Here is a 55,158-nt window from a genome sequence, read left to right as displayed (position 1 = left end):
AAGATGCACACGCCTTCGCCGCCTCCCTCGCCGCCACGCTCATGGTCTCGATCGTCGTCTTCCAGGCAGGGGATGGAACCTTTGGCGCCGTCCCCGCCGATGAAATCGACGGCGACGAGGTCGTGATCGTATCGGAATACGATCCCTTCGGGTGAGGCCTCTGGCCTCACTTTCCTTGGGCCCGGGTACGGCGTGGATTTACCTCCGGGCCTATATCGGTGCCAGTGCGCCGCTTCTCAGCGACATCCGGGAGGACCTGTTCAGCTGCTCGCAGGTCTTTTTTGTGTGTCAGCCCAAGACGGTGCAGGACGCGGCCGAACGCCGAGCGGTGTATCTCGATGCCATGGTTTGCCCTGAGTTCGCGCACCAGCGCATCGAGTGTCAGATCGCCCTGCGCCGCAATCCGCTCCCGCACCCGTAGGGCCACTTCCGCCAACTTGCGACGCCACTGATTACCCCGGCACTTTGCCTTGAGCTGCCGGTCTGGTTCCGCAACTTGATCATTTCAGATCAGACCGAAACGGAATCCTGAATCAGGTCAGGGACGACACGCTCTAGATGCAAAGCGATTAGGCCGTGATGCGCGATAAGACGCGAAGCTGCTGATGGACCATCTTTTGTCACGTCTTGGGCATCGCATCTCCCGCGACGGAATGCGGAACATCTGTAGGTAACCGAATGGAGGCCTGGAAACCAGAAGACTCACCCGGACGCGGTGACTCAAGATTGAGCGGGCTTCCGATCCGGTCCGCGATGGCCGCGACGATGGCGAGGCCGAGTCCGCTGCCATCGGTTCTCGTTTTTGCCCGCTCGAAACGCGCCGTCAGGCGGTCGAGGGTGTCGCGCAACAGCACGGGACCGTCGTTCGCCACGATGAGCTGCCCGTCCAGCGTCACGGTCACCTCGACCGGGGCGGTCTCCGCCCCATGGCGCAGGGCGTTCTCCACTAGGTTTCGGCAGAGGATAGCGAAGGCATCGGGGTCGATATCGGACAGGACGGGAGTGTCCGGCAGGGTCAGCGCGATCCGGTCCATCGCACCCGTACGTGCCAGATCATCCACCACGACACGTGCGACGGGTCTGAGATCCGTGTTTCGGTCCGTTCGCAGTCGTCCGCCTTCCGCCCGCGCAAGTTGCATGAGGCGTTCCGACATCCGCGTTAATCGCTTGAGCGTCGCTTCGATCTCCGCGGCGCGCGCGTCAATGGCCGGATCATGGGTCTCCGACCGAAGCCTCTGCGCCTGCGCGATGGCGCCTGCCAGCGGGGTCCGCAATTCGTGCGCGGCGTTCGCCGCAAAGCTGCGTTCGGCCTCAAACGCCTCGCGCAACCTTTTCAGAAGGTTGTTTAGGGTTGCGGCCAGCGGTCCGATTTCTGCCGGCAGGTCGTCGGCGGGAACTTCGGACAGGTCGCGGGCGCTGCGTGCCTCGAGCCGTGTGCGGTAGCGGCGCAGGGGGGCGAGGCTGAAGCGGACGGCCAGGATGATTGCAGCGAGTGCGACGGGCAGCACGACCAGCAGCGGCAGAACGAGGCCCATCCGGATTTCCCGCGCGACCGACGCGCGATGCGCAAGCGGCTCGGCGACGGTGATGCGGATTGTCCCCTGAAGGGCCGCGTCGCTGTAGAGGCGATGGGTGGCGGTCTGCTCAAACCCCGGCTCGTTGTAAGCCGGGAACACGGCGGGGTCCGCCGCATGGGATTGCAGCAGGACGCGACCCTCGGCGTCAGTGACCACATAGGTGAAGAACTCGTCGTGCTCGCGGATCGGCGCGAGCCTCTGCGTCACGCCCTGGTCTTCGCGGCCCACGATGTCGGTCACCGCCAGCGGCAGGATGCGCTCAGCGGTCTCGCGCAGGGCGGAGTCGAAAACCTCGTCCAACTCGCCCCTGACGATCACCGCCGTGACCGTCGCGGCCAGCAACCAGAGGATCGTCAGCACGAGGCCGAGAGACAGACCGAGCCGTGCCTGAAGGCTGCGTGGCAGCCTCACGACTTGCCCAGCCTGTAGCCCATGCCGCGCTCGGTCTCGATGACCGCGCTCCCGAGCTTCTTGCGCAGGCGACTGACATGGACCTCGATGGTGTTGCTCTCCACCTCGGCGCCGAAAGCGTAGAGCTTATCCTCCAGCTGCGGCTTGGACAGCAGTTGCCCCGGACGCGCGAGGAAGGCCTCGAACAGAGCCCATTCGCGGGCCGTCAGTTGAACCGGCTTGCCGTCGCGATGAATGCTGCGCGCGGCGAGGTCGATGTCCAGCGCGCCATGGGTGACGATGGGGTTGGGATTGCCGCTGTATCGCCGGGCAACCGAGCCGATCCGGGCCGACAGTTCGGACAGGTCGAAGGGTTTCACGAGGTAGTCGTCGGCGCCCGCGTTCAGGCCCTCGATCCGGTCCGAGACCTGGTCGAGCGCCGTCAGGATGATGACCGGCGTCACATCGCCCCGCGCGCGCAGGCCCTTGAGGAACCCGATCCCGCGCCCGTCCGGCAGCATGAGGTCGAGCAGGATCAGGTCATAGGACGCCCCGCGCAGCGCGTCGCCCGCCGCATCCAGACGCGTGACCCAGTCCACCGATTGGCCATCGGCGGCGATCTGGTCGCGCACGGCAGCGCCGAGAGTCGTGTCGTCTTCGATCAGCAGGATGCGCATGTCTGGTCCCGTTCTTTTCCCGATGACTCCCCATGATCCGTCTGGCTGACACGAAGCTGAAGCTGTTGGGCACGCCGCTTCAGGCTGCCGTCAGCTTCGCCGCGCATGAAGTGCATCAAGAGGCGTGCCACGCGGAGTTTGACGCATGAAGAAGACATTGACAATTCTCGGTTTTCTCGCGGTCTTCCCGGCCGGCGCCGCGTTGGCGGACGACGACTGCTTCGTCCCGATGGCCGATTGGCAGCCGCGCGACGCCGTTGCCCGGCTGGCCGAAGAGAACGGCTGGACGGTGCGCCGCATCAAGATCGACGACGGCTGCTACGAGATCGACGGCCGCGATACCGAAGGGCGCCGGATCGAGGTGACCGTCCACCCGGCGACGCTCCAGGTGATCGAGTTCGAATACGAAGACGAGGACAACGACAAACGCCGCGACAAGGACCGGGGCCGGGATCGGGACGGAGGCGACAATGACTGAGGCAACCACGCATGACGCCCCCAAGATGAGTGCCGGGTCGTCCGGCAAGGTCCGGGTCTGGGATCCGCTGGTGCGGATTTTCCATTGGAGCCTTGTCGGTGCCTTTACGCTCGCCTGGTTGACGGCAGACGAATGGCAGACCACGCATGAAATCGCCGGGTATGTCGTTGCGGGCCTCGTCGGGTTTCGCCTCGTCTGGGGTCTGGTCGGCGGTCGCTATGCGAGCTTCGCCCAGTTTCTGCAGGGTCCCGCAGCGACGCTTGACTATCTGCGAGCGATGTTCGGGCGGCGAGAGCGCCGGTATCTCGGGCACAACCCGGCCGGCGCGGCGATGATCGTGGCGCTACTTGTCACGCTCTCGGCCACCGCCCTTACCGGCTGGCTCATGGAAGACCCCGACCGCATCACGCTGCTACCTGACCTGCCTCAGATCGTGGCACCGGCTTACGCCGACGAGGGCGAGACGGGCGGCAGCGACAATGATGCGCTTGAAGAGGTGCATGAGGCACTCGCCAATCTGTTATTGCTGCTGGTGGCGTTGCATGTCGGCGGCGTCGTACTGGCGTCCTTCCGGCATCGCGAGAACCTCGCCCGTTCCATGATTACCGGCGACAAGCGCGCGCCCGGTCCCGGCGACATCGTCTGACCGACTTTCCCTTCGGCGCGACCTGGCCCCGCTCTCACCGGCGGGGCCTTTTCTTCCTGACGGCAAGCTGAAGCGGGAATCGTTGCTCCGTCAGGAAGCCCTCAGATGGGGCTGGCAGAGTGTTTGCATCAGTAGAGGAGAGGCTGTCATGCAAACAAAACTCATCATCGCCGCCGTCATAACGGCGCTTGCCGTGCCTGCGATCGCGGCTCCGAATGAAACACCCTATGCACTGAGCGCGGTACACGCCGACAATCAGGGCCAGCTTGAACGGATCACCGGAAGGTCCGACGAAATCGGGGCTGCCGCTCGCGCTGCCGCCGACCTCTTGAAGCCGCACAATGCAGCGCAGGAGCGGCTGGTTCTGCCCATGCTCGGTTGGGCAGAATCTGCGACGACTGGAACGGTACTACCGACGGCGATACCTGATCGGAACAGCTTGGAAGCCGAGTTGTCGCAGCTCTACGATGGCGACGTGGACTTGGTCACCGCTCTGGTCGATCTCTACGCAGCGGCAGAAGAAGCGGGGGATTTAGAGACCGCGCGTCTTGCCGAACGGATGATCTGGCACGAGACGAACGATGTCCAGTTGCTGTATCCGGCGGCGCTTCTCGTCCATACTTCTATGACGTCGCGGGACGGGACTACTGGACCGATGGGAATCAGCCTGGAACCTGGTCCGCTCTACGGCGAACATCCGATGCCGATGATGGGCGTCGGGGACCCGCACCGGCCGCGTTCCGGAAACTGAGTCCAGCGGCGGCAGGCGTCGTCGGGACGGAATCCTACGTCCGGCCCGATCTGAGAAGGCCGGCTTTGCGCCGGCCTTTTTCTTCCTGACGGCAAGCTGAAGCGGGAATCGTTGCTCCGTCAGGAAGTCCTCAGGTCGGCTCTCCAGATTGTCCTCAGCAGACCAAAGGAGACCCTGCCATGAAAAAGACCCTGACCGCACTTGCCATTCTCGCACTGCTGCCTGCCGGCGCGGCGCTCGCCGATGACGACGATTGCTCCGTGCCCCGCAGCCAATGGCAGCCGCGCGAGGCTGCGATGCAAGTGGCCCAGAAGAACGGCTGGACCGTGCGAAAGTTCGAGATCGACGATGGCTGTTACGAGATGGAGGGCCGCGACGCGGCCGGACGGGAAATCGAAGTGAAACTCGATCCGGCGACGCTCCAGGTCGTCGAGATGGACTACGAGGATGACGACGACGACCGCGGCGGCGCTCCCAATCCCACGCCTGCAGGCACCGCCCAGCCGCCGCAGAACGGCCTCTTCGGGAACGGCGCGCCGCCGAAGGTTCAGGTGAACTGAGCCGCTCCGAACCAACCTCCCGAACAAGGATGAACCTGATGAAATCACTACTCGCAACGCTGGCGCTCACCACGGCGCTGACGCTTCCCGGTCTCGCGATGGCGCGACCGGTGACGCTCACCACGACCCTCAACAACTATGGCGGCGACGGGGCCTATCTCGCGCTCTATGTCACCGACGCCTCGGGCGCCTATGTCGGCAGTCTCTGGATGGCCGGCGGCAAATCGAAGTACTACGAGCATCTGAGCGATTGGCACCGCGCCACCGGCGGCGACACCGCACAGGTGAACGGCATCACCGGCGCCAGCGTCGGCGCGGGCCGGACGCTGGAGATCACCCTCGATCTGGCCGACGCGCTGTTCGATGCGGGCTACACGCTCCACATCGACGCCGCCGTCGAGGACATGCGCGACAGCCCGAACGAGGTGGCGGTACCGCTCACGACCGATGGCGCCGGCACGCCCGTTCGCGGCCGCCGCTACGTCGCCAGCTTCGCCTACGACATGTGAGGAGTGAGGGCCATGATCCGTGCACTCCATCGCTGGCCGGGTCTTCTGGCCCTAGCGCTCGTCACCGTCCTTTCGCTGAGCGGCGCGGCGCTGTCGGTCTTCCCTGCGGCCGAACGCATCGCCGCGCCGCAGGTGGAAGCCGGTCTGACCGTCGCCACCCTCGCGGACCGCATCCAGGCGGTCTATCCGGGCGTCGAGCAGATCCGCCGGTCGCCATCGGGTCGGATCACCGCCTACTGGTTCGACCAAGGCACGCCCGGCGCCGCCGTGATCGATCCGGCGACGGGTCAGGGTGTGGCCTCGGCCGATCCGAACCAGACCCTCCGCTGGCTCACCAACCTGCATCGCTCGCTGTTTCTCGGGGACGGGGGTCGCATCGCCATGGCGACGGGGGCTTTGGCGATGCTGGTCGTGTCGCTCTCCGGTGCGGCGCTGGTCGCGCGGCGGGTCGGCGGCTGGCGGCACTGGTTCACGCCTCTGCGGGGGCCGCTTGCCGGTCGGCTGCACGTCGAGATTGCGCGGATTGCGGTGATCGGCCTCATTCTGTCGTCCACCACAGCTTTGTGGATGACGGCCTCGACTTTCGATCTTCTCCCTGATGACGGCGCAGCGCCAGTCTTCCCGGCCGAGCTGAGCGGTGAAACGGGGTTTGCCCCTGATCAGATGACGACCTTGCAGCAGACGCCCGCCGCCGAACTGCGCGAATTGAGCTTTCCCTATCCCGGCGATGCGACGGACGCCTTCACGCTGAAGACCGACCGGGGGACTGGGTATCTCGATCAGGGCAACGGAGCGCTTCTGGCCTGGGCCGACCTGACCGGGTGGGAGCGGGTCTCGGAAACCATCTACATGCTGCACACTGGACAGGGCGCGGCGACGCTGGGGCTGGTGCTTGGGCTGATGGCGCTCGGCGTCCCGGCCATGGGAGCTACCGGCCTTCTGATCTGGCTCGCGGGACGGCGCGGGCGGCCCCGCATCCGGGGCAATCAGCCAGTGGGCCGGGCCGAGACGATCCTGCTTGTCGGCAGTGAGGGCGGTAGTACCTGGGGCTTCGCCGCAGCGCTCCACGCCGCGCTGTCGCAAGCCGGGCAGAGCGTGCATGTGGGCCCGATGTCGGACTTCGCCCCTGAGCGCTATGCAAAGGCCGAACGGATCATCCTGCTTGCTGCGACCTATGGGGCCGGCGCGGCGCCGGCCTCGGCCAAGGGGTTCCTTGATCGGCTGAGCGCCCTCGATCGCGCGCCCGACATCCCTCTGGCCGTGCTCGGCTTTGGGGACCGCAGCTTCCCAGCCTACTGCGCCTTCGCCAAAGCTGTCGTGACGGCAGCCGGGGCGAAAGGCTGGCCCGAACTCATGCCGCTCGACACGATCGACCGTCAGTCGCCGCAGGATTTCGCGCGTTGGGGCCGCGCGCTCGGCGAGGCGCTTGGGATCCCGCTGGAACTCTCGCACCAGCCCGTCCTGCCGAAAACCGAGACGTTGACCCTCGTCTCGCGCCGGGACTACGGTGCCGAGGTGCAGGCCCCGACGGCGATCCTGCGCTTCGCCCTGCCGCGCGCAACGCTCTGGCAGCGACTTACCGGGGGAGGGTTCGCGCGCTTCGTGGCCGGTGACCTGATCGGCATCCTGCCCGAAGGCAGCGTCGTACCGCGGCTTTACTCGCTTGCCTCAGGCCAGCGCGACGGGTTCATCGAGATCGTGGTGAGGAAGCATCCCGGCGGTCTTGCGTCCTCCCAGCTGACCGCACTGGAGCCCGGCGACACCGTGACCGCCTTCCTCCGCCGCAACCCCGGTTTCCGTCCGGGCCGGAGCCGCGCGCCCGTGATCCTGATCGGCGCGGGAACCGGCGTTGGGCCACTTGCGGGTATCGTGCGCGGCAACGCGCGCCAGCGGCCGATCCATCTGTTCTTCGGTATGCGTCATCCGGATAGCGACTTCTTCTACGGGGAGGAATTTTCCGCCTGGCAGGAAGAAGGGCGGGTGACCCGGCTGGTCACGGCCGTCTCTCGCGGGGCGCGGCCCCACTACGTGCAGGATGCTCTGCGGGGCGAGGCCACTCAGGTCGCGGATCTCATCCGCAATGGGGCCCGCGTGATGGTTTGCGGTGGACGCGACATGGCGGCGGGCGTGGCCGATGCGCTGGCCGAGATCCTCGCGCCAACCGGGCTCACGCCTGCGGTGCTGAAGGCGGAGGGGCGATATGTCGAAGATGTCTACTGAAATGGTGCGCCACGCTCTGAATGGCTCGACCATGGGCACGCGCTGGTCGGCGATGTTCTTCGCGGAACTGGGTTTCGACGCGAATGCAGTTCAAGGTGCATTGCAAGCGGCGGTTGATGAGGTGGACGCGCAGATGTCGACATGGAAGCCTGAGAGCGACCTGATGCGCCTCAACGCGGCACCGGTGGGCGAATGGGTGGCCGTTCCCGCGCGCCTCGAGCAAGTTCTTCGCCTCGGTCTTGAGATTGGGCGCGCCTCGGGCGGGGCCTTCGACATCGGCATGGGGGACGCGGTGACGGCTTGGGGCTTCGGGCCGGAGGCCGCCGCGGCCGAGGGCATCAGCGCTGCAATGGCCGCCACGCGCCGCCCGGCGCATGAGGTTCTGGGGATCGACGGCGACCAAGTGCGCAAGTCCTCGCCTATCGCACTCGATCTCAACGGCATCGCCAAGGGTTATGGGGTCGACCGGCTGGCCGAGACCTTGCGCGACCACGGGATCGCGGGCGCCCTCGTCGGGATCGACGGTGAAATGCGCGCGCTCGGCCTTCGGCCGGACGGAAAGGCGTGGACCATTGCGGTGGAAGCGCCTGACCCGGAGCGCCGGGCTCCCCATTCGATCCTCGGGCTGCAGGACGCTGCCGTCGCGACCTCCGGCGACTACCGCCACTGGGTCGAGGTGCAGGGACGACGCCTTGCGCACACGATGGACCCGAGGCGCGGCGCGCCGCTGATCGCTTCGCCGGCCTCCGTCACCGTCGTCGCCCGCACCTGTGCCGAGGCCGACGCTTGGGCGACGGCCCTCATGGTTCTCGGCTCCGAGGCGGGCGCGACGCTCGCAAGAAGACGCAGGCTCGACGCCCTGTTCCTCCTGCGCAATGATGACCGCAGCACAAGGGGCGTGGGAGTTGGACGACTTTTTCCCGAAGAGTCAGCGGCAATCGCCTCAGCAGAGGGGAGATGAGCCACGTGGAAACAACCCCTACCGATCGCTTCATGAGTGCGCGTGAAGATGCGGAAAGTCGCCGTTCTTCAGGAATGCCACTTCTGGCGATGTTGAATAAGGGTTCAGTAGGGAATTGCGATGCGGATAACGGCCTGAACATCCGATCGCCCGTTTTCCGTTATGGGCCTGCCGGACCCGCGTCAGGGAAACTCTTACCATATGCGCCGCCACGCATACTCGCGAACCAATGTGGTCTTCGTGGCTGCGCACCCCGTGCCACAACGTTTACTGGTAGCCGGGTGACCGATCATGATAGCTGACTCTTACTTTCTTGTTCCAGCATTCGGGTAGATATTGTGAAAAAGCTGTTCGCTGCAGATCGTGCGATGGTGTTGACGGGCCTGACGGTCCTCGGGATGCTTCTGGCGGCTCTCGCTCTCTGGCCACTGCGGGACATCGCAGCCCAACGCGTTTCCATGGTCGGTCTGCTGCTCGTATATCTGGCCGGGGGGGTGCCTGCGGCGTGGCGGGCGCTTGTGGCCCTGTGGAAAGACCGCATTCTGGATATTGATTTGCTGATGGTTGTCGCGGCCATTGCGGCCGCAGCCGTTGGCGCACCCTTTGAGGGTGCGGTGCTGCTGACGCTGTTCAGCGTTTCGACAACCCTGGAAGAGCGCGCACTCGGACGCGCGCGCCGCGCTGTCGAGGCCCTGATGGCGCTGCGCCCCGAGACCGCCTTGCGAAAGGCAACCGACGGCACGATCATGGAAATTCCCGCCGCCGATCTGAAGGTCGATGACATCTTCGTACTGCGGCCCGGCGCGCGCGTGCCCACCGACGGGGTGATCACTGCCGGGCGTGGAGCGCTGGACGAGGCGAATATCACTGGTGAATCCATGCCCGTCAGCAAGCAGCGGGGCGCAAAGGTGTTCGAGGCAACGGTCAACCTTGACGGAGTGCTGGAAGTCGCTGTTACGAAAACGGTCGAGGAAAGCACTGTCGCGCGGATGATCGCTCTGGTGACCGAAGCGCAGGCGGAAAAGGCGCCGTCCGAGCGTTTCAGCGAATGGTTTGGACAGCGGTATACGATTGCGGTTCTACTCGGCGCCATTCTCGCCTTTGCCGTCTTCATCAGGCTTGAGAATGACTGGCACGAGGCGCTTTATCGCGCGGCAGTGCTGCTGGTGGCGGCAAGCCCCTGCGCCATCGTGATTTCGGTTCCCGCCGCAATTCTGTCCGCACTCTCGGCGGCGGCACGGGGGGGCGTGCTGTTCAAAGGAGGGGCTGCGCTCGAAACGCTCGCCGCGGTCGATACCTTTGCTTTCGATAAGACCGGCACGCTGACCACAGGCAAGGCAGCGGTCACCAAGGTCGTTGCGCTTGATGGCAATGAGGAGAAATTCCTGTCCCTTCTGGCCGGCCTCGAAGCCCAGTCGGAACACCATAGCGGCGCGGCGATCCGGCAGGAAGCGGCCGATCGCGGGATCACGCAAGCCGAGGTCGAGAATGTCGTCGCGCTTCCAAGCGAGGGTATCACCGGCGACAGGGCAGGCGAAACCTTATGGGCCGGCAATCCGCGCATGGCGGCGCGGATGGGGGCCGGGATCGACCATCCGTCCCTAACGGCGCTGGCCGAGGACACGCAGACGGTCATCTACTTTGGCCAGGATTCCAGACTACTCGGTGCAGTCAGCCTCGCGGATCAGACCCGCCCAAGCTCCAGACCCGCCCTTGCGGCGCTTCGCGAGAGCGGCGTTACGAAGATCCTCATGATGACGGGCGATAGAAGGCCGGTCGCCTTGCGCATAGGCCGCGAACTCGGCTTCCAACCCGACGAGATCCACGCCGACATGCTTCCCGAGGACAAACTGCGTATGATCGGCGCGCTGGCGGCCAAGGGCAGGGTCGCTTTTGTCGGAGACGGGGTCAATGACGCGGCAGCGCTCGCGCGGGCCGATGTGGGGATTGCGATGGGCGCGGCGGGGTCGGAAGTCGCGCTTCAGGCCGCAGACGTCGCGCTTTTGTCGGAAGATATGGGGCAACTTGCCGAGGCGCATAGGCTGGCGCGCCGGACCGCCACGATCATCCGTCAGAACCTGATCTTTGCTATGGGCGCCATGGCCGTACTTGTTCTGGGCGGGCTGTTCTTCGATCTGCCCTTGCCTTTGGCAGTGATTGGCCATGAAGGGGGTACTGTTCTTGTTGTGCTCAATGGCCTGCGGTTGCTCCGCACACCCCGTCGGAATGCCGAAACCAAAATGCCTGAGAATGTGGAAGCGGTCGCCTCTTGAAAGTTCAGCAGGCGCTATCGTTAGCCCGTCGCAGCAGAGCCCTGCGACTCCCAGCAGGCGTGGTAGGGGTGACGGAAGTCTGTGCTTGGCATTTTCAGCCGCTAGTCGGATGCTGGACTTGGGTTCACGCAGTCCCGACTGGGCAAGGTGACAGGGTCTCGCATGTGCTCCCCGCGCCTCTCTGTCCTCTGGGCCATCCCTTCGACTGACAATCCCCTAATCCCGTTCGGTCTCCTGCGCGCAACCCCGCGCCAGCCCGGGCCGTGTTGGCCTGTGCCAGGCCTGCCCGCTCCACCCCGGTCCTCTGGGGGTTTCCGGCGGCCATGCTGTCCACCGTGCACGCGTCACCCGACGGGCTTTTTCGGGTCTTGTCGAAGGGACGGTCCCGAAGACAGGAAACACAGGAGCTTACCCATGCAGAGCATCGTCATCCTCGCCGGCAACATCGATCAGAACCCCGAAGCCCGCACCACCCAGGGCGGCTCCCAGATCACCAACTTCAGCCTTGCCACCTCGCGCCCCCGCCTCTCGGAAGGTCGCGTGATGCGCGACGACAACGGCTACCGGGTCATGGACACGGAATGGCACCGCATCACCTGCTTCAACGGTCTCGGCAAGACGGTCACGGAGTATTGCGAAAAGGGCATGAAGGTCCTCGCCCACGGCCGTATCCACTACAGCAAGTGGATCGATAGCATGGGCATTGACCGCTACGGCTGCGAGATCATCGCCGAGAAGGTCGACTTCCTCAGCCGCCCGAAGTCGGCCGAGGGTGAGGCCCCCGAGCTGGTCGACCGCGCCGACGAGATCCCGTTCTGAACAGAACGGGGTCTCCCCCTCGGGCCCGGCGGACAACCCGCCGGGTTCGGGGAGCGCCGTAGCCGGTTAGGTCCAGTCTGGTGGCGCTGGCGCGCTTATTGACAAACTTTGGCAATCTATGCCATCCTCATGAGGAAGGAGATCAAGATCATGGCCACGATGAATGTCTCATTGCCCGATCCGATGAAGACCTGGGTCGAGGCGCAAACCAAGGATGGGCGCTACAGCAACGCCAGTGACTACGTTCGCGATCTGATCCGCCGGGACCAGGACCGCCATCAAGCCATTGCGGAGCTGCAGCAGCTCGTCGATGAGGGCATCGCCAGTGGTCCCGCGCGGCATTTGGATGTCGAAGCATTCCTAGCCCGCAAGCGAGATCAGAATGCCGACACCAACGGTCACTGAATGCCGACTGTCTCCCGCAGCATTAAGCGATCTGGACGCGATCTGGGATTACACCCTGCGCATCTGGTCTGTTGGCCAGGCCGAAACCTACATCCGCGCGATTGCCAGTGATATGTCCCTGCTGGTCCGACACCCGGAAATCGCGCGCGAACGGCTCGAAATTCGCCCACCGGTGCGGGTGTACCGCTCAGGGTCCCATCTCATCATCTATCGGATCGAAGACAGCTGGCTGGACGTGCTGCGTATTGTGCATGCGCGGCAAAACTGGACGGCCTATCTCAACGAATGATCCTGTCCTTGTGTCCCACAAGCCGACAGCCGATATTTATCTACCACATGAGGATTTGTTCATGAAACCCGCTGACGAAGACCGCATCGCGGCCAATCTTGCGAAGATCATGGCCATGATCTGCATCCGCAATTCGCGCCTCGAAGACCTGCACGCAGGCACGGTGCCAACAACCAGGACGGGGGATTATTCCGATGTCCTCGTGATCGATGCCGAGGGCCGCGAAATACCATGGCTTGAGGCCGCCCATATCGACGACGCCCAGATGGCAAGCCTGATGCGGGACATCGTCAACCGCCTGTTCACGTTTCACATGAAGAGTGACGATCCGGGTTTCCGTGAGGATCTGGATCGCTGGATGGCTGTCGCTGGTAAATGGGACGATCCGGTGCTGGATCAGGCCTTCCTTGATGCGGTGGCCAGCTTGAGGTCTAGACCCAACAATTAGACCAGCACCCGGTGTCCCTGTACCTGTGCCGGGCTGCGTGCCGACATGCGGTGCTTCGACCTCGGCCTGCGTTTGAGAGCGTAGCCGCAGCCGGGTGGTGCAGACCGCCGATATCCGATCGAGGCGGCGCGCGACAGACCCGACCGGTTGCAGTTGATCCTGCCGAAGGGTAAAAAACTGCTGAACTTACTTATTTGTGCAAAACGACATTAAGGGCTTCGCAGCAGCAGCCTTCTTGTCCCACGAACTGATATGCATACAGCATATGACCGGTTTCGCGGGCGGTAGGGCGCTCTGGTTCGCGCCCGGATATCGCCCGCGATCTGCCGTCTCGATCAGCCGGTGATCTTTGTGGTCATCTCCACGAGGCGCTTGGCCTGATGAGCCACTGCCGCCTTGCCGGCATCGTCAAAGCCATTGGCGTTGGTCGAGAAGCCGTAGGGGTTGCCGCCAGCGTCAAAAATGGACTGATCGGTAAAACCCGGCGCGACAATGATGGCGCCCCAATGCATCGCAGTGGTGTACAGGCTGAGTATGGTCGCTTCCTGACCGCCATGCGGATTCTGGGCGCTCGTCGTGGCCGTAAAGGTCTTGTTGGCCAGCTTGCCGGCACCCCACAGTCCTCCCAGCGTATCAATGAAGGCGCGAATCTGGCTGGCGGCCACGCCGAAACGGGTCGGTGTCGAGAAGAAATAGCCGTCGGCCCATTCCATGTCGTCGGCCGTCGCCTCGGGGATATCGCCCATCTTGTCCAGTTGCGCTTTCCAGGCGTCCTGAGTCGCGACAACCTCCTTCGGGGCCGTCTCGGGAACCCGGCGAAGGCGGATATCCGCACCTGCATTGCGGGCGGCCTCTGCCGCCGCCAAGGCGACGGCATGGTTGGTTCCGTAGGTCGAGTAGAAGATAATTGCGATCTTGGGCTGTGCCATTGTCTTTTCCTTTTCAGTTGGTTGGTATTGCGTACCGTGCGGCATCCTCACGCTTGCTTTAGGAAGGTGCCGTTGTTCAGTTCAAAGATTGCCTGCCGTAGTTCTTCTTGGGTGTTCATCACGATGGGACCATGCCAGGCGACGGGTTCCTGAATCGGTCTTCCGGTCATCAGCAGGAAACGAATGCCATCGTCGCCCGCCTGAACCGTGATCTCGTCGCCAGACCCGAAACGGACCAGCGTGCGGTTGCCGGTCTGATCACGGATATTCAGCTCTTGCCCGCGATATTCCTTTTCGACCTTGATGCCGACAGGATCGCTGGCATCGCGGAACGTGCCGGAACCGGCAAAGACATAGGCCAGCGCATTGGCCCGCGTGTCCACCGGAAGCACCTTGCGCCGACCGGCGGGCACTGAGACATCGAGCAGCATCGGATTGGCCGCGATCCCGTCCACCGGGCCGGTCTTGCCCCAGAACGAGCCAGTGATCACCTTGACCACCGTGCCGTCATCGTCGCCCTCGACGGGGATGTCGCCGGCGGTAATGTCCTGGTAGCGCGGCGCCGTCATCTTGAGCGACGCGGGCAGATTGGCCCAGAGCTGGAAGCCGTGCATCTGGCCCTTGGCGTTGCCCGCAGGCATTTCCTGATGCACGATGCCCGATCCGGCAGTCATCCACTGAACGCTGCCCGGGCCAAGCAGGCCGCGGTTCCCAAGCGAATCAGCATGTTCGACCTGACCGTCCAGAACATAGGTGATCGTTTCAATCCCGCGATGCGGATGCCAGGGAAATCCCTTGGAATAAAGCCGCGGGTCATCGTTGCGAAAATCGTCCATCATCAGAAACGGATCGGTCAATGACGGATCGTCGAATCCGAATACGCGCTGCAGATGCACGCCCGCACCTTCCAGTGCAGGTTGCGCTTTACTGGTGGAGGCTACTGGTCTGAACGTCATGGGAAGCTCCTTTTGTTCATATACATCCAAGATGGGCCTTGGAGGCGAAATCGTTATTGGCAAAGAAGTGGCATCGGCTGTGCGATAACGCGCAGATCCCAATGCCGCGCAAGCAGGTGCCGTCAGCTGGCCGCGCGCAGGGTCACGTGATCGCGGTCATGCGCGCGCGAAAAATCCGGCTCGCCGCCCTTGGGGACGATCTGCGTCGGATTGATGGTCCGCTGGCTCACATAGTAATGTTGCTTGATGTGCCAGAGACTCACGGTCTCGGAGACACCCGGCACCTGATAGAGGTCGCGGACGTAATTCGACAGGTTCGGGTAGTCCTCGATCCGGTGCAGATTGGTCTTGAAGTGACCGTGATAGACCGCATCGAACCGGACCAGCGTGGTGAACAGGCGCCAGTCGGCCTCGGTCACGCGGTCTCCCAGCAGATAGCGTGAGCGGCCCAGCCGGGCTTCGAGCGTATCGAGCGCGTCGAACAGCTGGTCGAAAGCCTCTTCGTAGGCCTGCTGCGTTGTGGCGAAGCCGGCACGATAGACACCGTTGTTGATGCGCGGGTAGACGAAGTCGTTCATGGCGTCGATTTCTGTGCGCAATTCTTCGGGGTAGAAGTCCAGCCTGTTGCCCGTGATATCATCGAACGCGCCGTTGAATATGCGGATGATCTCCGAGCTCTCGTTGCTCACGATGGTCTGCCGCTTTCGGTCCCACAGCAAAGGCACCGTCACGCGGCCAGTCATGTCGGGCACGACGCTGGTGTAGACCTGGTGCAGGAATTTTTGCCCCCCGATTGGATCGGGGTCGGCGGGATCGAATTCCCAACCACTCTCGAGCATGTGCGGATGCACGACCGTCAGGCCGATCAGGTCTTCGAGTCCTTTGAGCTTGCGGAAGATCACCGTGCGGTGTGCCCAGGGGCAAGCCAGCGACACATAGAGGTGATACCGACCTGCCTCGGCCTCGAACCCGCCCTCGCCGCTTGGGCCGGGGCGGCCGTCGCGCGTAATCCAGTTGCGGAACCGCGCATCCTCGCGCTCGAACTTCCCGCTGCTCTTGCCGGTGTCGTACCAGCGGTCTTCCCATTTGCCGTCGATAAGCAGGCCCATTGTCATTTCCTCCGATGCATTCTGTTGCTTAGCATGTGGGTGAAACGGGAGGCTGAGACAAGTTGACCTCTGCGCAATTGACTGACGCGCTCAGTGCAACAATGAACTTTTGAAGTTCCGCATTACGATCAAATACATCGCAATTGTTGCGTTAAAAGATGCCAATAGTGCGAAATCGCCCGGCAATCCCCGCGTGGCAATTTCCGCGGGTCAGGGTGTAACTTTACTGCACAGATCGCAGCCTTATCCCCACGGCACGCATGGCAACGGGCAAAATTGGCGCAACGTTACGCAAAATTGCTGCGCCTGCCGGGCGCGTATTTCCGTCCCTCATCTTTATCGTGGCTGGATGGGCCGGATTAGCTGTTACGAAGGCACCGCCGGTTACATCGAAACTATCAACATGCCCTGAGAATTTTTGCTGCGGCTCATCGCATTGCGAAGTCGGCGGCGGCAAATGCTACACCACCATCCGACCGCTCATGTCGGGGAAGGCGCGAACCTGTTCCTCGATGAACCCCGTGAAAGCTTCGACTTTCGCGGGGAGCATCTCGTATGGGGGATAGAAGGCCGTCAGCCAGATCTCAGGTGGCGTCCAGTCCGTCAAAATCCGGCGGAGCGTGCCTGCGGCCAGTTCATCACGGACAAGGAAATCCGGCAACATTGAAACGCCCCCGTTGCCGAGGGCAGACGCGACGATCAATTCGCCGCTGTTGCTTTCAAAGCCATGACGAACCGTTGCCGAACGGACCTCGCCGGTTCTGCAATGCGTCAGTTTCCAGCTTTGTCCGCCGGGGAAGTGGCTGTATCCAAGAATGGCGTGTCCGCCAAGATCTTCGGGCTGCTCAAGCGGCGGAGCCGTCTCAAGGTAACCGGGGCTGGCGACGATCGAGCGGCGGATGGGCATGATCTTGCGCCAGATGGTCGAGACTTCTTCCGGCGGCCCCGAGATACGCAATGCCATGTCGAACCCTTCCTCGATGATATCGATGAAACGGTCGGTCAGGTGAATCTTGAGCAGAACCTCGGGATAGCTCTCGCGGAACCCGGCGAGCACCCGCGGAAGGAATCTCTGCCCGAACGAGACAGGTGCCGACAGGCACAGCTCGCCCGATAGCGTGGCGTGTTGCTGATTGATCAGTTCATCCGCGCGGTCCAGGTCGGCCAGAAGCGTTTGCATCCTCTCCAGATAGAGCCGCCCGGCCACGGTGGTTGAGACCTTGCGCGTTGTCCGCACCAGAAGTTGCGCGCCAAGCTCGTCTTCCAACTCGCTGACATAGCGCGTGGCAATCGTGCGCGTGACGCCGAGTTCACGCGCGGCCGCCGCAAATCCATTAAGCTCGGCGACCTTCACAAATACCCTGATACGTTCGATTTGCCCGGCCAAAAATCAGCCCCCCATCCCTGGCCCACTATCGGGCGCATTCCTTTTTCTTGCGTTGCCGGGCAACCTCGAGACCGGCCGCTTTGCGGGGGCGATTGCGCATCGCGCAGTTGACGTATTTGCAGCATCCCGGCGATCGCCGTGCACACCTCACCCCTACTGATAAAACACGCCGCCGAGCGCCCTTCGTGGTTTGGTGTTCGTCTCGGGGAGCGGAATGAAGTCGGATTCATCACCAGGCACAGTGTCAAAGCGACCCCGCCGCCATTCCTCTTGGGCCTGCTCGATCCGTTCCTTGCGCGACGAGACGAAATTCCACCAGATCCAGCGCGGCCCCTCCATCGGCTCGCCGCCAAACAGCATGATACGCGCGGCACTCTTGGCCCGCACGACGATCTGGTCCCCCGGCCTCAGCACCAGAAGCTGGGCTGGCGCAAAGGACTGTCCCGCCACGTCGATCTCGCCCGAGATGGTATAAATGGCACGCTCGGTCACGGACGGTTCGACGGCAAAGCGCGCGCCGGGGGCGAGCTGGACATCGGCGTAAAGTGTTTCCGATGCCGTCGCGAGCGGGGACCGCGCCCCGAAGGCCGCGCCGGCGATCAGCCGCGCCTTCATTCCGCCCTCTTCGATTATCGGCAGGGCCTCTGCGCCGTGATGGACGAAGGCCGGATCGCCTTCCTCCTGCGCCTCGGGCAGCGCCACCCAGGTTTGAAGGCCGAAGAGGCGCTGGCCCTGTCGGCGCCGCTCCTCATCGGTGCGCTCGGAATGGACGATGCCGCGCCCCGCCTTCATCCAGTTGACGGCGCCCGGCTCGATCTCGCGATCCGTGCCAAGGCTGTCGCGGTGCCGAATGCGGCCCTCGAACAGATAGGTGACAGTAGCCAGATTGATATGCGGATGCGGGCGCACGTCGATTCCCTGATCGGTCAGGAATTCCGCCGGTCCCATCTGGTCGAAGAAGATGAACGGACCAACCATCTGCCGCTTGGTCGATGGCAGGGCACGGCGCACCTCCAGCCCGCCGAGATCGACGGCGCGGGGAATGATCAGCGTCTCGATCGCATCAACTGTTTCCGGTTCACCAAGCGTGGGATCGGGGCAGGGGCTCCAGCTCATGATTGCGTCTCCAGTTCAGCGTTTCAGCACATCGTGCCAGTCGGGATGGCGCAAGAACTGCGCCTTGGCAAAGGGGCATAGCGGGACGATGGAACGGCCTTCGGCCCGCGCATCCTCGACCGCGCGCCGCACCAGCGCCTGCCCGACCGAGCGGCCCCGCATCGCATCGGGAACTTCAGTGTGATCGATGATTATCATGCTTTCACCTGCGCGCGAATATGTCATCTCTGCTTCGTCCTCGCCTAACCGGAAGACATAGCGGCCTTTGCTCGGGTGCTCCTCGCGTTCAATGGGCTGCACCTGCGGAATCGGTCTGGACATGATCTGCCTTTCTGCTGTCGGTAGTTTGGCATGTTCGGCGAAGGTTCGCACCCGCCGGCCGAACACGGTTTTCCCCTACGCGACAGTGTCAAGCAACCGCCGGATATGCGCCGGGCCGGTCGGCCGGATGCCCGTCGGATTCAGCGCCTTGATTGAATAGTAGCCGCGCGTGATGTGATCCATATTGACCGTCTCCGCGACGCCCGGCAACCGCAGCACACGCTCCATATGCGCCGAAAGATGCGGGTAATCCGCGATTTGCCGGCAGTTGGTCTTGAATAGTCCGTGATAGGCCGCGTCGAACCGGATGAGCGTCACGAAAGCACGGATATCAGTTTCGGTCAGCTTGTCGCCGAACAGATACGGGCGGCCGTCACCGAGGCGGGACTCGAGCTGGTCAAGCATCGCGAACACCCCCGAGACGGCTTCGTCATAGGCCTCCTGGCTGGAGGCGAATCCGGCCTTGTAGACCCCGTTATTGAGGCTTTCGTAAACCTGCCTGTTCAGCACGTCGATCTCTTCGGCCAAATCGGCGGGATAGAGACGCAGATCGGATGGGGCGATCGCGTCGAAGGCGGTATCGAACATGCGCACGATATCGGCGCTTTCGTTGTTCACCATGACGCCGCGCTTCATGTCCCACAGCACCGGCACGGTAGCGCGGCCCGAGACATGGGGATCGGCACGGGTATAGAGTTCATGCATGTATTTCGACGCGTATAGCGGGTCCTCATCCGCGCCCGGATAGCCGCCGAACCGCCAGCCCTGATCGGTCAGCGTCGGGTTGACCACCGTGACCGGGATCAAATCCGCAAGCCCCTTGAGGCGCCGTGCGATCAGGGTGCGCGAGGCCCAGGGGCAGATCAGCGCGACATAGAGCCGGTACCGCCCGGCCTCGGCCTCGAAACCACCCTCGCCCGTGGGGCCGGGGCGTCCGTCGGGGGTGACCCAGTTCCGGAACTCCGAAACCTGGCGTATGAAACGCCCTTGTTCATCAGCCTTCTGGACCGGCTGCCAGTTCTCGACCCATCTTCCATTCACAAGCATGTCTTGTCTCCGTTTTTACTATCAGCTTCGCAAAGCGCATCACTGCGCCAGCGCGAAGGCGGTGCCCCAGGGATCGATGAAGCGGTCGCCGCCAAGGCGCTGCGTGATCGCCTGACGCGCTGTCGGATCGACGCCGAGGGTGATTTCGCTCAGCCCCGCCTCGGACGCGTCCCGCGTCCCGGCACTGCGGCTGTTCCAGATGTTGCCGGCCAGCTGGTGGTGATAACCGCCGCTGCCGTAGAAACTCGCGCCGGGATAGGTCGCGGCGATGTCGAGGCCGAGCGTGTCGTGATAGAAGCGATCCGCCTCTTTCGTGTCGCCGACCTGCAAATGAACGTGGCCGATGATGCCGCCTTTCGGGAAACCGGCCCATGTCCGGCCTTGCCCCGCGCGCATCAGATCTTTGAGGTCCAGCGGGTCCGTTGCCATGCGGATCTCGCCAGCGCGATCGCGCCACTGGCTTGGTGGTCGGTCGACATAAACCTCAATCCCATTGCCTTCGGGATCGGCCAGGTAGATCGCTTCGCTGACGATGTGATCCGACGCCCCCTGCAGCCGCGTGTCCCTTTCGGTGACATGGCCGAGCCATCGGGCCAGATCGCCGCGCGACGGCAGCAGGAAGGCGGTGTGAAACAGCCCCGCCTGCCTGGGATCGCGCGGACGAAACGACGGGTCGCCATCAAGATGCAGCAGCGGCGTTTCTTCGGTGCCCAGTGTCACGCTGCTTCCGGCTTCTGCCAGCGGCACCAGCCCCAGAACGTCACGGTAGAAGGACGAAACGGCATCCAGATCCCGCACCCTGAGCCGAACGGTATCGATGCGGATCGGCGCGGCATTCATGTCGAATTTTTCGATTGGATTGGCCATCGTGATACTCCTTTGGGGAATGGGGGCGGGGCTGCTTGCCCCGCACCATGAAGGCGGATCGGATCAGTTCCGGCTGCGCTTGAGCGCATAGGCGCCGTCGCCCAGCAGAGCTTGCACGACCAGTGTGATCGCCCAGAATGCGGGATATTCCCAGCCGCCGCCTTCATTCGAGAAGAAGAAACCGGCCGCGCCATGCGGCGCGTAGATCGAGCCGAGCAGGACCGGCACCAGCGCGAGCGACACCCAGCGGGTCCAGACGCCGAGGATCAGCGCCACGCCACCGGCAAGCTCGGCGGCCATTACGAGATAGGCGAGTGTTCCCGGAAAGCCGAGGCTTTCGAAGAAGGCGGTCGTTCCCGCCGGCGTGAAGATCACGAGTTTCAGCCAGCCATGGGCGATGAACAGGATTCCCAGCGCAACGCGCAGGATTGTGGCTGCCAGATCGGCATTCGCCACGCCGGGGATCAGCGGTGATTGAGGCGGGTTATGATGGTTTGCGTTGGACATTGTCTTTTTCCTTTGTTCGGGAGGTTGGGTCAGGCGGAAAACTGCCAGCGCGGCGCGATCTCGGTGCCTTTTCCGAGCACATAGCCGAACTGGATATTCAGGAAGCCAAGCGGCTCAAGCTGACGGGCGGTGGACAGGGAGCCGGCATCGACCGGCTCGAACCCGGCCTCTGCGGCCAGCGTTTTCACAGTTTCGCGCGCCGTCTCGTCGTCGGCGGCGATAAAAGTCTGCAACGGCTGACCGTCCAGCTTGAGATCCCCCGCATAGTGCTGGGCGAAGATCGTGTTGAATGCCTTCACGACGAACGCTCCCGGAACGAGCGCAGCGATCGCCTCGGCGGCCGACGTGGTGGTACCGAGTTGCAGGGCCGAGAAATCCTCGGTGACGGGGTTGGACACATCGATGACGATCTTGCCGGTGAAGTCTGCCTGGTCGGCGATTTCGGCAGCTGCCCCATAGGGTGTCGCGAAGATAACGATATCGGCCTCAGTCACGGCCTTTGCCACATCGTCGGCGCGACCAAAGGTCCCTACTTCATGTTGTGTTTTGCTCAGGATATTTGCCAGACCGGATCCGACATTGCCGTTCCCGATGATTGCGATTTTCATGACTTGTTCCTTTCAGTGCGCGCCTTCAGGCGCTGTTTGATCTGTCAGGAAGATACGCCTTGTCTTTAGTCAATGAAATGGCGACTATGGAGAATGACTATCCACAAAATGTACTAAGTAATTTGCCATGGATATCGTCGATGAACTCCGGGCCTTCGTGGCCACCGCGCAGACGGGCTCGTTCACCGCGGCCGCCCATCAACTGGGCGTGTCGAACCGGCTGACTTCCAAATATGTGGCTGCGCTCGAGCAACGCCTCGGTTCCCGCCTGCTTCAGCGGACAACCCGCAAGGTGGGGCTGACACCGGCGGGTGAGGACCTGATTGCGCGGGCGCCGGCGCTGCTCGATGATCTAGATGAGCTGCTCGGCAGCGTTGCCGAAGGATCGCGCGGCCTGACCGGCGTCATTCGCATCTCGGCTCCTGTAACCTTCGGCGAAGTCTATGTAACGGGGATGTTGGCACGGTTTGCCCGACAAAACCCGGATCTTACACTCGATTTGCGGCTCGATGACCGCTATGTCGATCTGGCCAGCGACGGCTTCGACCTGGCTTTTCGCATCGGCCGGTCCGACATGCTGTCACTCAAGACGCTCAGGCTTGGCACCTTCAGCAGCCTTCTGGTGGCCAGCCCGGACTATGTCCGAGCACACGGAAAGCCCGGCTCACCCGAGGAACTGGCTGACCATACCTGTATAGTGGACACCAACCGGCGGGTTCCGCACAGATGGATCTTCGTCAGGAACGGGGTCGAGACAAATGTTCAGATCCACGGGCGGTTCCAGGTCAACTCCGCGCGCGCGGCCATGGATCTGGCCATCGGCGGCCTTGGGATCGCCAACATTCCGCGCTTCGCCCTGAGCAACGCCATCGAGACCGGATCGTTGGTCCCCTTGCTGGAGGAGTTCGGAGGCGACAGCGGTCCTGTCAGCGCGGCCTATCTCGAGGGCCGGGCCTTGCCCCGCAAGATCCGCGCACTGATCGACTTCGCCGCCGAGGATATTCGGTCTACCACGACCCTCTAGAGCATCGAGCCTTTAACTTGATCCATTTCCTGCTTCGCAGAAGTAATTCCAGCATTCAGGCGGTGTGAACAGATCGCAGACTCCGCGAATGCGTCGAAAATCTGGTCGAATGTTCTGGCCCCTGTCCGTCGCAAGTGCGCCTTGAGTTTCGAGAGCGCCATTTCGATTGGGTTCAAGTAGGGTGAGTACGGCGGCAGATTGTCAATCTGCATCAAAACTGGGTTAGAGCCGATCATCAACGCCGACGGCTCAGTTTGTGAAGGCATCGATAAGGTTGATGACGGAGAGGATCTTTCTGGTGTCACGATCAACCCGATAGGCCCGGTTGCCCTCGCGATAATAGCGCCAATCGTCACGTGGTTCTAGATTTAGCCTACGGGGATCGCGAATAACCACGTAATCACCGATGCGAAGGATGTCCCCGATTCTAGAGCCGTAGTGATCATAGGTCTTGCGTGCCTGCCCCGGCGGCACACAGGGCGGGTTCTTTTTTGCAAGTCCTGGCGGGCAATGTCCTGCAAATCCGTTGTGGTGGTCGCCGCGCGCCTTGCCCTTGCCGCGCCCAGGGTCTGCCGATGCAGGCACGGCGGCCATTGACACCGCTGCAATCGCCATTACGGCCAGTGTTCGAGAAAATCTCATAGCTCGCTCCGTTTCAAGTGTTGTCGGATAGATAGCGCTGAGCACGACAGAAGTCAGGCATAACGAACATCACCAGGCCATAATGCAGCAGAAACGGCGAGCTTCCGCCGGCCTCGTTGCCGCCTGCGAACAACGAAAGGCTGGGTCGATAAGCCTGGACGGCCCGGCCTTGAGCTAAGTCAGTTTAGCATTCGGCATGATGCGGGCAGAGCTGGACCGTGGTGCTCGCGGCCTTAATTGCTTATCTCGGTGCGGTGCTGGAGCCGAAGCCCAATAGCGTGTCCGGTGCAATCATCACGCTTCTTGCGTTGTTCCTGCCTGGCTTTGCGCGAGAACAGGACCGCGCTTGATCTGCTGACAAGCATGCAGGCGTGTCCCGAGTTCGCGTCTTGGGCGCGCAACACGGGCGGATTTTTCGAGGATTGGGGTGATATGCATCGGTTTGCCGACCATCTCATGCTGATGGCGGAATTTCGGCGCATGCCTGGAACGTGACGCAGGAGCGAATGGGAACACAGGTGGCAACGGCGGTTGAGGGCCCGTTGGTTTTGAGAAGGACAGGGTCCGTGCCCAGGAAAAGTGAAAGTGTCCTTCGGGTTTTGTGACTGACGGATGAGGGCCTTTGGAGTCCCTCAGATGGGTCCGGGCCGGGTTCCGGTCTGCCGTTACGGATGAAGGGCATTCCCATGCAAACAGGTGTCTTGCGCGTGCTCCGCGCAACCGCTGCCTCGTGGTGGCGACACAAGGAACTACGCCGAACCGGCCAGACGGGGCAGGCACAACGGCTCGAGCGCGAGACCGTCCTGCGTGATCTCGGCTATCTCAGGCAAGCGGCGTCATTGCCAAACGCGCATATGATCTGCGGAGAGGGTGGAACATTCATCCATCTCGGTTGGACCACCGTGTCGACCTTTGCGCCGATCGAGCGCTTTCCCTTGGCCACTCTTGCGGTCGCACGAGGGACCACGTTCATCGATATCCGACCTGTCACTAATGTCATCGCCTTCGCAAACTTGCCGCGGGTGGCGCGGGACGGATCAGTCGACCCTGAACCCTGGGGCCCTGGCAGGCCCGTCTCGCTGACCACCTACATCGACATGGTCGAAAAGCTTGGTGCCAGGATCGCCAACGATCCGCGGCCCCGTCAGTCAACCTGAACACCTTTCCCTCTCACCAACACTCGAAAGGAGGCCAGCCATGGCCCGATCACGCACGCCCAAATTCGATGCCTCCGATGGAAGACCGGCGAGTACGAATACCATCTAAACGCTGACGCCGCGAAAGAACTTCTAGGGACTGTGATAGAAGCGTACCGGAATCTGCACTCCGAGCCGCCCAAGGAACTCTTCATCCATGGGCAGGCGTCATTCAACGACGAGGAGTGGCAGGCCTTCTGTCAGGCGGCTCCGAAGGGGACGAACGTCGTCGGTGTACGGATCAGACCTACGGGTGGTGACGCAAAGCTCTTCCGTGCAGGCGACTACCCCGTGATCAGGGGGACGGCCCTAAATCTGGACGAGAAAAACGCCTACCTTTGGACGAGCGGCTACGTCCCACAGCTGGATACGTATATCGGGCCTGAAACACCCAACCCACTTATGGTGACGATCTTGCGCTCAAAGCATCGTCAACCAGAGATGCGGACGGTTCTTTCTGACATCATGGGACTGACAAAGATCAACTATAACTCGTGTAACTTCAACGACGGGCTGCCGGTAACGGTTCGCTTCGCGAAGATGGTCGGCGACATCCTTGTGATGGGTTCGGCGCGGGAGGGCGGACCGCAGCCATTCAAATTCTATATCTAGCGGGGCTGCCTTCGGGTATGTGCTAGGTTGCGGACAGCCTGTTCAAAGGGTAGCCGTCCTTCTCCTAGTGCTGAGCATGGGGCACGTTTGGACGTAGGGTGCCCTCAACTTATGGCTAGGTCGCTCGCGGTGTTACCGCTTCTAAATGTCCGATTCAAAACGGGATGAATGATTTCAGCCTGTTGCGAGGTGTCGTGTCAGTCGCCGGATATGGGCGATCAGCAGCCAGGCCTCGGCGCTCTCGATGGATTTTTCCCAATCCTTTGCCAAACGACGGCAGCGACCGAGCCATGCGAATGTACGTTCCACGACCCATCTGCGTGGTAGAACCTCGAAGCCCTTGGCGGTGTCGGAACGCTTGACGATCTGCAGCGTCCAGCGTCCGAGGCTCACGAGGGCACCCCGCAGCTTCGGCCCGGCATAGCCGCCATCCGCGAACATGTGGCGCAGTTTCGGGGCTTCGCGGCGGAGCTTGGCGAAGACCCCGGGCGCACCGTCACGATCCTGAATATTGGCCGTATGAACCTCGCATGCGATCAGGTTGCCGCAGGTATCAGTGATGATGTGGCGTTTTCGACCTTTGATCCGCTTGCCCGCATCGTAGCCGGAAAGGGACGTGTTTTCAGAGGTTTTCACGCTCTGACTGTCGATCACACCGGCTGTCGGCTGCACATTGCGTTCTGCCGCGCGGCGCGCGGCCGCGACCAATTCTCGGTTGATCTCGGCCAGCAAGCCATCATCGCGCCAGCGATAGAAGTAATAACGCACGGTGGAGGCCGGCGGAAAATCTTTCGGAAGGAGCGCCCATGCGCACCCGGCGGCGGCAAGATACTGGATCGCATTCCAGACCTGCCGCAACTTCACCTTTCGCGGACGCCCAATCCGGTTGCGACCGGGCAACAATGGCTGCACGATCTCCCATTCCGCATCGGTCAAATCGCTTGGATAGCGCTTCGTATTGCGCCTATGCTGCGCGCGGGTGAATTCGGTCCAGGCCATGGTGATCTCCGTTCAGCTTCCAACCAAACAGAATCACAACCTACTGAATTCACTCAACTCATTTCCGATCAGACACTAAGAGCTCCACGAACTATCGCGGTTTGCGACCCCGGCCAAACCATGTGATCGCCGGATTCTCAGGGTGCCGGTATTTCGCCACGACAGGTGCCGGGTGAATTTCGTCTCTGTGCCGACAAGTTCGGCTAGGGAGTAGTCGAGGTCTCGGGCGGAAGCGTCCACCTTGGCGCGGGCTTCCGCATTCTGATGATTCTCGAATGTGGAGATCGCCTCGGCGACGTCCTTCTGCATATTTTTCAGCTCGCTAAGCGTCAGTACCTCGAGATGGAAAGCAGTCGTTGGTGCGGTCCGTGTCCTGGATTTCCCGGTATCGATATCCCATCGCGGTAGGGCCCTGCATTTCTCGGCAGGCAAGGGCAAGGGTGAGAGCTGGTGATAGCCACTTAGGCCGCTAGCGGTGTGCTGGGCTTGGGGTAAAGCAGTCCCGATGGGCAAGGGGACATGGTCTGGCATGGGCTCCCCGCATCTCTCTGGCTTCTGGGCCATCCCTTCGACTGACAATCCCCTAATCCCGTTCGGCTTCCTGCGCGCAACCCCGCGTCAGCCCGGGCCGTGTTGGCCGCCTATGGCGTCCCGCCCGCACCACCCCGGTCCTTTGGGGGTTTCCGGTGTCCATGCTGTCCACCGTGCACGCGTCACCCGACGGGCTTTTTCCGGGTCTTGTCGAAGGGACGGTCCCGAAGACAGGACACACAGGAGCTTACCATGCAGAACATCGTCATCCTCGCCGGCAACATCGGTCAGACCCCCGAAGCCCGCACCACCCAGGGCGGCACCAAGATCACCAACTTCAGCCTCGCCACCTCCCGCCCCCGCCTCTCGGAAGGTCGCGTGCTGCGCGACGAGAACGGCTACCGGGTCATGGACACCGAATGGCACCGCATCACCTGCTTCAATGGTCTTGGCAAGACGGTCGCGGAGCATTGCGAAAGGGGCATGAAGGTCCTCGTCCACGGCCGCATCCACTACACCAAGTGGATCGACAGCATGGGGAACGACCGCTACGGCTGCGAGATCATCGCCGAGAAGGTCGACTTCCTGAGCCGCCCGAAGTCGGCCGAGGCCGAAAACCCCGAGCTGGTCGACCGCGACGACGAGATCCCGTTCTGAGAACGGGGTCTCCCCCTAGGGCCCGGCGGGTAAACCCGCCGGGTTTGGTCATTTTCGGCCTTAGCGGACGTTCGGTCCAAACCCGTCCAATGGCTTCTTTATCTCATAACCTATCTAAGGCGTGAAAACCGGCAAGTCCGACGGGGCGCGCATGCGCCCCGCCCTTTGGCATAGCAGGAAAATGCCGTTATTGCCCCGAGAGGGCCGCGTAGACCGCGCTCTCGAAATCCATATACCCTGGAAAGGAGACCCCATCTGCGAACGGCAGGATCTGCGTTGTCCAGTAGCCGCCGATCCCATTCTTTCGATCTATCCAATAGTAGCTGTTCGCCAGCCCGGCCCAGCCGATGGCGCCGGCCGGGCGCCCGGTGGACGCGTCTTCGGTGTTGACCATGAAGGTGTAGGACCAGTCCTTGGGTATGCCCGGAAAGAACTCTGCATCATTCGAAAGCGAGGGAATGACGCCGGGCAGCATGGTGACTTTCTGCGGTGGGACAAGTGCGCCCTGCACGGCCCATTCGACGGTTTCGGGTTTCAGGACCCGCCCGTTCGGACCGGCACCGTCGTTCAACCACATGCGGATAAACTTCATGTATTCCGGCACAGTCGCGTAGAGCCCGTGGCCGCCCATGTGGACCTCAGGGTCATCAGGTAGTGCGAAGTCGTCCATCGGGGTCAGCCCGCCATCCTCGCCCCGCGCGTGGATGGTCGCGGTCCGCTCCTTCATGTCGGGCGTCCGGGTAAAGGCGATATCCTGCATGCCGAGCTGGTCGAAGATCCTCTCTTTCATAACCTCGCCCAGGCGTTTGCCGCGGATGCCTTCGACGACCTGTCCGACCCAGTCGATGTTCGTGCCGTATTCCCACTTCGTGCCCGGATCGAATAGCAGCGGGGTTTCGATGCAGGCGCGGCTGCCGGTGACGACAGAGGGCTGGCCCTGCTCTTCGGCGAGGCGCTTATAGGTCTCGTTAAAGAAATCATAGCCAAAACCGGCCGTGTGCAGCATCAGTTGGCGGGTCGTGACATCACTTTTGGGGGCGCGCAGTCTGGGGGTGCCGTCCGCGTCGAACCCGTCGATCACCTTCAACTCACCGATGGCCGGGGCGTAGTTTTTCGCAGGCGCATCGAGGTCCAACAAACCCTCCTCGACACATTGCAGGGCTGTGGTGCCAGCGATTGCCTTGGTGGTCGAGAAGATGGCGAAGACCGTGTCCTCCGTCATTGCGTCGCCGTCCAGCCGCCGCTCTCCGGCCGCGCCGGCGTAGATATCGCCATTGCGGTCCGTTGCCATCGCGACAACCCCGGGCACACGCGACGGACCGGTGCCCAGTCCGTTCAGAACGGCGTCACACCGGATTTTCAGATCGTTTGGGTTGATGTCCTTCATTGGTTCCTCCCTTGAAGATGTGAAGAGAAGAATGCGGAACACTGATCGGCCGCGCTGTTCGCAACCGGTATGTTCTGTCCGATTTCGGAAACGAAGTCAGTGCGGGCGGACGCGTCGTGCGACCCGACCACGCGTCTGCGACGGCGTTTCTCCGAACCTTTCTCGATACCGGCCGGCCAGAGCGCCGAAGTTCGAAAAGCCCCAGTCTGCGGCGATCACGGTGACGGTCACATTGGCTGGCAAAGTTTCAAGATCCCGGCGAAAGCCGTCAAGCCGCCGCGCCACGAGGAATGCCCGAGGCGAAATACCTCGAAACTTCTGAAATCCGCCGGACAGTGTCCTTGCAGAAACGCCGACACGCTTGGCCACATCGCCGATTGAAGGTGCTTCGCGCGCTTCGGCTTCCATGATCTCCTCGGCCGCGCGAACGTAACCGGGGGCTGCACAGCGGGCCCCGGTCTCAAGGCTCAACCCAGCGGCCGATGCCCACTGTCGCAGAAGTTCGACGCAAAGCATCTCTTCGATATGCCGCACCAAGACTGCGTCGGATGAGACTTCGCCCGCGCGCGTTAAGGCACGGGTGGCATAATCGAGAAGCGCGGGCCAGGCTGAGTTGGGGCCGCCGATCTTGACACGGCTCGTCCACAGGCGGTCATCCGGCACGAAACCGAACCACCTCTCGGCCGTATCAACCATCGCCTGATGCGGGATCGTGAGGTTCAGCTGCATATGGTCGGGATCACCCTCAAGCCAATATTCGGCTCGGGAGCAATCTACGACAAAGCTTTCCCCGGCAGCGGTTGCAATAGAGCCACCATCGGTTTGATGATCCAATGCCCCGCGCAGGGTGTTAAGAACAAGGATGTTTCCGGCATCAGGATCGAAACGGTCAAGGTGAATGCCGGTGCCGTAGGCAAACCGGGTCATGGTCACACAGCCCGCCTTCGCCGAAATCATGGTCGCATCCGGCAGGGACAAGCGATCCAAAGGCCGCACCCGATATCGCATATAGACCGACCGGCAGAAGTCCTCCACTTCGTCCCAATCAGCTGAATGGGTTTTCTGCCGGTGCCTGATCGGCGCCCCTAACGAATCCAGAACAAGTGCATGTTCCAGCAAAACCCCGCTCCTCCTCGTGGTTCCATTGTCAATGTAACACGATATTGGCGAGGTAGACATCCGGCATTGGTCGTAAAGAAATGAACGTGTTGGTGGGGACGCGCCGACACGGTCGCGATCTGGCGTAGGTTCTGATCGAGCGCGTTGTCCCCCCGGCGTGTGAGGCTCTACAATGCCGACATTGGTTCAAGCCGCAGCGAATGACCGCTCCCCTGAAGGTTTTTCGATGCGGGCCGGGGTGCAAGGTTGCCCACTCGCACTATCGGCGGCCCGCGTTGACAAACCTCGGAAGGAAGAAGCTGCGGCGATCTGGGATCAGGCTATGGGGAAAGAGCGCCAACGGGTGAGGCTGACGTTGCCATGGGCGCGTGGCCGACTGTGTAGGATGCGCTTGCTACAGTCATTTTCCGCCACCTTGGTCGCAAGCATATCGCCGATTGAGCGCGCATAATGCGATCCACGCCGCCATTTTGGGTGACGGCCTCAAACGGCTTCGTCCGATCATCCAAAAGGGACCGGCTGATGTTGTGTTGGGTGAACAGGCTTCGTGTCATGCGGCCAGCTCCCTTGGTGGCGCGCGCGACATTGGTTTCTGGCCGCGCCGGAAGATCTCTATGATGCGCATATCGCCACCGCAGCACGGACAAGGCTCGCGCAAAGTGAGAGGGGCGATCTCGGGTTCCGGATCTGGTTCAGTGTTTTGTTCGGAGCGTTGAACACCGAGCAACGCTCGGATCTTCGTGATATTTGTTTTGCGCGTCGCACTGGCTAACAGGCCATAATGCCGGATGCGGTGGAAGCCGCCAGGTAGAACGTGGATCAGGAAACGGCGGATGAACTCGGGTGTGGCCAATCGCATGATCTTTTGGCGGTCACCGCGCTTGATACGGTAATCCTTCCAGCGGAACGCAACGGTGTCGGCATCGGCGCTGACCAGGCGGTGGTTTGAGATCGCGACCCGATGCGTGTAGCGGCTCAGATATGCCAACACCGCCTCGGGTCCTCCGAAGGGTGGTTTGGCATAGACCACCCAGTCGGTTTTACGGAACAGGGCGAGCCACTGCGCGAAGTTGTCTGCCTGCGCCAAGCGATCGAGATCGCCAAAGAAGTTGAGCAGGCCTGCACGGTGCAAGTCCATGAGCCCATCCAGGAACAGGCGTCTGAACAGCCGTGCCAGCACCCGCACATGCAGAAAGAACCCCGGCCTGCAGGCGACCCAACTTTTGCCATCGGGTGACAGACCGCCACCGGGGACGATCATGTGGACGTGGGGATGGTGTGTCAGCGCCGATCCCCAGGTGTGCAGGACACTGGTCATGCCGACCTTCGCACCAAGTCGCTTGGGGTCGGCGGCGATGGTCATCACTGTTTCAGCTGATGCGCGGAACAGCAGGCCGTAGACTGCCTTCTGGTTCCAATAGGCGATACGGGCAATCTCGGCCGGCACCGTGAAGACGACGTGGAAGTATTCGACGGGCAGCAGGTCCTCGGCACGCGCCTGCATCCAGTCCCGCGCGGCGGGTCCCTGGCATTTGGGGCAATGGCGGTTCTTGCAGCTGTTGTATGCGATGTGATGGTGGCCGCATTTGGCGCACCCGGCGACATGCCCGCCGAGCGCCTCGGTTCGGCAGGCTTCAATCGCTGACATCACCTTGAGTTGACCGAGACTGACATGACCCGCATTGGCCCGCCGCCACGCGGAACCATAGTTCCGAAAGATATCAGCGATCTCCAGCCTTGGGCGCGCCAACCGCCCCAGCCGCTATTCCAGTCCTCGCCTCACGGTATGATCCTGCAGCTTTTCCAACATCTCGTACGGGCTGACGGTGCCACGAATGGTTTTGGTCGCGACATGCGTATAGCGCGCTGTCGTACTGAGCTTGGAATGCCCCAAAAGCACCTGGATCACGCGCACGTCAGTTCCGGCTTCGAGGAGATGCGTTGCAAAGCTATGGCGCAAGGTGTGCAGCGTGGCAGGTTTGTTGATCCCGGCCATGTGCTTGGCCGACGTGAACGCGCGATTCAGCTGGCGCGGCGACAGAGCCATGATCTTGGGTTTGCCCGGAAACAGCCATCCCTCTGGCCGCGCCTCGCGCCAATAGTCACGCAGCAGATCAAGCAAGGCGGGTGACAACATTGCCTTGCGGTCTTTGTCATTCTTGCCCTCATCCACATGGATCAACATTCGGTCACTGTCGATGTCTGAGACCTTGAGATTACAGACCTCAGACGCGCGCAACCCGGCACCATAGCTGATCCCCAAGGCCGCGCGATACTTCAGCCCCGGCCCGGGAACCGCCGACAGCAGATCCCCAACCTCCTCGACGCTCAAGACAACGGGCAGCTTCTTCGGCTTGCGCCGGAACTGCATGTACCGCTTCATCTCTTCGCGCCCACAGGTCATCCCAAAGAAGAAGCGCAGAGACACGATCCTCGCGTTGAACACGCCGGTCGAGACGCCAGTATCTGACATGTGGAGCTGGTACGCGCGTAGCTCATCTGGCGTCGCTGTATCGGGTGAGCGCCTGATGAACTCGGCAAAGTACCTGACAGCCCTGATATGGCCCTGCTGGGTCTTCGGCGACATTCCACGAATGCGCATGTCTTCAATCATCCGCTCACGCAGCGGGCTCATCTTCTCCTCTTTCATGAGGTCCTCCTGTCATCAGATTGAGAAACCTCAATCGTCAAACAGGTCAGCCAGATTACAAAATGCGCACCGCCAGGATCGGCTCAATACGTTAGCCACAAGCGCCATTGCCGCGATAGCGGCTTCGTCCACCCGCCCTTCGCGTTGTTGAGAGTGAGAGGGGTGCCGGTATCCCGGTGACGGGTTGATGGCTGGGAGAGTGGCTCCCGGTGCCTGTCACGGAGGAATGCCGATGGGTGTTGTGGAAGTACTGGATCCGGTTCAGCCGGCGCGGGCTGGTGGCTGGAAAGTGGACGTGAGCCGGGGGGAGCGAAACGGGCGGGTGTCGTCCGAATGGTTCAACCGGCCCGATGACGAGCGGTATCTCTCGCTCGACGATCTCTGGGCCAATGTGAAGGGGCGCTCTGAGCGCAGCCGCAGCCGGGTGGTGCAGACCGCCGATATCAGGGTCGAGGCCGCGCGCGACAACGCTGAGCGGTTGCACCTGATGCTGCCGAAAGCGCATGAACCGGTCGCGCCGACGCATTGGGCCTTCGGCCAGCTCGCCAGCATTGTCGGCGCTCCGGCCTCTTACCTTCGGCAGCTGCCCGCGCCTTTGGCGGGGATCAACCTGCAATACGGTTTGACCAACCACCGCGCCGAGCAGGTGAAGACCTTCGAGACCGAGGATGGCCGGACCGAACTGCGCGCCGTGACCGGTCCCGACTACGGTCGCATCCATGACTTCGAGCTTGTCGAGGCGGTGCAGCGCATCGCGGGCAATGGCACGGGCGATACGCGCTGGAAGGTGCCGGGTGTGCTGGATTGGTCGACCGGGGTCTACAACCCCGATGTCGAGATCAGCCGCGACACGACCACGCTCTACGCCTCGGACCGCGACGTCTTCCTGTTCCTGGTCGACGACCGCAATCCGATCGAAGCAGGCAAGTTGCCCGACGGCTCCCCCGATCTCTATTTCCGGGGCTTCTATTGCTGGAATTCCGAGGTCGGCGCGAAGACCCTCGGCATGGCGAGCTTCTACCTGCGGGCGGTGTGCCAGAACCGCAACCTCTGGGGCGTCGAGGATTTCCAGGAGATCAAGATCCGCCACTCGAAATACGCCGCCTCCCGCTTCGCCCATGAAGCGGCCCCGGCGCTGACGCGGTTCGCCAATTCCTCGCCACAGGGCTTCGTGAACGGCATCAAGGCGGCGCGGCAGCAGGTCGTGGCGCGCAGCGACGAAGACCGCGCGGATTTCCTGCGCAAGCGCGGTTTCTCGAAGGCCGAATCCGGCAAGATCATCGAGAAGGTGCTGATGGAGGAAGGCCGCCCGCCTGAGAGCATCTTCGATTTCGTGCAGGGCATCACGCGGCTTGCGCGCGACAAGACCCAGCAGGACGCGCGCCTCGACATGGAAGGGCGCGCCAAGAAGCTCCTCGACCGAGTCGGCTGAGGCGAACCTCGATACAGCGACCGCCCGCAAGCGTGGCGGTCGTTTCACCTCACTTACCACATGCATGCCGCTGGCCTTGCCCGATAGGGCAGGGGCCTTCGGTATTCGTGCAATACAGCGAGACCCTCATGACTCCCCAAGAAGAAACCGTCATCCTAGACGCCCGCGACATCCTCGGCCGCTATCTCAGCCAGAACCCTGTCATCGGCAGTTGGCAGGCGCTGCTGGACTATTGTGCGTTCAGCGTCCGAGGACCCATCGAGCGCTTCCACGTCCTCTACCTGTACCGCAAGAACCGCATCATCGCCGATGAACTGCTCTCGACAGGCACGGTCGACCATGTCCCGGTCTATCCACGCGAGGTGATCAAGCGGGCGCTGATGCTGAACGCCAGCGGGCTGATCCTGATCCACAACCACCCGTCGGGCGATCCGACACCGTCGGAGGCCGATCTAAGCATGACCGGGGAGATCCAGAAGGGGTGTAAGTTCTTCGGCCTGACGCTGCATGACCACATCATCGTCGGCGCCGGGACGGAACTGAGCCTGCGGGCCCTGGGCAAGCTGTGACGCGCCTTGCGAGCCTGCCGCCGTCACCCTTCCGAGGAAGAGGGCGGGGGTTTGGTCTTTGACGGTTTGAAGCGGGGAGAGAGGCTCTCCGCACCGTCGGAGATATGCCCATGTTCGACCTTCCTCTCCAAACTCAGCCGGAAACGCAGAAAACAGGTTTGCCGCCGAGCCTCCTGACCGTTTTTGCAGATCAAGACTTGCCGTTCGCACTCACGACGGCTTGCCATGCGCCCGCTGCTCTCATGTCCGGGCAGGCACACCCCAAGGTACTGGAGCGGTTTGCCACGCTGGCCGAGGCCATGCAGGGGGCAATCGTTCACGCCGAAGATATCACACCTGAAGACGCTCCGCGCATCCTGGCAATCCTCGATCGGGAGGGCCGTCTCGTTCTGGCCGGAGCTACCTTTGATGGCGGGGTCGCATGGTGCCACCCGGTCTCGGATGCCGCCGAAGCCCGCGCCGTCGTGTCCGAGGCCAGCCAGACCCGCGCGCAGGCCATGCGGGCGGCCGAGTGGCATGAACATGGCCTCGCGCGACGGCTGCGGCACCACGCCGACCTTCTCGATGCCCGTCTTGTCGATCCGCTCTGGCGTGTCTTCGCGTCTCGCGCCCTGCAGATCGCGGCGTGACGCCCGAGAGTCAGAGAAGGGCAGGGGAGGATGTGAACCTACGAGGACGAGAGAGAGCCTCGGGGTTCAGATCCTTTCCCTCATTTCGGAGTTTCCAATGTCCAAGATCGAACCCACCCTAGCCGCGCCGATGGCGCCGTCCAGGATTGATTTCACCGCCATGCTGGCCCGGCAGGCCGAGCGTGACGCGCGGATCGCAGCTTTGCGTCCGGCCAACAAGGAGCGCCTCTTCGATGGCCTGACTGCCGCGGGCATCACCCATGTGACCGTGAGTTTCGACGGCTATGGCGATAGCGGCCAGGTTGAAAGCATCGAAGCCTACGCGGGCGATACCGAGGTTGCTTTCCCCAAGACCGAAATCGCCTATGCCGCATTGACCTGGGACGACCCGGAGGTCGAGATGCGGGCGCTTTCGCTCGAAGATGTCGTGGAGCAGCTGGCCTACGACTTCCTCTCCGACACCCATGGCGGTTGGGAAAACAACGACGGGGCTTACGGCGAATTCTGCTTCGACGCGAGCGCTCGCACCATCCACCTCGAGTTCAACGAGCGCTTCACTTCGTCCGAACTTTACACACACGATTTCTAAGGGGGCGGCGATGGCACATCCCTACCACCACGCTCTATCCTCGGTGAAGAAATGGGGCGGCACGGTCGAGGATTTCATCTCGGTGCATGCCTGGTTCGACCAGAGCAAGGAGATCACAGCGGACTTCCGGCACCGGGCGCTGCGCCACCATGCCGAGGGCATCTTCATGGCCGAGACAATCTTTGGTCCGACGCTTACGCTCTCGACCGGACGCATCATCCCGACCCGGTGGGTCGGCGAGCAGCATGTTAAGGAGGACCTCGGCTTCATCCCGAGCTTCGCCGATTGGGTGAAGGCCATTCGGCCCGAGCCTTGGATGGGTCGGACCGAACGGATCGAGGCACAGGTCGATCCGCATCTCGCTTCGCCCGTGGTCGAGGTCATGTGACATGACCGATCCCACCTATCTAAGTCTTGGTTTGCCGCCGACCGCTTCGCGACTGGCAGTGGTTCGCGCGGCGGTCCGGGCGCTACACCCCGACACGCGCGCTGTTTGCAGTCTCCGGCTCGCGCGCAAGCGCTTCTACTGGCAGATGCTCTGCGCTCATGCCGCACGACAGGCGGCGGGCGACACGCCGACCGGCTGATCGTTCCCAACTACCCCTTCATCCCAACCGAGTGCCCGGCCTCTCGGCCGGGCCTTACCCATTCAGGAGGTCCCCATGGCGGATTACTTCACCCATTTCTCGTGCCTGCTCGACGTAGGCAGCCCCGACAAGGCGGCTCGCGCGCTCGCCCTGTTCCAGGAAATCCGAGCTGCGGATCAGGACGCCGACGATCCGGAAATCGCGGGCTTCGATCTCGTGCTCCAGGATGCCCCCGAGGGCTGCACCCTCTGGATCCATGACGATGACCACGGCGATGTCGAGGCGGTCATCCGCTTCGTGCTGCGCCTTGCCGAAGATCTCGACCTTACCGGCCTCTGGGGCTTCCAGTACGCCCTGACCTGCTCCCGGCCCCGCCTCGACGCCTTTGGTGGCGGCGCGCATGTTATCGATCTCGGCGCACGCAAATCCGTCGGTTGGACCAGCAGCCAGGAATGGCTGGCCGCCGCGCTGAACGGGGAGGACGTCGATGCCTGAGGTCATCTGCACCACCGTCTACCAGTTCCCCGAACTCTCGGATGCGGCCAAGGAAAAGGCGCGGAGCTGGTATCGCGAGTTTGGCCCCCACGACGATTGGTGGGACGCGGTCTATGACGATTTCGAGCGGGTCTGCGAGATCCTCGGCATCCGTCTGAACACCACCTCCGTCCGCTTGATGGGCGGCGGGACGCGGGCCAAGCCCTGCATCTGGTTCTCCGGCTTCTGGAGCCAGGGCGACGGGGCCTGCTTCGAGGGCTATTGGTCCCACGCCAAGGGTGCGGCCGCGCGCATCCGGGACTACGCCCCGACCGACGCGACGCTGCATGGCATCGCCGACCGTCTGCAGGCCATCCAGCGCCAGAACTTCTACCAGCTCGCCGCGGAGGCCAGCCACCGTGGCCACTATTACCACGAATATACCATGTCGATCGACGTCACGCGGGACAGCCCGACCTGGCAGCCGCCGACCGAGGACGCGGAAGATGTCGTGACCGAAGCGCTGCGAGATTTGGCCCGCTGGCTTTACCGCGAGCTTGAGGCCGAATACGACCACCTCACCTCGGACGAGGCCATCGAGGAGGGGATCATCGCGAACGCGTATACGTTTACGGAAGCAGGGCGGCGGTTCGGGTAACAGAGATCAAAGCGTAAGGTTCATTTGATCTTTACAGTAAGTCCATATGGACTATATTGAAGCCAATGGAGGACGCCATGTACGTTGCAGAGAAGATCCGGGAACCCGCACAGATCAACGCCGTCGCGCTGAAGGCCTATGCGCGCGTGGCTGATGCTTGGGGTCTCAGCCTCAAGGAGGCGGCTGGCCTTGCCGACATGTCAGAGAGCACGTGGAAGCGCGCCAAGAAGCCTGACTTTGCGGGGGAACTGACCAAGGACCAACTGCTGCGGCTCAGCGCTGTAATTGGCATCTTCAAGTCGCTCGAACTCTACTTCTCGGAGCCTCTGGCAAAAAGCTGGTTCACCCGACCGAACAAGGGGCCGCTCTTTGGTGGAAGTCGGCCAGTTGACACCGCCATCGACGGGGGTTTGCCGCAGATCCTCGCGGTTCGGACCTATCTTGATGCGTTGCGTGGTGGGGCATGAAGCAGACCGAGATTTCCGATCGCGGTCTCGTTCGTCTCCTGCCCGCCACCTACCACAAGCCACCATCGCTGCGCGGTCTCGTCGATACCGATGACGAGATGGAGATCTTGGCAGAGATCGAGGGCCTGACCAGTGGACGTCTACAGGCCGAACGCGGGCGCAACCCGCATCTGGACCCGCGCGAACTCGCTTGGCAACGCCGCAGCCGCGATCTGCGCATCTATGGGGACAGTCACGTCAACGCAGCCTTCACTTACACCCGCGCCGGCGGAAACCGCTTCAACGCCGAGGAGCGCGGCGCGTGGTACTGCGCATGGGATGTGATGGTTTCTGTCAGCGAAGTGGCTTGGCACCGCACACGCGAACTCGGCTTTACCGGCAGCTTCCACGATAGCGCCCGCTATGTGGAATTGCTGGCCGACTTCATCGGCGTCTTCGACGACATGACCGATGAGGCAGGTCATCCGGCGCTGCATCCGGATCCGGCTGTCGGGTATCCCGAGGGCCAAAGCCTGGCACAGCATCTGCGTCGGGGCGGATCCAAGGGCCTGATTTACCCTTCGGTCCGGGCTCCTGCACCGGGCGGGAATTGCTTGGTCTGCTTCGAGCCCCACGCAATTCAGAACGTCCGGCCCGGCGCGTCTTGGGATCTTGTGTGGGATGGGACACCGCACTACTCGATTGCGGCTGTCGGCTGACAAGTTACAGCGCATGCGCCTTTGGGGTTCCGAAGAAATGAAACAGGCAAACGACAACAGCGCGGACGTCACGAACTTGCAGCCATGTGACCATCAGCCGTTCTTTGAGGCGTTGGACTGTCCGCCCCCACGGACCGACACACTACGAGCAGCGTTTCGTAGGCGGAGGGAAACTCTGGTGGATTCTTGCGCCGACAAGCCATCCACCAGCTGACAACCGTCACTTGTTCCCGTCGATCCACTTCGACATGAGTCCCTTGTCGCGGAAGCATTCGTCCGGAACGGCGCGCCGTTTGATCCGGGCGAGCTTCTCAGCGAAGGCCACCTGCCTGGAGGTGGGCAGCCGGTCCATGTCCGATACCGGCTTCAGCCGGGCCTGAGCCTCGATCCAAGCGCTCAAAGATCGCCGGTCTTGCTGAACCTCCCAGGGCAGGAGCGTCCGGTTACGCAGGGCGAGCGACCGCGCATAGGCGATCTGCTTGGGCGTTGCGGGCAGGGCGTGCTTGTTGCTTTCCATGGTGGAACCCCCTTTCTGGCTTGGTTCTAAAATAGAACATAACAAGAACATAATCAAGCCAAGCGTCGGGAACGCCTTGGTGCGAGAGGGAGAGAGGGGCCGGGAAAGATCAGGTCCGAGGCTGCCCGAGAGAGGGTGTCCGGGCCTGATCCTGTCCTTCATTCCGGAGTTTCCCGATGACCCATCTTGCCCCTGTTGCGCAGGCGTCCTTGCCTGCGCCCGTTGTTCCGTTGGCAGCAAATCCTGCCCCTGCGATCGTTGCTGTTGCTCAAGCGCTGCAGCCCGATCTGGCGCAAGGGCTTCAGATCGACGCGCTGCGCCTGCGCCGCGAGATGGAACATGCTTTTGGCGGTTCCGATGCGACCGGTGCTTGGGACTGGAAGCTCGCCTATGAGGCGGGTGAGGTGGCGCTGATCCTCTTTCTGCGAAAGTTCGGTCGGGCGCTGCTTGCCCGTGCCGGCTCGCCTGCGGCGCTCTTGCCGATCCTCGCCAAGGTGGCAGGCCTCTTGCCCACGCACACCCGGCGGTCGGAAGAGATGGAGCGCTTTCAGCAATTCTCGACGCCGCTGCCCATGGGGCTCGCGGCTGTGGCGGCAGCACAGATCACGCCCCGTGATCTTGTCCTAGAGCCGTCTGCCGGGACCGGGCTTCTGGCGATCCTCGCCGAGATCGCCGGCGGCAATCTTTCGCTGAACGAGCTGGCCGAAACCCGCGTCGATCTCCTTCGGCTGCTTTTCCCGGGCCGACCGGTCACCCGGTTCGATGCCGCGCAGATCGATGATCATCTCGACGCCTCCTCAAGCCCGAGCGTCATCCTAATGAACCCGCCCTTCTCGGCCCAAGCCAATGTCGATGGTCGGTCGACCGAGGCGACGGCCCGGCATCTGCGCTCGTCGCTCGCGCGCCTGGCCCCCGGCGGGCGGCTCGTCGCCATCACAGGGGCCGGTTTCGCGCCGGATGCGCCTGCCTGGGCCGAGACCTTCGGCCGTCTGACCGAGACGGCCCATCTCGTTTTCACCGGCGTCGTGTCTGGCGCAGCTTTCGCCAAGCACGGCACCAGCTTCGAGACGCGGATTACTGTTTTTGACAAATGCCGCGGCGGCGAGCCGGGCGGCATCACCGCTGACCTGCGCCAACCCATGTCACCTGACGTCGCACATCTTCTGTCCCGGATCACCGCAGAGGTCCCGCTGCGCTTAGAGCTGGATCAGGCAGCTGCAATGGGGCAGGGCCATTCTTCTCTCTTCCCGGGAAACCCCGCCCTCACCACACGCAAACCCGTCAACCGATTGCGCGCGACCTCGGCAGCTCAACCGGCGAAACCCGAAACGCCGATTGAGGCTGAGGAACTGGACTACGCTCTCCGCGACGCCGCCGGGGACGCAGATGCCGCACGACTGTCCGACGCGATCTACGAGACCTTCCGACTGCAGGCGATCGAGATCCCCGGCGCGGCCCAACACCCGACCAAGCTTGTGCAATCGGCGGCCATGGCCTCTGTCGCACCGCCGAAACCCAGCTATCGCCCCAAGCTGCCTGCCGCCGTCCTGCGCGAAGGGCTCCTGTCGGACGCGCAGCTCGAGACCGTCATCTACGCGGGGGAGGCGCATGGCGCGCATCTCGCGGGGTCTTGGACCGTCGATGAGACCGGAGACGTGGTATCCGCAGCACCGGAGGATGCCGCTGACGCCGTCCGCTTCCGCCGGGGTTTCTTCCTCGGCGATGGCACCGGGGCGGGCAAGGGCCGCCAGTCGGCCGGGATCCTGCTCGACAACTGGGCCCGAGGAAGACGCAAGGCGCTGTGGATCTCAAAGAGCGACAAGCTGCTGGAAGATGCGCAGCGCGACTGGTCGGCGCTCGGGCAGGAGCGCCTGCTGGTCACGCCGCTCTCGCGCTTTGCCCAAGGCCGCGACATCCCGCTTACCGAGGGCATTCTCTTCACCACCTATGCGACGCTGCGTTCGGAAGAACGAGGCGGGAAGAAATCCCGTGTCGACCAGATCGTCGACTGGCTCGGGGCAGATTTCGACGGGGTGATCCTCTTCGACGAAAGCCATGCCATGGCCAATGCCGCCGGCGGCAAAGGCGAGCGCGGCGATACCATGGCCTCGCAGCAGGGCAGGGCGGGTCTGCGCCTTCAACACAAACTTCCGAATGCCCGCGTGGTCTATGTCTCGGCCACAGGCGCGACGACGGTCCACAACCTCGCCTACGCGCAGCGTCTCGGGCTCTGGGGCGGGGAGGATTTCCCCTTTCAGACCCGGTCGGAATTTGTGGAAGCCATTGAGGCTGGCGGTGTCGCGGCGATGGAGGTTCTTGCCCGCGACCTCCGGGCGCTCGGTCTCTACACGGCGCGGTCGCTGTCCTATGACGGTGTCGAATACGAGATGCTCGAACATGCGCTCAGCCCCGAGCAGCGCGGCATTTACGATGCCTATGCCGGGGCCTTCGCCATCATTCACAACAACCTGACCGCGGCGTTGGATGCGGCGAACATTTCTGGCGAGAGCGGCACGTTGAACCGTCAGGCGAAATCCGCCGCGCGGTCCGCCTTCGAGTCCGCCAAGCAGCGATTCTTCGGCCATTTGCTCACCTCGATGAAGACCCCCACGCTAATAGCATCCATCGATACAGATCTGGCTGCGGGTCACGCGGCAGTCATCCAGATCGTCTCGACGGGTGAGGCGCTGATGGAACGCCGCCTGTCGGAGATCCCAACCGACGAATGGAATGATATCCGTTGTGACATCACACCCAGGGAATATGTTCTGGACTACCTCGCCCATTCCTTCCCGGTGCAGCTCTACGAGCCTTTCACCGACAGCGAGGGCAACCTCTCGTCGCGCCCCGTCATGCGCGACGGCCAACCGGTGGAGTGCCGCGAAGCCGTCCGGCGTCGTGGCGCGCTGATCGAGAAACTGGCTTCGCTTCCGCCCGTGCCGGGTGCACTCGACCAGATCGTCCAGCGCTTCGGCACCGATCTCGTGGCCGAAGTCACAGGGCGCTCGCGGCGCATCGTGCGGAAGGGCGGAGGGCATTCGGCACGGCTCGTGGTGGAGAACCGGGCTGGAGCCGCGAACCTCGCGGAAACCCAAGCCTTCATGGATGACGAAAAGCGTATCCTGATCTTCTCGGATGCCGGCGGCACCGGGCGCAGCTATCACGCCGATCTCGGGGCGAAGAACCAGCGCCTGCGGGTCCACTACCTCTTGGAACCCGGCTGGAAGGCAGACGCGGCGATTCAGGGCCTCGGACGCACCAACCGGACCAACCAGGCGCAGCCGCCGCTGTTCCGGCCGGTGGCCACCGATGTCAAAGCGGAGAAGCGGTTCCTGTCGACCATTGCGCGACGTCTCGACACGCTTGGCGCTATAACGCGCGGCCAGCGCCAGACCGGCGGGCAGGGGTTGTTCCGGCCCGAAGACAACCTCGAGTCGCCCTACGCCCGCGACGCCCTGCGCCAGCTTTACCGCCGCATCTATCGCGGCGATCTGGCCGGATGTTCGCTCGGGGCTTTCGAGGATGCGACCGGGCTCAGCCTGACCGATGATAACGGGCTGAAGGATGACCTGCCGCCGATCACGACCTTCCTCAATCGCCTGCTGGCGCTGACGATCGACATGCAGGCCGTGTTGTTCGCGGGTTTCGAGGAGCTGCTCGATCAGCGAATTGAGGGCGCCATCGCCGCCGGGGTCTATGATCTCGGGCTCGAGACACTCCGTGCTGAGAGCTTCCGGGTGACCGACGCACAGGTCATCTACACCCATCCCGGCTCCGGCGCGGAAACCCAGCTGCTGACCATCGCGGAAAAGCGCCGCAACACGCCGACCTCGCTGGCCGATGCGCTCGACTGGCTGGATGACTCGCAGGCGCGGCTTCTGGTCAACAGCCGCTCGGGCCGGGCTGCCGTGCAGGTTCCCGCCACCAGTCACATGCTGGACGATGGGACCATCGAGCCGCGCCTACGCCTGATCCGCCCGCTTGATGCCAGCACGGTCCCGGCGAGGATCATGGAGGATACCCACTGGCTCGAGGCGGACCGCGCGGCCTTCACTGCGGCGTGGACTGCGGAACTGGCCGAGGTGCCGGAGTTTTCGGACTCCACGCTGCACATCGTGTCAGGTCTGCTGCTGCCGATCTGGAAGCAGCTTCCCCAGGATGAAACCCGCGTCTACCGCCTGCAGACCGATGACGGGCAGCGCATCATCGGCCGCCGCGTCTCGCCTGCCTGGGTCGCGACCACGCTGGCCGCCGATGCGCCCAAGCTCTCGGCCGCGCAGGTCCATGCCCTCGTTCTGGAGGGCAAGACCGTGGTGTGCCTGTCCGAAGGGATGGAATTGCACCGCTCGCGCGTCATGGGCGCGAACCGGATCGAACTGTCGGGCTTCTCGGAGGCAGCCAAGGATCGGCTCAAGGCCGATGGCTTCTTCTCGGAGATTATTAGTTGGAAGCTTCGGCTGTTTTGCCCGACCGACGCCGATGGCGTCGCGATACTGGATCGTCTGCTTGCACGTTGTTCTGTCGCAAGGCTACATGATCGCGGAGGTTGTTGACCCATGTATTCCGAGACCGAAGACCTCGTGCGCGATCTGGCAGAAAATGCCGAAGGCGTCTGTCGTGCCTACCTTCCCGCCGGACGGCGGGAAGGATCCTACTGGATCGTGGGTGACCTGCAAAACAATCCTGGCCGCTCGCTCTTCGTGCGGCTGACCGGGCCCGCGTCGGGGCCGGGGGCAGCGGGCAAGTTTACGGATGGGGCCACAGGCGAGCATGGCGATCTCCTGGACATCATCCGCGCCCGGACGGGGATCACGCGCTTCCCCGACCTTCTCGCCGAGGCCCGAGCGCATCTTGGCCGTCCGCAGCCGGTCGTCCCGGATAGGCAAGAGCCTAGGAATGCCAAGGTGCCCGGTGGCACTCCTGCGGCGGCGGCGCGCTTGTTTGCTGCCTCGAACCCGATCACAGGCACGCTTGCTGAGACCTACCTTCGTTCCCGAGGCATCACCCAATTCGGGGCGAACGGCGCCTTACGCTTCCACCCGAAGTGCTGGCACCGGGAAGAGGGGCAGACCCGGAGCATCCCCAGACCTGCGATAATCGCGGCGGTCACCGATGGGGCAGGGGCCGTGCAGGGCGTGCATCGCACCTGGCTGGCGCCTGACGGACAGGGGAAGGCGGCAGTGAATCCACAGCGTCGGGCTATGGGTCACCTCCTCGGCAATGCAGTCAGGCTGACCTCGCAGGATGACATCCTCGTCGTCGGCGAAGGCATCGAGACCATGCTGTCCCTGTCCGAGGCAATCCCAGGTCTGCCCGTCTGGGCGGCACTCTCTTCGGGTCACCTCGGGGCGGTCCTGTTGCCGGAGGGGCTCAAGCGCCTTTACATCGCCATCGATCGCGATCCGGCCGGGCAGCGCGCGGCAGAGAAGTTGAGCGCCAGAGCCTCCGAGGTCGGGGTGCGCGTGCGGGTGCTGGAACCGCTGCTCGGGGATTTCAACGATGATCTCCGGGCGAACCGCAAGGAAGCGCTGCGTCAGCATCTGGCAGGGCAGATCGGGCCCGAGGATCGGCAACGCCTTTTCGGCTGAGCTGCATCGCGCAAGGATCTGTCCGGGATAGCGGGGTAGGGGTCACGGATCCCTGTCTTGGCTGTGGATCGTCGCTTTGCCTCTTCCCGGGCAATCTCATCCACCCGACACCCGAGCGGCCTTCAAGAGATGGGCAGGCGGCCGTCAAAGGGGACGCCCCATCAAGGGCGGCAGGCAAGCTATTTCCGCCGCGGGGGACGAGCCCCCGCTTTGCATCGCGAAACAAATAGCTTGCCTGCCGCCCTCCTCCACATGCGTTCCGGCCCCGAAGGCGGGGTGAGGGGGCGTCCCCAGTGACAGCTCTCGCAGCCCATGAAGGCCGCGCGGGTTGTCGCGCGGATGAGACAGGCCCGGAGGCAAGAAACAGATGACGATCCACACACACGACGACGCGTATGAACCCGCCCACACCGCATCCCAGACCGCCCATGCGCTCGATGAGCTGCAGCTTTATGGCTTCCGTCCCTTTGACGAGCCCGATCCGCGCCCGATGCCCGATGGGCAGCGCCTTGCGGTCGCCGTCGCCGACATCTTCGATGCCCTCGTCGCGAGCCTTGAAGATACCCGCATGGAACCCGACCTCGAAGAGGTGCTCTGGGGCCAGGTCAACCTCTTTCACCGCGCCACGGCGAGGATCGAGCGGTCGCTCGACGAGAACGAGCAGGTGCAGCGCCGCCTTCAGCGCGAGCAGGACGGCTCGGAGGTGAAATCCACCGAACTCGAGCGCCTGACGGCCGAAGGCCTGACCCTCGTCGAACGGCGCAACTGCATGGACATGATGCGCGATCACGCCGCCACCGAGTTTGTCCATCACACGGGATCGGCCTGGCGCCCCCGCACGGGCTCGATGGTGAACCGCCAGCACATGACCGCGGCGTTCATCGACAGCCGCGATTTCCTGGCCGCCAAGCGCCGCGCGGAAACCGAGGTGATGCTCCCCGCAGGCCCCAAAGTCGCCCTCACCGGTGGAACCGACTTCAACGATCACCGCCTGATCTGGGGCAAGCTCGATCAGGTCCGGACCAAGTATCCCGACATGGTCCTTCTGCATGGTGGAAGCCCGAAGGGCGCAGAGCTCATCGCCGCCAAATGGGCCGAGGCCCGCGGCGTGACGCAGGTGGCCTTCAAGCCCGACTGGAGCAAGCACGCCAAGGCCGCGCCCTTCAAGCGCAACGACGCGATGCTGGAGGTGCTGCCCGTGGGTGTTCTGGTGTTCCCCGGCACGGGTATCCAGGAGAACCTCGCCGACAAGGCCAAGAAGCTCGGCATCCCGGTCATGAAGTTCGAGAAGGGGGCGTGAGCCCCCGACTTCAATCCGGGACAGAACATTGTGGAAACGTCGAAGAGCGCTTGATATTGTGGTCTGGAGAGAGGCGCCAACAACATGTTCGACATATCGCAGCAAATGGAAGTGTTCCCGACAGCGGTCGATCTCAAGCGGATCGACCCGTCTCTCAACATGCGGCGCTTCTATCGAATGAGCGTTCAGCCGGACCTGTTTGGCGGCGCATGCCTTGTGCGGGAATGGGGCCGTATCGGGTTTCGAGGGCAGATGCTAATCGAACGGCACCCGGACGAGGGGCATGCTGTGACCGCCCTATTGAAGCTCGCAGCGAACAAGACGCGGCGAGGGTATCGAGCGGTCGCAGAGCAGAAGATGGATTGAAAAGCGGCAAATGAGATTTCGCCAAGCGTGTATTTCACGTTTATTTTCGGTAGTTTCCGGCGGCTTCTTTGACTACGAATAGTGTAACGAATTCCGAGGCCTGTTGATGAACCCGACTGAAATTTACGATGCCCTTGCCGAGATTGCGGCCAAGCCATTTGATCCGAATGAATTCCCCTTTGCATTTGCCGAGGCGACGGACGCGGCCAAGGCAGCGATCTCGAAGCTTCGCAATGGCTCGACCAACAAGTCGGATCTTCCAGGCGGCGTTCTGTTCAACAAGAAGTTCCACTACGCGCCTGCACTAAAGGGCCTGACTGATGTAACGCTCGATCAACTGCGCGCTTCAAAGAAGACCAAGGCGTCCAAGCCCGCGATCCTGATCGCGACCGATGGCGAAACAATTGCGGCTGAGCATCCAGCTTCTGGCGACACGCTCCATTGCACTTTCAATGAGCTCGGTGATCATTTCGGCTTCTTCCTACCCGCCGCTGGCAAGGAACGCTACCGCGCGGTCGAAGAGAACCCTGTCGACGTCAAGGCAACTGGTAAACTCGCCCGCCTCTATGACGCGCTGACCAAGGCCAACCCGGACTGGGGTAGCGACGAGCGGCGGCACGAGATGAACCAGCTGATGATGCGGCTCATCTTCTGCATGTTTGCCGAAGACGTCGGCATCTTCCCGGACAACCAGTTCTCGCGCCTTTTGTTCACTCATGCGGGCGACAAGGGCGAGGAGGCGCGTGAAACCATCATCACCGCCTTCAACGCCATGAACCTGCCCAAGGACAAGCGCGGCTCCCTGCCGTCATGGACGGCAGAGCTGGAATACGTAAACGGCGGGCTGTTCGCGGGCACCATCGACGCACCGCGGTTTGACACGATCTCCTTCCGCTACCTTCGCGATGCTTGCGATCTTGATTGGCGCGAAATCAACCCTGACATCTTCGGTTCGATGATCCAGTCGGTGGCTGATCCCAAGCAGCGCTCGGAACTGGGGATGCACTACACCTCGGTGCCGAACATCATGAAGGTGATCGGGCCGCTGTTCCTTGATGATCTGGATGCCGAGATCCACAAGGCCTGGGACCGCGCAAAAGCGTTGCAGCAAGTGCTGGACCGCATGTCGCGCATTCGCGTCTTTGACCCCGCCTGTGGCTCGGGCAACTTTCTGGTCGTGTCCTACCGCGAACTCAGAGCGCGAGAGACGCGAATCCTGCAGCGGCTGGAGGAACTCAACGGCCCCGGCTCGATGCAGATGTTTTCGGCCATCCCGATCAGCAATTTCTATGGGATCGAGATTGCTGACTTTGCGGCAGAGACCGCAAAGCTCGCGCTGTTCATTGCCGAATATCAGGCCAATGCCAGCTTTGCCGAAGTCTTTGGCCGCCGCCCCGCAGCACTGCCCCTGAAAGATTCCGCGAACATTCACGTTGGGAACTCGCTTCGGGAAGACTGGGAGACGATTTGCCCACCATCTAGCGATGATCATGAGGTATTCATTGCGGGGAACCCGCCGTACTATGGCGCAAAAAAGAGAGAGGATTGGCAAACGGAGGATATGGTCTGCAACGGACTTGGTGAGTTGCTTCTTCTCGACTACGTCGCGACCTGGTTCTTCAAAGCGGCAAGATATGGGGACGGATCAAGCCCGTTTGCACTCGTTGCCACAAGCTCTATTTGCCAAGGCGAACAAGTGGCTCCTATGTGGGGGGCACTTTTTGAGTATTCGCATAGAATAAAATTTGCCTATCGGCCGTTCATGTGGCGCAATTCGGCGGCAGACAATGCGGGCGTGTGGGTTACCATTATTGGAATGCAAGCAGGTACGGCCACGGAAGCGCGTTTGTTTGATGGTGACGTTGTTACTACCGCGAAAGAGATAAGTCCTTATCTGATCCCCTTCCGATTCATTCCGATTGTAGCCTCCAACAAGCAGATCTTTGATCTGCCTGAGATGGTAATGGGCAGCAATCCTGTGGATGGCAAGCGCCTTTCCGTCTCGGTTTCGGAGCGGGAAGAAATGATCTCGGCGGATGCGCGCTCTCAGCCATTTTTGTTGCCCTACATCGGCGGGGATGAGTTGATCGAGGGAAAGCAGAGATATTGCGTCTGGGTCTCCGATGATCGATTGGCAGAGGCATTGGACGTAAAACCAATTCGAGAGCGGATAGAGGCATGTGCGAAATATAGATCAAGCGCAGGGCGCGATGCAAGGAAGGTCGCGCACGTGCCTCATCGGTTCTGTTACTCCACATTTCAAGATAGGCCCTGCATTGCAGTGCCAAACTCTCAGTCCTCGGATCGTGAGTACGTCCCCGCCACTATGCTGTCTGCTGGCAATGTATTGAGCAAGGAGGCCTTTGCAATTTACGATCAGGAGGATTACCTTTTTGCAATAATTTCTTCGTCACTACACCGGCTTTGGTTGGCCACGGTCGGCGGTCGTATTGGAAACGGATTTAGATATTCCGTTCGAGTTGTCTACAATACTTTCCCAGTGCCGAAATTCTCTGATGAGCAAAGATTGCAGCTTTCTACGTCGGCTCGCCGGATACTCAAATGCCGTTACTCGCATTTTCCGAAGACAATCTCTGAACTCTACGATCCTAAAGAAATGCCCGACGCATTGCGCGCCCTTCATCGCGAAAACGATGATCTCTTGGAGACGATGTATATCGGTCGCCCCTTCCGCAACGACACCGAGCGGCTTGAAAAGCTCTTCAAGCTCTATGCCGCCAAGGTGAAGTCGCAAGACAAGAAGGGGGCGCGGGCATGACGGGGACCTATGTACTGTTCCAGATGTGGGGACCGTTTCGCCAGTCGCTGATCGACGGGCACTTGTTCTATGTTGAACAAGCACGCAAGCGGCTTCTCACGCAGTTTGAGAACATAGAAGCTGAGGCAGACAAGGCCTCGGAAGACTGGCTCGAGAACAATAGTCACCGTTTCGATCCTGACCGAGACGATCCGGGGAGCTTCTATGAGGCGGCCGGAGAGGCCGGCATCGAGTTCTATCGCCTGCTCTCCGATATGCGTGATCAGACCCAGCTGAGTGTGGTCGCGGGCATGTTCCATGAATGGGACAAGCAGCTTCGCGATTGGCTGGTTGCCGAGGTCAGGCACTGGCACCGAGGGGATATGGCCGCCGAAAAGATCTGGAAAGCGAACTTTTCAGACCTCGCTGACCTGCTCGAAGGCCTCGGTTGGAAGATCCGCAGCACCGGGTACTTCAAGCTGTTGGATGCCTGCCGTCTGGTCGTCAACGTCTACAAGCATGGCAAAGGGACGTCGCTGGACGATCTGAAGCAAAGTTTCCCCGAATTTCTTCCTGATCCGAATGCTGGAACGCGCCTTGCGTGGTCTTCGAGCGATGTTCTGGACCATACTGATCTTAAAGTCAGCGATGCCCAGTTTCAGGCATTCTCTGATGCCATCGTGTCTTTCTGGAAGGACGTGCCCGAGAACATTTCTGAGGCTGACGTTGCTAGCGTGCCGGCTTGGTTCGAGAAAGCGATCTTGAAAGATCGTGGTCAGAAGGCGGGTGCGAAATGACCGATAAGAACGCGCCCCAAAAAACAAGCGAGGCGGCGCCCGAAGGCCCGCCTCATGATCTTGTCCACGGGAGGGGCCAGAAGCCTGCCGAAGCACCTAAAGGCAACCTCACCGCGTCTCACGAAGCAATAGATAGCGCTGATGTGGCCACGGATCAAGTTCAAACTCTGACCGATCTTAGGGTTCAGAAGCTGTTAACCGACTGCCTGAGCGACCGAAGACTGCAGCGATACGCCCCTGCGGCGGGTGATGCCGGGGTGGCGCGCGAGGACATCTACCTCTGGAACTGCGACCTGTCCGAGGCCTTCCACTTTGCTTTGCATATGGCGGAAGTGACCTGCCGGAACAGCATACATTCCGCGCTTCTCTACAAGGGCAATCGTTGGTTTGAAGACAGGACCTTCAGGGAATTATTGGATGGTCCGAGACTGAATGACCTCGACATTGCGTTGTCTGATGAGAAAGCGCAGCATCGTGCTGCATTTGACACCCATCATCTTGTTTCGGCTCTGTCTTTTGGCTTTTGGGAGCACCTCACGACCAAGCGCTTCAAGCGTTATTTGTTCCCTAAGGGATTTCAGAAGAACTTCAAGCACGCTCCTTGGAGCGCAAACCTCGAAGACTTGCACGACTTGATCGAAAGCGTGCGCCGCTGGCGCAACCGCATCGCGCACCACAATGCTATCTTCGACAAAGGCCCATCATCGAAGTACCAAGACGCGTTAAAGCTAATCGAGTGGTCCTCACCGGACCTGGAGGCATGGGTCGCAACTCGCTGCCGTGTGAACCAGATTATCAACGCGCGCCCGAAGGGAGAATGACATGGTTGAAATGGTGAACGTTACCTATGGGCGCTCCAACTCGACAACCAACAAGTTGGGCCAACGTCCGATGCAGGCCCGCGCCTATGCCGCACGAGCGGCGCAGTTCCTTTTGCTCAAAGCGCCGCCCGCAGCTGGCAAAAGCCGCGCGCTCATGTTCGTCGCTCTCGACAAGATGCTTCATCAGGGGCTGGAAAAGACGATCGTTTGCGTGCCCGAGACATCGATTGGCGGGTCATTCCGCTCGACGGATCTGACCCGCTACGGGTTTGAGGCGGACTGGGACGTCGATGATCGCTGGAACCTCTGTTTGACGGGCGAGGACGCAGACAAGCAAAAGGTCAAGGCATTTCAGGCGTTCCTGGAAAGCGATGCCAAGGTGCTGGTCTGCACCCATGCCACATTCCGCTTCGGTTTCGATGAGGTGGCAAGAACTGCGGGTATCGAGGCTTTTGACAATTGCTTCATCGCCATTGACGAATTCCACCATGTCTCTGCCTCCGACAACAACCGGCTGGGCGTGATCCTGCGCAGTCTGATTTCCCGAGCGGAATGCCATGTGATGGCAATGACCGGCAGCTATTTCCGCGGGGATGCGGATCCAGTGTTGCGGCCAGAGGATGAGGATCGGTTCACCAAGATCACCTACAGCTACTACGAGCAGCTGGAAGGCTACGAATTTCTCAAGGCACTCGGGATCAACTACGAATTCTACAAGGGCAATTACGTCAACGGATTGCCAGGGGTGCTGAACCCTGACCAAAAGACGATCATCCACATTCCTCATCGGGGGTCGTCCGAGGCATTCGACGACAAATACAACGAAGTCGGAAAGATTCTCGACCTCTTGGGTGTCCATGAAGGTCGCGATCCTGAGACCGGATTTGATCTGGTCCGCAGGCCAGATGGGCAGATTCTGAAAATCGCCGATCTGGTTGATGACGGACCAGGCCGGGACATCGTTAAATCTGCGCTTTCGCGAGAGATCAAAGGCGCTGATGGTCGTCGAGACGATACGGCGGACCGCGAGAAGGTCGACATCATAATTGCGCTTGGTATGGCGAAAGAAGGGTTCGACTGGGTCTGGTGTGAACATGCCCTGACGATCGGCTACCGGTCATCGCTTACAGAAATCGTGCAGATTATCGGGAGAGCCACTCGCGATGCGCCGGGTAAGCCGCGTGCGCTCTTCACCAACCTGGTTGCCGAGCCGGGTGTGGAAACCGGCGTTGTGACGGACGCGGTCAACGACATGCTGAAGGCCATTTCTGGTTCTCTGCTTATGGAGCAGGTGTTGGCACCCAACTTCAAATTCTATCGGCGCGAGGATGGCGACGTGCGTGCCCCGGTCGGGACTGACGCCGAAGGCAACGTTACAATCGGTATCAAGGGACTGATTGAGCCACCCACTGATCGAGCTCGGGAAATCTGCGAGAAGGACATGCACGACTTGATGGCTACCGCCTACCAGGAAATGGATAGACGGGTCCTTTCTCCCGACACGGCGCCTGAGGTTGCCACGCAAATGGTTCTGACGGACATCATCGAGCGCAGATACGAAACTCTGGATTCAGAAGAGGCCGAGTCTGTTCGGCAACACCTTGCGGCGCATATGAACGTGCTAACTTTGGCGCGGCGAGAAGCTGAGCGTGGCTTCGCTGAAGGGCAGTCACCTTTGACCGGCAGCCCCGGCAAGGCGGACGCTTCTGACGACGATGGTGATGAAGCCGGAGACAGCGCCCCCAATACGCTGCTGCAGATGGTTAAGAAATTCATCAACGTCCGCGACATCGATGTTGAGCTCATCGATAGCGTGAACACCTTTCGTGAACGGTTCGAGGTCGCATCGAAGTCTTTGAACTCGGAGCTCTTGGCACATGTCCAATCGGCGATGGTTGCATTGCGGGTCAATATGACCGGCGACGAGGCTCGAACACTTTGGCCGAGGATCAAGGCGTTCCGGGCCAGTGAAGGACGTGAGCCGAACGTTCATTCTGCCGATCCCCTGGAGAAGCGGATGGCAGAGGCACTGGCCTGGCTGAAAGCTGAGAAGGCGAAGCGGCTGCGCGAGGGCGCGATGCAATGACGCGGCCGAGCTTGGATGACATATTTGCGGAAGACGATGAATTCGGCCTGTTGGACGTTAGGCTGCGCGGCAGCCGCGCCACTGTAGTTTCCGACCAAGGGGCTGGCGCGCTGAGAGAAGTCTCAGCGTTCTTTGAGAAACACGGGCGCGTTCCCGATCCTGATGCGGTGGACCATGACGAGATGCGGCTCGGTTCGATCTGGGCATCGATCAAGTCTGCGCCGACAGACCAGATGCGGCTGGAGGACCGGTTTGGACTCTTGGACGACGAGACAGCGCAGGCATTGAAATCATGGCGAGATGAGCCGCTAGTTTCTGACGTGCCTGACAGCCTAGATGATATTTTCGACGATGAAGAGCTTTCCGTCGATGCGTCTCTGATCGATTTGAAACATACGACGCCTGCCGCAGAGCGACACTTGCCCGATCATCGGGCGGAATTTGTTCCCTGTCGCGATTTCGACCAGTTCGCAGAGCGTTTTGAAGCGGTGCAGCAGGCTTTGGAAGCGGGCGACCGCCAAGCACTGCCCGTAAAGAAATGGTCCGTGATTGAGCCCATAGAAGGCGACTTCTTCATCCGCAACGGCCTTCTCGCGATGATCGCTGAGAAATCCGAGATGTCCGCGCGAGGGGGCTCTCGTGACCACAGACTTCGGGTCATCTTTTCCAACGGCATGGAGAGTGATCCTCTTATGTCTTCGTTCCGCAAGTCGCTCAACGACGATAAGACGGCCAGAATGGTTCAGAAGGTCGGGCTTGGTCCCCTCGATCCGGACTGGGAATCTGATCAACTCGAATTGTCTGGGACAATTTACGTCGCTCGGTCGCGCTCGGATGATCCGTCGATCAGAACTCAGCGAATGATCCTGCACAAGATCGGTGTCACCAGTCAGGATGTTTCGCGCCGGGTTGCAGATGCTCGCAACGATCCAACTTTTTTGCTAGCACCAGTGGACATCGTCGCGACCTACGAGCTTCAAAACCTGTCCCGCCGCAAAGTTGAGAACCTTCTCCACCGCTTTTTCGCGACGGCCAGGCCGGCAGAGCTCTTTGTGACGGACCGCTTCGGGAAGAAGGTCTTTCCAAAGGAATGGTTTTACGTTTTGCCGGACCATGTCGGCCGTGCGGCGAAACTGATTGAAGAGGGGCGCCTTCATTTGTTCGAGTACGACGTTCAATCCCAAGAAATCGTTGCGAAGGTTTGACCAGGAAAAGGCGCGGCGGGCTACCAGCGCGACGGAAAAAATAATGTTGGTTGGCTAGGTCTGATAAGTCGATCTTTGATAGAAATACGCGTTCCTGCCCTTTTCGGCGTTCCGTTGGCCGATAAAACCTCTAATTCACGCGCTTGTGCCAATTCGGATAGTACCTGAAAAATGTCGTCGTTGGTGCCCGCTGTTCGATTGCCAATCTCATCCAACAGGCGTGCGACGTCCAACTGCCCATTTTCCATCATTTGGTGGACTTCGGCTGGCAGGGCGTTCACGAGCTCCGTACTCAATTTGGTTCGATCGATCTCTGAAAAGTTGAAGAGCGAGTCGCAACTTTCGATCAACCGCGTGTCATACCCCAAAGAAAATAAGCTGCCAGAACCAATGTGGGTGAAGCTGTTCTGTTCCTGCCAGTGCACGCTAAGCATCTTGTCGCGGGCAGCTTGGTGTTGCGATAGGTGTGCAAGCATCATCCATCGGTTATCCGTGCGCGACCACAGCATGAATGGCGTGAAAAACTTGGCTCCGCTTTTTGCATGAATGTGTGCCATGAGCGCACGCTGTGTAAGGGCGCGGCCCATATTCTCATCTTTTCGCTGTCTCCAATCAGCGATGAAGCGGGAATCGATGCCAAATTGTTGGTATAGAGGAAGCTCTGCCGAAGCGTCCTGTAGGTAGTTCAAGAGGCTATCTATGGCGAAATTGAGGACGACCTCTGCTCTATCAAGGGCAGTGAAGATCGTCTGTATCGCTGACATTGGCACGTCGGAGTAGCCAAACTGATCCAAAAAGAAAATGGATCGGCCTTTGCGCTGAGTCTGCGTGATCTCAGCCATGATTGTCGGCAAGTGTTCTACAAACTTTCCTTCTAATACAGAGATCTGCGGGTCGTTCTCTTTGTACCCTCTCCCGCGCAGCTCCCTCTTCAGGGCGGCCACATGCTC

The 55,158-nt window shown here is 61.7% G+C and carries 57 protein-coding genes and 1 pseudogene (1 of these 58 running past the window's edge); 35 read left to right on the top strand and 23 right to left on the bottom strand.

The window, feature by feature from the left end; all coding sequences use genetic code 11:
* Nucleotides 1-620 precede the first annotated feature (620 nt).
* Nucleotides 621-1,988: a sensor histidine kinase gene (locus ACOYQJ_RS17565; RefSeq protein WP_422907299.1), complete on the bottom strand. Its 1,368-nt coding sequence runs from the start codon at nucleotides 1,986-1,988 to the stop codon at nucleotides 621-623.
* Nucleotides 1,985-2,644, bottom strand: coding sequence for a response regulator transcription factor (locus tag ACOYQJ_RS17560; protein ID WP_301070036.1), 660 nt, complete (start codon nucleotides 2,642-2,644; stop codon nucleotides 1,985-1,987). Before ACOYQJ_RS17560 ends, ACOYQJ_RS17565 begins: the two co-directional genes overlap by 4 nt.
* Nucleotides 2,645-2,789: 145 nt before the next feature.
* Here ACOYQJ_RS17560 and ACOYQJ_RS17555 point away from each other — a divergent pair, with 145 nt between their 5' ends.
* The 7 genes from ACOYQJ_RS17555 to ACOYQJ_RS17525 all read left to right on the top strand — a co-directional run bounded on the left by ACOYQJ_RS17555 (nucleotide 2,790) and on the right by ACOYQJ_RS17525 (nucleotide 8,769).
* The gene (locus tag ACOYQJ_RS17555) at nucleotides 2,790-3,122 is read left to right on the top strand and encodes a PepSY domain-containing protein (protein WP_301070037.1); all 333 of its coding nucleotides are present in this window, start codon (nucleotides 2,790-2,792) and stop codon (nucleotides 3,120-3,122) included.
* A complete protein-coding gene (locus tag ACOYQJ_RS17550; RefSeq protein ID WP_301070038.1) occupies nucleotides 3,115-3,768 on the top strand; it encodes a cytochrome b/b6 domain-containing protein in 654 nt (217 codons plus the stop codon). The genes ACOYQJ_RS17555 and ACOYQJ_RS17550 overlap by 8 nt, the downstream gene beginning before the upstream one ends.
* 148 nt (nucleotides 3,769-3,916) lie before the next feature.
* Entirely contained in the window at nucleotides 3,917-4,519 is a 603-nt protein-coding gene (locus ACOYQJ_RS17545) for a hypothetical protein (protein WP_301070039.1), read from the top strand.
* Nucleotides 4,520-4,698: 179 nt separating this feature from the next.
* Nucleotides 4,699-5,079, top strand: coding sequence for a PepSY domain-containing protein (locus ACOYQJ_RS17540; RefSeq protein ID WP_301070040.1), 381 nt, complete (start codon nucleotides 4,699-4,701; stop codon nucleotides 5,077-5,079).
* Between the two features lie 38 nt (nucleotides 5,080-5,117).
* The gene (locus tag ACOYQJ_RS17535; RefSeq protein ID WP_301070041.1) at nucleotides 5,118-5,588 is read left to right on the top strand and encodes a DUF2271 domain-containing protein; all 471 of its coding nucleotides are present in this window, start codon (nucleotides 5,118-5,120) and stop codon (nucleotides 5,586-5,588) included.
* A 12-nt stretch (nucleotides 5,589-5,600) separates the two neighbouring features.
* Nucleotides 5,601-7,808, top strand: a complete 2,208-nt coding sequence (locus tag ACOYQJ_RS17530) for a PepSY domain-containing protein (protein ID WP_301070042.1) — start codon at nucleotides 5,601-5,603, stop codon at nucleotides 7,806-7,808.
* Entirely contained in the window at nucleotides 7,789-8,769 is a 981-nt protein-coding gene (locus ACOYQJ_RS17525; RefSeq protein WP_301070043.1) for an FAD:protein FMN transferase, read from the top strand. The genes ACOYQJ_RS17530 and ACOYQJ_RS17525 overlap by 20 nt, the downstream gene beginning before the upstream one ends.
* 30 nt (nucleotides 8,770-8,799) lie before the next feature.
* Here ACOYQJ_RS17525 and ACOYQJ_RS17520 read toward each other — a convergent pair whose 3' ends face one another.
* The gene (locus ACOYQJ_RS17520) at nucleotides 8,800-8,970 is read right to left on the bottom strand and encodes a DUF924 family protein (protein WP_366142908.1); all 171 of its coding nucleotides are present in this window, start codon (nucleotides 8,968-8,970) and stop codon (nucleotides 8,800-8,802) included.
* A 167-nt stretch (nucleotides 8,971-9,137) separates the two neighbouring features.
* Here ACOYQJ_RS17520 and ACOYQJ_RS17515 point away from each other — a divergent pair, with 167 nt between their 5' ends.
* The 5 genes from ACOYQJ_RS17515 (at nucleotide 9,138) to ACOYQJ_RS17495 (ending at nucleotide 13,003) form a co-directional block, all read left to right on the top strand.
* Nucleotides 9,138-11,042 (top strand): heavy metal translocating P-type ATPase, encoded by a 1,905-nt coding sequence (locus ACOYQJ_RS17515; protein WP_301070065.1) that lies wholly within the window; start codon nucleotides 9,138-9,140, stop codon nucleotides 11,040-11,042.
* A 414-nt stretch (nucleotides 11,043-11,456) separates the two neighbouring features.
* A complete protein-coding gene (locus tag ACOYQJ_RS17510) occupies nucleotides 11,457-11,861 on the top strand; it encodes a single-stranded DNA-binding protein (RefSeq protein WP_422907298.1) in 405 nt (134 codons plus the stop codon).
* Between the two features lie 150 nt (nucleotides 11,862-12,011).
* Entirely contained in the window at nucleotides 12,012-12,266 is a 255-nt protein-coding gene (locus ACOYQJ_RS17505; RefSeq protein ID WP_422907297.1) for a type II toxin-antitoxin system ParD family antitoxin, read from the top strand.
* Complete coding sequence (locus tag ACOYQJ_RS17500) at nucleotides 12,244-12,555, top strand: type II toxin-antitoxin system RelE/ParE family toxin (RefSeq protein ID WP_422907296.1); 312 nt, start codon at nucleotides 12,244-12,246, stop codon at nucleotides 12,553-12,555. The genes ACOYQJ_RS17505 and ACOYQJ_RS17500 overlap by 23 nt, the downstream gene beginning before the upstream one ends.
* 61 nt (nucleotides 12,556-12,616) lie before the next feature.
* Nucleotides 12,617-13,003 (top strand): hypothetical protein, encoded by a 387-nt coding sequence (locus ACOYQJ_RS17495; RefSeq protein WP_422907295.1) that lies wholly within the window; start codon nucleotides 12,617-12,619, stop codon nucleotides 13,001-13,003.
* Between the two features lie 335 nt (nucleotides 13,004-13,338).
* On the opposite strand, the gene wrbA is transcribed toward ACOYQJ_RS17495, so the two are convergent.
* From wrbA to ACOYQJ_RS17445, 10 genes are all read right to left on the bottom strand, one after another.
* Nucleotides 13,339-13,932, bottom strand: a complete 594-nt coding sequence (gene wrbA / locus ACOYQJ_RS17490) for an NAD(P)H:quinone oxidoreductase (RefSeq protein WP_422907294.1) — start codon at nucleotides 13,930-13,932, stop codon at nucleotides 13,339-13,341.
* 47 nt (nucleotides 13,933-13,979) lie between these two features.
* The gene (locus ACOYQJ_RS17485) at nucleotides 13,980-14,888 is read right to left on the bottom strand and encodes a pirin family protein (RefSeq protein WP_422907293.1); all 909 of its coding nucleotides are present in this window, start codon (nucleotides 14,886-14,888) and stop codon (nucleotides 13,980-13,982) included.
* 122 nt (nucleotides 14,889-15,010) lie between these two features.
* Nucleotides 15,011-15,997 (bottom strand): glutathione S-transferase family protein, encoded by a 987-nt coding sequence (locus tag ACOYQJ_RS17480; RefSeq protein ID WP_422907292.1) that lies wholly within the window; start codon nucleotides 15,995-15,997, stop codon nucleotides 15,011-15,013.
* 460 nt (nucleotides 15,998-16,457) lie between these two features.
* Nucleotides 16,458-17,384 carry a LysR family transcriptional regulator gene (locus tag ACOYQJ_RS17475; protein WP_301070049.1) on the bottom strand — a complete coding sequence of 309 codons (927 nt, stop codon included), beginning with the start codon at nucleotides 17,382-17,384 and terminating at the stop codon, nucleotides 16,458-16,460.
* 153 nt (nucleotides 17,385-17,537) lie between these two features.
* A complete protein-coding gene (locus tag ACOYQJ_RS17470; protein ID WP_301070050.1) occupies nucleotides 17,538-18,500 on the bottom strand; it encodes a pirin family protein in 963 nt (320 codons plus the stop codon).
* A 15-nt stretch (nucleotides 18,501-18,515) separates the two neighbouring features.
* Nucleotides 18,516-18,821, bottom strand: a complete 306-nt coding sequence (locus tag ACOYQJ_RS17465; protein WP_301070051.1) for a GNAT family N-acetyltransferase — start codon at nucleotides 18,819-18,821, stop codon at nucleotides 18,516-18,518.
* Between the two features lie 75 nt (nucleotides 18,822-18,896).
* The gene (locus ACOYQJ_RS17460; RefSeq protein WP_301070052.1) at nucleotides 18,897-19,868 is read right to left on the bottom strand and encodes a glutathione S-transferase family protein; all 972 of its coding nucleotides are present in this window, start codon (nucleotides 19,866-19,868) and stop codon (nucleotides 18,897-18,899) included.
* A gap of 39 nt (nucleotides 19,869-19,907) precedes the next feature.
* Complete coding sequence (locus tag ACOYQJ_RS17455) at nucleotides 19,908-20,735, bottom strand: VOC family protein (RefSeq protein ID WP_422907291.1); 828 nt, start codon at nucleotides 20,733-20,735, stop codon at nucleotides 19,908-19,910.
* Nucleotides 20,736-20,798: 63 nt separating this feature from the next.
* Nucleotides 20,799-21,242: a DoxX family protein gene (locus tag ACOYQJ_RS17450; RefSeq protein ID WP_272011226.1), complete on the bottom strand. Its 444-nt coding sequence runs from the start codon at nucleotides 21,240-21,242 to the stop codon at nucleotides 20,799-20,801.
* A gap of 29 nt (nucleotides 21,243-21,271) precedes the next feature.
* Entirely contained in the window at nucleotides 21,272-21,850 is a 579-nt protein-coding gene (locus ACOYQJ_RS17445) for an NADPH-dependent F420 reductase (protein WP_301070054.1), read from the bottom strand.
* A 127-nt stretch (nucleotides 21,851-21,977) separates the two neighbouring features.
* On the opposite strand from ACOYQJ_RS17445, the gene ACOYQJ_RS17440 reads away from it, so the two are divergent.
* Nucleotides 21,978-22,874, top strand: a complete 897-nt coding sequence (locus tag ACOYQJ_RS17440) for a LysR family transcriptional regulator (RefSeq protein ID WP_166195042.1) — start codon at nucleotides 21,978-21,980, stop codon at nucleotides 22,872-22,874.
* A 12-nt stretch (nucleotides 22,875-22,886) separates the two neighbouring features.
* Here the strand turns inward: ACOYQJ_RS17440 and ACOYQJ_RS17435 are convergent.
* Nucleotides 22,887-23,071 (bottom strand): annotated as a pseudogene (locus ACOYQJ_RS17435) (IS630-like element ISSpo6 family transposase); the annotation flags it as partial.
* 52 nt (nucleotides 23,072-23,123) lie between these two features.
* Complete coding sequence (locus ACOYQJ_RS17430; protein ID WP_422907290.1) at nucleotides 23,124-23,516, bottom strand: hypothetical protein; 393 nt, start codon at nucleotides 23,514-23,516, stop codon at nucleotides 23,124-23,126.
* Nucleotides 23,517-24,202: 686 nt separating this feature from the next.
* Here ACOYQJ_RS17430 and ACOYQJ_RS17425 point away from each other — a divergent pair.
* Both ACOYQJ_RS17425 and ACOYQJ_RS17420 read left to right on the top strand, forming a co-directional pair.
* Nucleotides 24,203-24,673 carry a hypothetical protein gene (locus ACOYQJ_RS17425; protein WP_422907289.1) on the top strand — a complete coding sequence of 157 codons (471 nt, stop codon included), beginning with the start codon at nucleotides 24,203-24,205 and terminating at the stop codon, nucleotides 24,671-24,673.
* 141 nt (nucleotides 24,674-24,814) lie between these two features.
* Nucleotides 24,815-25,324, top strand: coding sequence for an argonaute/piwi family protein (locus tag ACOYQJ_RS17420; RefSeq protein ID WP_422907288.1), 510 nt, complete (start codon nucleotides 24,815-24,817; stop codon nucleotides 25,322-25,324).
* A gap of 174 nt (nucleotides 25,325-25,498) precedes the next feature.
* Here the strand turns inward: ACOYQJ_RS17420 and ACOYQJ_RS17415 are convergent, their stop codons facing one another.
* Both ACOYQJ_RS17415 and ACOYQJ_RS17410 read right to left on the bottom strand, forming a co-directional pair.
* On the bottom strand, nucleotides 25,499-26,323 hold the full coding sequence (locus tag ACOYQJ_RS17415) for an IS5 family transposase (RefSeq protein ID WP_422907287.1): 825 nt from the start codon (nucleotides 26,321-26,323) through the stop codon (nucleotides 25,499-25,501).
* Nucleotides 26,324-26,414: 91 nt separating this feature from the next.
* Nucleotides 26,415-26,483: an H-NS family nucleoid-associated regulatory protein gene (locus tag ACOYQJ_RS17410; RefSeq protein WP_342727558.1), complete on the bottom strand. Its 69-nt coding sequence runs from the start codon at nucleotides 26,481-26,483 to the stop codon at nucleotides 26,415-26,417.
* A 623-nt stretch (nucleotides 26,484-27,106) separates the two neighbouring features.
* On the opposite strand from ACOYQJ_RS17410, the gene ACOYQJ_RS17405 reads away from it, so the two are divergent.
* Entirely contained in the window at nucleotides 27,107-27,511 is a 405-nt protein-coding gene (locus ACOYQJ_RS17405) for a single-stranded DNA-binding protein (protein WP_422907286.1), read from the top strand.
* 187 nt (nucleotides 27,512-27,698) lie between these two features.
* Here the strand turns inward: ACOYQJ_RS17405 and acmB are convergent, their stop codons facing one another.
* From acmB to ACOYQJ_RS17385, 4 genes are all read right to left on the bottom strand, one after another.
* On the bottom strand, nucleotides 27,699-28,898 hold the full coding sequence (acmB, locus tag ACOYQJ_RS17400) for a methyl acetate hydrolase AcmB (protein ID WP_422907285.1): 1,200 nt from the start codon (nucleotides 28,896-28,898) through the stop codon (nucleotides 27,699-27,701).
* 96 nt (nucleotides 28,899-28,994) lie between these two features.
* Complete coding sequence (locus ACOYQJ_RS17395; RefSeq protein WP_009807931.1) at nucleotides 28,995-30,017, bottom strand: AraC family transcriptional regulator; 1,023 nt, start codon at nucleotides 30,015-30,017, stop codon at nucleotides 28,995-28,997.
* A gap of 550 nt (nucleotides 30,018-30,567) precedes the next feature.
* Entirely contained in the window at nucleotides 30,568-31,767 is a 1,200-nt protein-coding gene (locus tag ACOYQJ_RS17390; RefSeq protein WP_422907284.1) for an IS91 family transposase, read from the bottom strand.
* 12 nt (nucleotides 31,768-31,779) lie between these two features.
* Nucleotides 31,780-32,667 (bottom strand): tyrosine-type recombinase/integrase, encoded by an 888-nt coding sequence (locus ACOYQJ_RS17385; RefSeq protein WP_422907283.1) that lies wholly within the window; start codon nucleotides 32,665-32,667, stop codon nucleotides 31,780-31,782.
* A gap of 232 nt (nucleotides 32,668-32,899) precedes the next feature.
* On the opposite strand from ACOYQJ_RS17385, the gene ACOYQJ_RS17380 reads away from it, so the two are divergent.
* The 10 genes from ACOYQJ_RS17380 to ACOYQJ_RS17335 all read left to right on the top strand — a co-directional run bounded on the left by ACOYQJ_RS17380 (nucleotide 32,900) and on the right by ACOYQJ_RS17335 (nucleotide 38,770).
* A complete protein-coding gene (locus ACOYQJ_RS17380) occupies nucleotides 32,900-34,099 on the top strand; it encodes a DUF932 domain-containing protein (RefSeq protein WP_422907282.1) in 1,200 nt (399 codons plus the stop codon).
* 128 nt (nucleotides 34,100-34,227) lie between these two features.
* A complete protein-coding gene (locus ACOYQJ_RS17375) occupies nucleotides 34,228-34,668 on the top strand; it encodes a JAB domain-containing protein (protein WP_422907281.1) in 441 nt (146 codons plus the stop codon).
* 110 nt (nucleotides 34,669-34,778) lie between these two features.
* The gene (locus tag ACOYQJ_RS17370; protein ID WP_422907280.1) at nucleotides 34,779-35,297 is read left to right on the top strand and encodes a DNA repair protein RadC; all 519 of its coding nucleotides are present in this window, start codon (nucleotides 34,779-34,781) and stop codon (nucleotides 35,295-35,297) included.
* 97 nt (nucleotides 35,298-35,394) lie between these two features.
* Nucleotides 35,395-35,886 (top strand): DUF6878 family protein, encoded by a 492-nt coding sequence (locus ACOYQJ_RS17365; protein ID WP_422907279.1) that lies wholly within the window; start codon nucleotides 35,395-35,397, stop codon nucleotides 35,884-35,886.
* Between the two features lie 10 nt (nucleotides 35,887-35,896).
* Nucleotides 35,897-36,274, top strand: coding sequence for a DUF6915 family protein (locus tag ACOYQJ_RS17360; protein WP_422907278.1), 378 nt, complete (start codon nucleotides 35,897-35,899; stop codon nucleotides 36,272-36,274).
* Nucleotide 36,275: 1 nt separating this feature from the next.
* On the top strand, nucleotides 36,276-36,473 hold the full coding sequence (locus ACOYQJ_RS17355; RefSeq protein WP_149615703.1) for a hypothetical protein: 198 nt from the start codon (nucleotides 36,276-36,278) through the stop codon (nucleotides 36,471-36,473).
* Between the two features lie 75 nt (nucleotides 36,474-36,548).
* A complete protein-coding gene (locus tag ACOYQJ_RS17350; protein WP_149615704.1) occupies nucleotides 36,549-36,968 on the top strand; it encodes a hypothetical protein in 420 nt (139 codons plus the stop codon).
* Nucleotides 36,961-37,605 carry a DUF8835 domain-containing pootine gene (locus tag ACOYQJ_RS17345; RefSeq protein WP_422907277.1) on the top strand — a complete coding sequence of 215 codons (645 nt, stop codon included), beginning with the start codon at nucleotides 36,961-36,963 and terminating at the stop codon, nucleotides 37,603-37,605. Before ACOYQJ_RS17350 ends, ACOYQJ_RS17345 begins: the two co-directional genes overlap by 8 nt.
* A gap of 65 nt (nucleotides 37,606-37,670) precedes the next feature.
* On the top strand, nucleotides 37,671-38,072 hold the full coding sequence (locus ACOYQJ_RS17340) for an MbcA/ParS/Xre antitoxin family protein (RefSeq protein ID WP_028095451.1): 402 nt from the start codon (nucleotides 37,671-37,673) through the stop codon (nucleotides 38,070-38,072).
* Nucleotides 38,069-38,770, top strand: a complete 702-nt coding sequence (locus ACOYQJ_RS17335) for an RES family NAD+ phosphorylase (RefSeq protein ID WP_028095452.1) — start codon at nucleotides 38,069-38,071, stop codon at nucleotides 38,768-38,770. The genes ACOYQJ_RS17340 and ACOYQJ_RS17335 overlap by 4 nt, the downstream gene beginning before the upstream one ends.
* Before the next feature lie 220 nt (nucleotides 38,771-38,990).
* Here the strand turns inward: ACOYQJ_RS17335 and ACOYQJ_RS17330 are convergent, their stop codons facing one another.
* The gene (locus tag ACOYQJ_RS17330; RefSeq protein WP_422907276.1) at nucleotides 38,991-39,287 is read right to left on the bottom strand and encodes a hypothetical protein; all 297 of its coding nucleotides are present in this window, start codon (nucleotides 39,285-39,287) and stop codon (nucleotides 38,991-38,993) included.
* Nucleotides 39,288-39,463: 176 nt separating this feature from the next.
* On the opposite strand from ACOYQJ_RS17330, the gene ACOYQJ_RS17325 reads away from it, so the two are divergent.
* The 9 genes from ACOYQJ_RS17325 to ACOYQJ_RS17285 all read left to right on the top strand — a co-directional run bounded on the left by ACOYQJ_RS17325 (nucleotide 39,464) and on the right by ACOYQJ_RS17285 (nucleotide 54,208).
* Complete coding sequence (locus ACOYQJ_RS17325) at nucleotides 39,464-43,840, top strand: strawberry notch-like NTP hydrolase domain-containing protein (protein ID WP_422907275.1); 4,377 nt, start codon at nucleotides 39,464-39,466, stop codon at nucleotides 43,838-43,840.
* A gap of 3 nt (nucleotides 43,841-43,843) precedes the next feature.
* Complete coding sequence (locus ACOYQJ_RS17320) at nucleotides 43,844-44,875, top strand: DUF7146 domain-containing protein (protein ID WP_422907274.1); 1,032 nt, start codon at nucleotides 43,844-43,846, stop codon at nucleotides 44,873-44,875.
* A gap of 367 nt (nucleotides 44,876-45,242) precedes the next feature.
* Nucleotides 45,243-46,175: a DUF2493 domain-containing protein gene (locus ACOYQJ_RS17315; protein ID WP_422907273.1), complete on the top strand. Its 933-nt coding sequence runs from the start codon at nucleotides 45,243-45,245 to the stop codon at nucleotides 46,173-46,175.
* Nucleotides 46,176-46,259: 84 nt separating this feature from the next.
* Entirely contained in the window at nucleotides 46,260-46,541 is a 282-nt protein-coding gene (locus ACOYQJ_RS17310) for a WGR domain-containing protein (protein WP_422907272.1), read from the top strand.
* 106 nt (nucleotides 46,542-46,647) lie between these two features.
* Nucleotides 46,648-49,320 (top strand): class I SAM-dependent DNA methyltransferase, encoded by a 2,673-nt coding sequence (locus ACOYQJ_RS17305; RefSeq protein WP_422907271.1) that lies wholly within the window; start codon nucleotides 46,648-46,650, stop codon nucleotides 49,318-49,320.
* Nucleotides 49,317-50,096: a hypothetical protein gene (locus ACOYQJ_RS17300; protein ID WP_422907270.1), complete on the top strand. Its 780-nt coding sequence runs from the start codon at nucleotides 49,317-49,319 to the stop codon at nucleotides 50,094-50,096. Before ACOYQJ_RS17305 ends, ACOYQJ_RS17300 begins: the two co-directional genes overlap by 4 nt.
* Nucleotides 50,093-50,917, top strand: a complete 825-nt coding sequence (locus ACOYQJ_RS17295; RefSeq protein WP_422907269.1) for a hypothetical protein — start codon at nucleotides 50,093-50,095, stop codon at nucleotides 50,915-50,917. The genes ACOYQJ_RS17300 and ACOYQJ_RS17295 overlap by 4 nt, the downstream gene beginning before the upstream one ends.
* A gap of 70 nt (nucleotides 50,918-50,987) precedes the next feature.
* On the top strand, nucleotides 50,988-53,003 hold the full coding sequence (locus ACOYQJ_RS17290) for a DEAD/DEAH box helicase (RefSeq protein ID WP_422907268.1): 2,016 nt from the start codon (nucleotides 50,988-50,990) through the stop codon (nucleotides 53,001-53,003).
* Entirely contained in the window at nucleotides 53,000-54,208 is a 1,209-nt protein-coding gene (locus tag ACOYQJ_RS17285; RefSeq protein ID WP_218631362.1) for a GIY-YIG nuclease family protein, read from the top strand. Before ACOYQJ_RS17290 ends, ACOYQJ_RS17285 begins: the two co-directional genes overlap by 4 nt.
* Nucleotides 54,209-54,228: 20 nt before the next feature.
* On the opposite strand, the gene ACOYQJ_RS17280 is transcribed toward ACOYQJ_RS17285, so the two are convergent.
* Nucleotides 54,229-55,158, bottom strand: partial view of a three-Cys-motif partner protein TcmP gene (locus tag ACOYQJ_RS17280; protein ID WP_422907267.1) — the 3' portion only. It continues 321 nt past the right edge of the window; only the last 930 of its 1,251 coding nucleotides appear in the window; its start codon lies off the right edge, out of view; it ends in the stop codon at nucleotides 54,229-54,231.

The organism is Pacificoceanicola algae (assembly GCF_049341065.1).
Taxonomy (GTDB): Bacteria; Pseudomonadota; Alphaproteobacteria; order Rhodobacterales; family Rhodobacteraceae; genus Pacificoceanicola.
This window is presented reverse-complemented; position numbering and strand designations above follow the sequence as displayed.

Coding starts and splice junctions, on each gene's coding strand:
- ACOYQJ_RS17510 (WP_422907298.1), top strand. CDS start 11,457: ATGCAGAGCATCGTCATCCTCGCCGGCAACATCGATCAGAACCCCGAA.
- ACOYQJ_RS17370 (WP_422907280.1), top strand. CDS start 34,779: ATGTTCGACCTTCCTCTCCAAACTCAGCCGGAAACGCAGAAAACAGGT.
- ACOYQJ_RS17360 (WP_422907278.1), top strand. CDS start 35,897: ATGGCACATCCCTACCACCACGCTCTATCCTCGGTGAAGAAATGGGGC.
- acmB (WP_422907285.1), bottom strand. CDS start 28,898: ATGAAGGACATCAACCCAAACGATCTGAAAATCCGGTGTGACGCCGTT.
- ACOYQJ_RS17460 (WP_301070052.1), bottom strand. CDS start 19,868: ATGCTTGTGAATGGAAGATGGGTCGAGAACTGGCAGCCGGTCCAGAAG.
- ACOYQJ_RS17530 (WP_301070042.1), top strand. CDS start 5,601: ATGATCCGTGCACTCCATCGCTGGCCGGGTCTTCTGGCCCTAGCGCTC.
- ACOYQJ_RS17290 (WP_422907268.1), top strand. CDS start 50,988: ATGCAGGCCCGCGCCTATGCCGCACGAGCGGCGCAGTTCCTTTTGCTC.
- ACOYQJ_RS17465 (WP_301070051.1), bottom strand. CDS start 18,821: ATGTCCAGACCGATTCCGCAGGTGCAGCCCATTGAACGCGAGGAGCAC.
- ACOYQJ_RS17305 (WP_422907271.1), top strand. CDS start 46,648: ATGAACCCGACTGAAATTTACGATGCCCTTGCCGAGATTGCGGCCAAG.
- ACOYQJ_RS17495 (WP_422907295.1), top strand. CDS start 12,617: ATGAAACCCGCTGACGAAGACCGCATCGCGGCCAATCTTGCGAAGATC.
- ACOYQJ_RS17405 (WP_422907286.1), top strand. CDS start 27,107: ATGCAGAACATCGTCATCCTCGCCGGCAACATCGGTCAGACCCCCGAA.
- ACOYQJ_RS17520 (WP_366142908.1), bottom strand. CDS start 8,970: ATGGTAAGAGTTTCCCTGACGCGGGTCCGGCAGGCCCATAACGGAAAA.
- ACOYQJ_RS17430 (WP_422907290.1), bottom strand. CDS start 23,516: ATGAGATTTTCTCGAACACTGGCCGTAATGGCGATTGCAGCGGTGTCA.
- ACOYQJ_RS17365 (WP_422907279.1), top strand. CDS start 35,395: ATGTCCAAGATCGAACCCACCCTAGCCGCGCCGATGGCGCCGTCCAGG.
- ACOYQJ_RS17525 (WP_301070043.1), top strand. CDS start 7,789: ATGTCGAAGATGTCTACTGAAATGGTGCGCCACGCTCTGAATGGCTCG.
- ACOYQJ_RS17550 (WP_301070038.1), top strand. CDS start 3,115: ATGACTGAGGCAACCACGCATGACGCCCCCAAGATGAGTGCCGGGTCG.
- ACOYQJ_RS17300 (WP_422907270.1), top strand. CDS start 49,317: ATGACGGGGACCTATGTACTGTTCCAGATGTGGGGACCGTTTCGCCAG.
- ACOYQJ_RS17345 (WP_422907277.1), top strand. CDS start 36,961: ATGCCTGAGGTCATCTGCACCACCGTCTACCAGTTCCCCGAACTCTCG.
- ACOYQJ_RS17380 (WP_422907282.1), top strand. CDS start 32,900: ATGGGTGTTGTGGAAGTACTGGATCCGGTTCAGCCGGCGCGGGCTGGT.
- ACOYQJ_RS17285 (WP_218631362.1), top strand. CDS start 53,000: ATGACGCGGCCGAGCTTGGATGACATATTTGCGGAAGACGATGAATTC.
- ACOYQJ_RS17535 (WP_301070041.1), top strand. CDS start 5,118: ATGAAATCACTACTCGCAACGCTGGCGCTCACCACGGCGCTGACGCTT.
- ACOYQJ_RS17485 (WP_422907293.1), bottom strand. CDS start 14,888: ATGACGTTCAGACCAGTAGCCTCCACCAGTAAAGCGCAACCTGCACTG.
- ACOYQJ_RS17560 (WP_301070036.1), bottom strand. CDS start 2,644: ATGCGCATCCTGCTGATCGAAGACGACACGACTCTCGGCGCTGCCGTG.
- ACOYQJ_RS17470 (WP_301070050.1), bottom strand. CDS start 18,500: ATGAGCTGGAGCCCCTGCCCCGATCCCACGCTTGGTGAACCGGAAACA.
- ACOYQJ_RS17450 (WP_272011226.1), bottom strand. CDS start 21,242: ATGTCCAACGCAAACCATCATAACCCGCCTCAATCACCGCTGATCCCC.
- ACOYQJ_RS17310 (WP_422907272.1), top strand. CDS start 46,260: ATGTTCGACATATCGCAGCAAATGGAAGTGTTCCCGACAGCGGTCGAT.
- ACOYQJ_RS17315 (WP_422907273.1), top strand. CDS start 45,243: ATGACGATCCACACACACGACGACGCGTATGAACCCGCCCACACCGCA.
- ACOYQJ_RS17355 (WP_149615703.1), top strand. CDS start 36,276: ATGACCGATCCCACCTATCTAAGTCTTGGTTTGCCGCCGACCGCTTCG.
- ACOYQJ_RS17340 (WP_028095451.1), top strand. CDS start 37,671: ATGGAGGACGCCATGTACGTTGCAGAGAAGATCCGGGAACCCGCACAG.
- ACOYQJ_RS17515 (WP_301070065.1), top strand. CDS start 9,138: ATGGTGTTGACGGGCCTGACGGTCCTCGGGATGCTTCTGGCGGCTCTC.
- ACOYQJ_RS17330 (WP_422907276.1), bottom strand. CDS start 39,287: ATGGAAAGCAACAAGCACGCCCTGCCCGCAACGCCCAAGCAGATCGCC.
- ACOYQJ_RS17480 (WP_422907292.1), bottom strand. CDS start 15,997: ATGGGCCTGCTTATCGACGGCAAATGGGAAGACCGCTGGTACGACACC.
- ACOYQJ_RS17555 (WP_301070037.1), top strand. CDS start 2,790: ATGAAGAAGACATTGACAATTCTCGGTTTTCTCGCGGTCTTCCCGGCC.
- ACOYQJ_RS17335 (WP_028095452.1), top strand. CDS start 38,069: ATGAAGCAGACCGAGATTTCCGATCGCGGTCTCGTTCGTCTCCTGCCC.
- ACOYQJ_RS17500 (WP_422907296.1), top strand. CDS start 12,244: ATGCCGACACCAACGGTCACTGAATGCCGACTGTCTCCCGCAGCATTA.
- ACOYQJ_RS17455 (WP_422907291.1), bottom strand. CDS start 20,735: ATGGCCAATCCAATCGAAAAATTCGACATGAATGCCGCGCCGATCCGC.
- ACOYQJ_RS17440 (WP_166195042.1), top strand. CDS start 21,978: ATGGATATCGTCGATGAACTCCGGGCCTTCGTGGCCACCGCGCAGACG.
- ACOYQJ_RS17425 (WP_422907289.1), top strand. CDS start 24,203: ATGCAAACAGGTGTCTTGCGCGTGCTCCGCGCAACCGCTGCCTCGTGG.
- ACOYQJ_RS17545 (WP_301070039.1), top strand. CDS start 3,917: ATGCAAACAAAACTCATCATCGCCGCCGTCATAACGGCGCTTGCCGTG.
- ACOYQJ_RS17505 (WP_422907297.1), top strand. CDS start 12,012: ATGGCCACGATGAATGTCTCATTGCCCGATCCGATGAAGACCTGGGTC.
- ACOYQJ_RS17445 (WP_301070054.1), bottom strand. CDS start 21,850: ATGAAAATCGCAATCATCGGGAACGGCAATGTCGGATCCGGTCTGGCA.
- ACOYQJ_RS17350 (WP_149615704.1), top strand. CDS start 36,549: ATGGCGGATTACTTCACCCATTTCTCGTGCCTGCTCGACGTAGGCAGC.
- ACOYQJ_RS17325 (WP_422907275.1), top strand. CDS start 39,464: ATGACCCATCTTGCCCCTGTTGCGCAGGCGTCCTTGCCTGCGCCCGTT.
- wrbA (WP_422907294.1), bottom strand. CDS start 13,932: ATGGCACAGCCCAAGATCGCAATTATCTTCTACTCGACCTACGGAACC.
- ACOYQJ_RS17295 (WP_422907269.1), top strand. CDS start 50,093: ATGACCGATAAGAACGCGCCCCAAAAAACAAGCGAGGCGGCGCCCGAA.
- ACOYQJ_RS17415 (WP_422907287.1), bottom strand. CDS start 26,323: ATGGCCTGGACCGAATTCACCCGCGCGCAGCATAGGCGCAATACGAAG.
- ACOYQJ_RS17320 (WP_422907274.1), top strand. CDS start 43,844: ATGTATTCCGAGACCGAAGACCTCGTGCGCGATCTGGCAGAAAATGCC.
- ACOYQJ_RS17385 (WP_422907283.1), bottom strand. CDS start 32,667: ATGAAAGAGGAGAAGATGAGCCCGCTGCGTGAGCGGATGATTGAAGAC.
- ACOYQJ_RS17540 (WP_301070040.1), top strand. CDS start 4,699: ATGAAAAAGACCCTGACCGCACTTGCCATTCTCGCACTGCTGCCTGCC.
- ACOYQJ_RS17375 (WP_422907281.1), top strand. CDS start 34,228: ATGACTCCCCAAGAAGAAACCGTCATCCTAGACGCCCGCGACATCCTC.